This window comes from Rhodanobacter sp. GW835-FHT13D09 (assembly GCF_058793995.1).
The window spans coordinates 56,727-100,841 of the sequence record NZ_JBXAGL010000013.1; the positions used below are offsets into that span (position 1 = coordinate 56,727).

At 69.6% G+C, this 44,115-nt stretch carries 31 protein-coding genes and 2 pseudogenes (1 of these 33 cut by a window edge); 25 read left to right on the forward strand and 8 right to left on the reverse strand.

What is annotated here, in order from left to right; genetic code table 11:
- A protein-coding gene (locus tag AC1Q5A_RS15360) for a LacI family DNA-binding transcriptional regulator (protein ID WP_492702136.1) crosses the window boundary here: on the reverse strand, nt 1–446 show its 5' portion. Its footprint begins 634 nt before the window's first position; only the first 446 of its 1,080 coding nucleotides appear in the window; it begins with the start codon at nt 444–446; the stop codon falls past the left edge of the window.
- 125 nt (nt 447–571) lie between these two features.
- Nucleotides 572–1,858, reverse strand: coding sequence for a sugar MFS transporter (locus tag AC1Q5A_RS15365; protein ID WP_492702138.1), 1,287 nt, complete (start codon nt 1,856–1,858; stop codon nt 572–574).
- A 431-nt stretch (nt 1,859–2,289) separates the two neighbouring features.
- Between AC1Q5A_RS15365 and glk the strand changes: the two genes are divergently transcribed.
- From glk to AC1Q5A_RS15405, 8 genes are all read left to right on the forward strand, one after another.
- Entirely contained in the window at nt 2,290–3,384 is a 1,095-nt protein-coding gene (gene glk, locus AC1Q5A_RS15370) for a glucokinase (RefSeq protein ID WP_492702140.1), read from the forward strand.
- A 99-nt stretch (nt 3,385–3,483) separates the two neighbouring features.
- Entirely contained in the window at nt 3,484–6,204 is a 2,721-nt protein-coding gene (locus AC1Q5A_RS15375) for a TonB-dependent receptor (protein ID WP_492702142.1), read from the forward strand.
- Between the two features lie 95 nt (nt 6,205–6,299).
- The gene (locus tag AC1Q5A_RS15380) at nt 6,300–8,630 is read left to right on the forward strand and encodes a beta-N-acetylhexosaminidase (RefSeq protein WP_492702144.1); all 2,331 of its coding nucleotides are present in this window, start codon (nt 6,300–6,302) and stop codon (nt 8,628–8,630) included.
- Between the two features lie 316 nt (nt 8,631–8,946).
- Nucleotides 8,947–10,008 carry an acyltransferase family protein gene (locus tag AC1Q5A_RS15385; RefSeq protein ID WP_492702146.1) on the forward strand — a complete coding sequence of 354 codons (1,062 nt, stop codon included), beginning with the start codon at nt 8,947–8,949 and terminating at the stop codon, nt 10,006–10,008.
- A gap of 254 nt (nt 10,009–10,262) precedes the next feature.
- Nucleotides 10,263–11,543, forward strand: a complete 1,281-nt coding sequence (locus AC1Q5A_RS15390) for an HlyD family secretion protein (protein ID WP_492702148.1) — start codon at nt 10,263–10,265, stop codon at nt 11,541–11,543.
- A complete protein-coding gene (locus AC1Q5A_RS15395) occupies nt 11,536–13,668 on the forward strand; it encodes a peptidase domain-containing ABC transporter (RefSeq protein WP_492702150.1) in 2,133 nt (710 codons plus the stop codon). The genes AC1Q5A_RS15390 and AC1Q5A_RS15395 overlap by 8 nt, the downstream gene beginning before the upstream one ends.
- A gap of 77 nt (nt 13,669–13,745) precedes the next feature.
- A complete protein-coding gene (locus tag AC1Q5A_RS15400) occupies nt 13,746–13,889 on the forward strand; it encodes a hypothetical protein (protein WP_492702152.1) in 144 nt (47 codons plus the stop codon).
- Between the two features lie 377 nt (nt 13,890–14,266).
- Nucleotides 14,267–14,974, forward strand: a complete 708-nt coding sequence (locus tag AC1Q5A_RS15405; protein ID WP_492702154.1) for a CPBP family intramembrane glutamic endopeptidase — start codon at nt 14,267–14,269, stop codon at nt 14,972–14,974.
- A 37-nt stretch (nt 14,975–15,011) separates the two neighbouring features.
- On the opposite strand, the pseudogene AC1Q5A_RS15410 reads toward AC1Q5A_RS15405, so the two are convergent.
- Together AC1Q5A_RS15410 and AC1Q5A_RS15415 are read right to left on the reverse strand one after the other, a co-directional pair.
- Nucleotides 15,012–18,875: pseudogene (locus AC1Q5A_RS15410) on the reverse strand (Lhr family helicase); the annotation flags it as partial.
- A gap of 102 nt (nt 18,876–18,977) precedes the next feature.
- Nucleotides 18,978–19,676, reverse strand: a pseudogene (locus tag AC1Q5A_RS15415) (DEAD/DEAH box helicase); the annotation flags it as partial.
- 142 nt (nt 19,677–19,818) lie between these two features.
- Here AC1Q5A_RS15415 and AC1Q5A_RS15420 point away from each other — a divergent pair.
- The 14 genes from AC1Q5A_RS15420 (at nt 19,819) to AC1Q5A_RS15485 (ending at nt 37,031) form a co-directional block, all read left to right on the forward strand.
- The gene (locus AC1Q5A_RS15420; RefSeq protein WP_492702156.1) at nt 19,819–22,050 is read left to right on the forward strand and encodes a glycoside hydrolase family 3 C-terminal domain-containing protein; all 2,232 of its coding nucleotides are present in this window, start codon (nt 19,819–19,821) and stop codon (nt 22,048–22,050) included.
- Nucleotides 22,051–22,163: 113 nt separating this feature from the next.
- Nucleotides 22,164–24,407, forward strand: a complete 2,244-nt coding sequence (locus AC1Q5A_RS15425; protein ID WP_492702158.1) for a TonB-dependent receptor — start codon at nt 22,164–22,166, stop codon at nt 24,405–24,407.
- Nucleotides 24,408–24,663: 256 nt separating this feature from the next.
- Nucleotides 24,664–25,533 (forward strand): alpha/beta hydrolase, encoded by an 870-nt coding sequence (locus AC1Q5A_RS15430; RefSeq protein WP_492702160.1) that lies wholly within the window; start codon nt 24,664–24,666, stop codon nt 25,531–25,533.
- A gap of 284 nt (nt 25,534–25,817) precedes the next feature.
- Nucleotides 25,818–26,507 (forward strand): response regulator, encoded by a 690-nt coding sequence (locus AC1Q5A_RS15435; RefSeq protein WP_114345612.1) that lies wholly within the window; start codon nt 25,818–25,820, stop codon nt 26,505–26,507.
- A complete protein-coding gene (locus AC1Q5A_RS15440) occupies nt 26,504–27,913 on the forward strand; it encodes a sensor histidine kinase (RefSeq protein WP_492702162.1) in 1,410 nt (469 codons plus the stop codon). Before AC1Q5A_RS15435 ends, AC1Q5A_RS15440 begins: the two co-directional genes overlap by 4 nt.
- Nucleotides 27,914–28,047: 134 nt before the next feature.
- A complete protein-coding gene (locus AC1Q5A_RS15445) occupies nt 28,048–29,499 on the forward strand; it encodes an efflux transporter outer membrane subunit (RefSeq protein ID WP_492702164.1) in 1,452 nt (483 codons plus the stop codon).
- Nucleotides 29,499–30,629 (forward strand): ABC transporter permease, encoded by a 1,131-nt coding sequence (locus tag AC1Q5A_RS15450; RefSeq protein ID WP_492702166.1) that lies wholly within the window; start codon nt 29,499–29,501, stop codon nt 30,627–30,629. Before AC1Q5A_RS15445 ends, AC1Q5A_RS15450 begins: the two co-directional genes overlap by 1 nt.
- Nucleotides 30,630–30,634: 5 nt before the next feature.
- Nucleotides 30,635–31,384, forward strand: coding sequence for an ABC transporter ATP-binding protein (locus AC1Q5A_RS15455; protein WP_492702168.1), 750 nt, complete (start codon nt 30,635–30,637; stop codon nt 31,382–31,384).
- A complete protein-coding gene (locus tag AC1Q5A_RS15460) occupies nt 31,381–32,361 on the forward strand; it encodes an efflux RND transporter periplasmic adaptor subunit (protein ID WP_492702170.1) in 981 nt (326 codons plus the stop codon). Before AC1Q5A_RS15455 ends, AC1Q5A_RS15460 begins: the two co-directional genes overlap by 4 nt.
- A gap of 67 nt (nt 32,362–32,428) precedes the next feature.
- Complete coding sequence (locus tag AC1Q5A_RS15465; protein ID WP_492702172.1) at nt 32,429–33,262, forward strand: alpha/beta hydrolase; 834 nt, start codon at nt 32,429–32,431, stop codon at nt 33,260–33,262.
- Between the two features lies 1 nt (nt 33,263).
- A complete protein-coding gene (locus tag AC1Q5A_RS15470; protein ID WP_492702174.1) occupies nt 33,264–33,641 on the forward strand; it encodes an EamA family transporter in 378 nt (125 codons plus the stop codon).
- Complete coding sequence (locus AC1Q5A_RS15475) at nt 33,638–34,051, forward strand: DMT family transporter (protein WP_492702176.1); 414 nt, start codon at nt 33,638–33,640, stop codon at nt 34,049–34,051. Before AC1Q5A_RS15470 ends, AC1Q5A_RS15475 begins: the two co-directional genes overlap by 4 nt.
- 23 nt (nt 34,052–34,074) lie before the next feature.
- Complete coding sequence (locus AC1Q5A_RS15480) at nt 34,075–35,280, forward strand: DegT/DnrJ/EryC1/StrS family aminotransferase (RefSeq protein WP_492702178.1); 1,206 nt, start codon at nt 34,075–34,077, stop codon at nt 35,278–35,280.
- Between the two features lie 146 nt (nt 35,281–35,426).
- Entirely contained in the window at nt 35,427–37,031 is a 1,605-nt protein-coding gene (locus tag AC1Q5A_RS15485; protein WP_492702180.1) for an ArnT family glycosyltransferase, read from the forward strand.
- Here the strand turns inward: AC1Q5A_RS15485 and AC1Q5A_RS15490 are convergent.
- Both AC1Q5A_RS15490 and AC1Q5A_RS15495 read right to left on the reverse strand, forming a co-directional pair.
- The gene (locus AC1Q5A_RS15490) at nt 37,028–37,918 is read right to left on the reverse strand and encodes a hypothetical protein (RefSeq protein ID WP_492702182.1); all 891 of its coding nucleotides are present in this window, start codon (nt 37,916–37,918) and stop codon (nt 37,028–37,030) included. The genes AC1Q5A_RS15485 and AC1Q5A_RS15490 overlap by 4 nt on opposite strands.
- Nucleotides 37,911–38,981: a GNAT family N-acetyltransferase gene (locus tag AC1Q5A_RS15495; protein ID WP_492702184.1), complete on the reverse strand. Its 1,071-nt coding sequence runs from the start codon at nt 38,979–38,981 to the stop codon at nt 37,911–37,913. Before AC1Q5A_RS15495 ends, AC1Q5A_RS15490 begins: the two co-directional genes overlap by 8 nt.
- Nucleotides 38,982–39,074: 93 nt before the next feature.
- Between AC1Q5A_RS15495 and AC1Q5A_RS15500 the strand changes: the two genes are divergently transcribed.
- On the forward strand, nt 39,075–39,347 hold the full coding sequence (locus AC1Q5A_RS15500; RefSeq protein ID WP_492702186.1) for an acyl carrier protein: 273 nt from the start codon (nt 39,075–39,077) through the stop codon (nt 39,345–39,347).
- Nucleotides 39,347–40,579: a beta-ketoacyl-[acyl-carrier-protein] synthase family protein gene (locus AC1Q5A_RS15505; RefSeq protein WP_492702188.1), complete on the forward strand. Its 1,233-nt coding sequence runs from the start codon at nt 39,347–39,349 to the stop codon at nt 40,577–40,579. The genes AC1Q5A_RS15500 and AC1Q5A_RS15505 overlap by 1 nt, the downstream gene beginning before the upstream one ends.
- 356 nt (nt 40,580–40,935) lie before the next feature.
- On the opposite strand, the gene AC1Q5A_RS15510 is transcribed toward AC1Q5A_RS15505, so the two are convergent.
- Nucleotides 40,936–42,336: an aspartate aminotransferase family protein gene (locus AC1Q5A_RS15510; protein WP_492702190.1), complete on the reverse strand. Its 1,401-nt coding sequence runs from the start codon at nt 42,334–42,336 to the stop codon at nt 40,936–40,938.
- Nucleotides 42,337–42,396: 60 nt separating this feature from the next.
- Nucleotides 42,397–43,095 (reverse strand): MtnX-like HAD-IB family phosphatase, encoded by a 699-nt coding sequence (locus AC1Q5A_RS15515; protein ID WP_492702192.1) that lies wholly within the window; start codon nt 43,093–43,095, stop codon nt 42,397–42,399.
- A gap of 176 nt (nt 43,096–43,271) precedes the next feature.
- Between AC1Q5A_RS15515 and AC1Q5A_RS15520 the strand changes: the two genes are divergently transcribed.
- Nucleotides 43,272–44,042: a MipA/OmpV family protein gene (locus AC1Q5A_RS15520; protein ID WP_492702194.1), complete on the forward strand. Its 771-nt coding sequence runs from the start codon at nt 43,272–43,274 to the stop codon at nt 44,040–44,042.
- Nucleotides 44,043–44,115 lie beyond the last annotated feature (73 nt).

The following is a 44,115-nucleotide window of genomic DNA, read 5'->3' on the forward strand; positions in this document are numbered from 1 at the left end:
ATGATGCGGATGAACGGCACCTGCGCCTGGCTCAGGGCCTCGATCAGCGCCGGCTGCTCGGACATCGGTGGCGCCAGCACCAGCCCGGCCAGGCGCGAACGCTGCGCCAGTTCGCGCAGCTCGTCGGCCAGTTTCGGCGAGGACGAGTCGCACGGGTGGATCTGCAGGCCGAAGCCGTTCGCGCGGCATGCCGCCAGCACGCCGTGCTGCAGGTTGATCACGTAGTGCGCGTTCGGATTGTCGTAGACCAGCCCGATCGCGTACGCGCGGGTGCTGCGCAGGCTGCGCGCGGAAGGGTCGGGCTGGTAGCCGAGCGCGTCGATCTCGCGCTGCACCTTCGCACGCGTGCGCGGGTGCACCGACGGCTCGTTGTTGATCACGCGCGAGACGGTCTTCAGCGAGACGCCCGCACGTTCCGCGACATCCTTGATGGTGGCGCTGCGCAACCGCTGAACCTCGTGTATCGAAAGGACCTGATACGCCGGGCGCGCCATGGTGCCGACGGAGCCGCGCAGGGACGCGGCGGCGCATGCATCCTAGCGTATGGCCCGGAGCGTGGCGAATCCGTGACTCAGCGCGCCGCGCGCTGGCCGACCCGGTGGCCGGCCAGCCCGTAGTACAGGATATACAGGTAGCACGGCACCATCAGCAGCGTGAACGCGAGCTGGAAGTCGACGTGCTGCTTCAGGTGCACGAACAGCTGCGGCACCACCGCGCCGCCGGCGATACCCATGATCAGCAGCGCCGAGCCCGCCTCGGTGTGGCGGCCGAGCCCGTTGATCGCCAGCGGGAAGATCGCCGGCCACATCATCGCGTTGGCGAAACCCAGCGCTGCCACGAACGCCACCGAAAGGTAGTCGTGGGTGAGGTAGGCGCCGATCGCGAAGGCCACGCCCAGCACCGCCGATACCGCCAGGTAGCGCTGCTGTGTGATGAAGCGCGGGATCAGCGCCAGCCCGGCCAGGTAGCCGGCCAGCATGCCGACCAGCGTGTACGAGGTGAAGTGCTTGGTGGCCTCCGGCGGCAGGCCGAAGCCCTGGCCGTAGGTGCCGATCGCGTCGCCGGCCATCACCTCCACGCCCACGTAGAGGAACAGGCACAGCACGCCCAGCCACAGGTGCGGGAAGCTGAAGATGCTGCCGTCGCGGTGGCCGATCGCCTGCTCGCTGTTGGCGCCGGCGGGCCGGATCTCCGGCAGCGACGAGCGCGCGATCCAGATCGCCAGCACCACCAGCAGGCCCGCCATCACCATGTACGGCAGGTGCACCTTGCCGGCGAACGCGTTGAGCAGGGCGTCGCGCGCCTCCGGCGTCGGCGCCGACTCGACCTGCTGGCCGAAGGTGCCGATGCCGCTGAGCACCAGCGCGCCGAACACGAACGGGGCGATCGCGCCGGCCAGCTTGTTGCAGATGCCCATGAAGGCGATGCGTTGCGCCGCGCTGTCGATCGGGCCGAGGATGCTGATGTACGGATTGGACGCGGTCTGCAGCAGCGACAGCCCGGCGCCGATCACGAACAACCCGGTCAGCGCGCCCGGATACAGCCGCATGGTGGCGAACTGGCCGAACAGCACCGCGCCGACCGCCATCACGAACAGGCCGAGCGCCATGCCCTTCTTCATGCCTGTGCGGCGAAGCACCGACGACGACGGCAGTGCCAGGAAGAAGTACGACAGGTAGAACGCCATCGGCACCAGGAACGCGTTCACGTCGTCGAGATCGAAGGCCAGCTTGACGAAGGTGATCAGCGGCCCGTTGAGCCAGGTGACGAAGCCGAAGATGAAAAACAGCAGGCCGATGACCAGCATCGGCCCGAGGTTGGTGCGATCGGCCTGCATCGCCGCCTGCGTTGTCGCCATGGTCTGGTTCTCCCCGGGCCCGGCCGTGTCGCTTCGGCCGGGTGGCCGGGACAGACGGGATGTCTCTTTATTCGCCGAAAAGTGCAACGTTGTCAATTCATACCGACGGGGGACTTCCGATTGTCGATGGACGCGAGCCGTCCGGACGGCTGTTCGAGACGATTGATGTGGCGGCGCAACAGGCCGGGAACGCGCGGCGGATTCCAGCGAAAACACGGCTAAACAGGCAGGAAATTCCGTCAGCACGGGGGCGCACCCGGGAGTGTCGCGACAGCTATGCGGCGGCGCCACATCGAATGTTCCGGGAATCCGCCGCGACCGATTTGACAACGTTGTCATTATGGCGACAGACTCCGCCCGAATCAGGCCGGCCGGGCCTGCGCCGATCCGGTGCGTCCGGATCGGAAAACCATCGGCCACGGGAGAACGGAGTGGGGGGAGTCGCGAACCAGCATCATGCGGCGAAGTCGGCGACTGCCGGAACGTCGCATCCGGCCGGCCTGGACGTGCCGGATCCGGGCCAGCCGTTCCTGGCCGCCGACATCGGCGGTACACATGCGCGCATCGGCCTGGTCGTGGGCCGGGCGTCCGGCCGGCGTCCGGTCAGCGTGCTGCATTACCACCGCTACAGCTGCGCCGACTGGTCCGGCCTCGCCGCGATGCTGCAGGACTTCGTCGACCAGCTGGCCGGCACGCCGCACGCGGCGCTGCGCGGACAGCTGCGCCACTGCGCGGTGGCCTGCGCCGGCTACGTGCTGGACGATGCGATCGTCAATGAGAACCTGCCGTGGCCGGTGTCGATCCGCGAGATCCGCGACGGCCTCGGCATCCGGCGACTGATGGTGATCAACGATTTCGAGGCGCTCGCCTACGCCACCCAGTTCATCGGCGCCGACGAGACCCAGCCGGTCATCGACGCCACGCTGCCATCGGCACCCGGGCCGGTGCTGGTGATGGGGCCGGGCACCGGGCTGGGTTCGGCGGTGCTGCTGCCGGGCCAGCCGCGCGCACAGGTGCTGGCCACCGAGGCGGGGCAGGTCGCGCTGGCGCCCGGCAACGAGCGCGAGATCGAGATCCTGCGGTTGTTCCGCCGCCAGCATCCGCACGTGCCGTTCGAGGACGCACTGTCCGGCCCGGGCCTGCTCAGGCTCTATCGCGCCCTGTGCGAGCTGCGCGGCGGCAGCGCTCGTGTGCTGACGCCAGCCGGGGTGACCGCTGCCGCGCTGGCCGGCCATGACGCCGCCGCGGTGGAGGCGCTGGAGGTGTTCTGCGGCCTGCTCGGCAGCTTCGTCGGCGACCTGGTGCTGCTGTACGGCGCCCGCGGCGGAGCCTACCTGGCCGGCGGCATCCTGCCGCAGATCCAGCCGTTCCTGCGCGCCAGCACGTTCGCCGAACGCTACTTCAACAAGGGCGTGATGCGCGCCTATCTGCAGCAGGTACCAGTACGACTGATCGAGCACGGCCAGCTTGGTGTCATCGGCGCCGCAGGCTGGTTTCTGGATGGACGGGACGCAGCCACGGGATGACCGTCATCCGCCAGCACGGCGCCGAGCCAACTTTTCACAACATCCGCGACCGTCGTCATGCCGGTCTTGATTCGAGCCAGCCTCTGAGGGGAGGAGATCATGAACTACCGCAAGACATTGCTAGCCGCGAGTATCGTCGCCAGCCTGTGCGCATCCGGCGCGCTGTATGCGCAGGACACCCAGGCGAACACTGACAGCCAGTCCAGCCAGAATCATGCGAAGGAGAAGCAGGCCAGGACCCTGAGCACGGTGATCGTCACCGGCATCCGCAACAGCGAGGCCGAGTCGCTGGCGCTGAAGAAGGAGGCGGCCTCGCACGTCGAGGTCGTCACCGCCGAGGACATCGGCAAGCTGCCGGCGAAGAACGTGGCCGACACGCTGCAGCGCCTGCCCGGCGTCAACATCAGTTCGTCCAGCGCCAGCGAAGGCGGCTTCGACGAGAGCGATCGCGTCAGCCTGCGCGGTACCGCGCCCAGCCTCACCCAGACCCTGGTCAACGGCCACACCGTGGGCACCGGCGACTGGTTCGTGTTGAGCCAGGTGCAGACCGTGGGCCGCAGCGTGAGCTATACCCTGCTGCCGTCGGAGATCGTCAGCCAGGTGGTGGTGCACAAGACCTCCGAGGCCAACCTTGTCGAGGGTGGCAGCGCCGGCTCGGTGGACATCATCACGCGCAAGCCGCTGGAGTTCGCCAAGCCGATTACCGCCGAGACCTCGATCGGCGGCGTGTACTCGGACCTACCCGGCGACACCAAGCCGCAGTTCAGCGGCCTGTTCAACTGGAAGAACGACGCCAACACCGTCGGCGTGCTGGTGCAGGGCTTCTACGAGAAGCGCAGCCTGCAGCGCAACGGCCAGGAGGTGGTGGGCGGCTACCTGCCCACCACGGTCGGCGGCAACACCGTGTACTACCCGAACGAGATCGGTGCGGTGCTGTTCACCCAGCAGCGCGAGCGCAAGGGCGGCGTGATCGACTTCCAGGTCAAGCCGACCGACAACCTCACGCTCGACCTCAGCGGCTTCTACTCCAAGCTCAAGGCCGACAACTACAACCGCAACTACATGATGTGGGCGAGCAGCGCGCTGGCGGGCGGCGGCGTGCTGACCGCCAACTCGATCAACAACAACGTGGTCACCAGCGGCTCGATCGCCGGCGGCACCGGCGCCTACGGCGTGTACGACCAGATCTCCCGCCCCGGCGCGTCGTCGGAATCGAAGTACCTCACCCTCGATGCCGACTGGCGCGTCACCGACCACCTCGACCTCAAGGGCCAGCTCGGCACCACCCGCGGCACCGGCAGCAGCCCGACCCAGGACGTGATCGAACTGGGCACGGCCAGCGGCGCCGGCGCCGGCTGGAACATGCGCGGCATCGGCCAGCCGATCAACTGGACGCTGGGCGGCGACAACAGCTCGCCGTCGGGCATCCTGCCGTCCGCCGGCTGGATCTTCGGCGGCCAGGGCATCAAGGTGAAGGACAAGGAGGACTGGGCGCAGTTCGACGGCGAGCTCAGCTTCGACAACGACGCGGTCACCTCGCTGCAGTTCGGCGGCCGCTACGCCAAGCACACGCGGCAGAACCCGTTCGAAGTGGCGCAGGGTCCGAACTGGGCTTCCGACTGGCAGAACCCGGCCGCCTATCCGACCGGCACCTACAGCCGCTATCCGGGCGGCTTCAACGGTTCGCTCGGCGGCAGCTTCCCCGGCCCGATCTGGTTCTGGACGCCGGGCCAGCTGGCGCAGATCGACGCGAAGTTCGCCAACCGCGATCCGGTCGGGCGTTTCTACTTCAACGACATCTACAAGGTCGGCGAGAAGGACACGGCCGCCTACCTGCAGCTGAACTTCGAGTCCGGCATCGCCAGCGGCAATATCGGCGTGCGCTACGTGAAGACCAAGGAGGACATCGGTTACAGCAGCACCGCGCCCGATGCCGCCGCCAGCACGGTCACCGGCCCGATCACCGGCTCAGCCTTCGGCAACTACTACTGGAACACCTACCGGCACAGCTACGACAAGTTCCTGCCCAGCGCCAACCTCAAGCTTGCCGTCGCCGACGACCTGCTGCTGCGCTTCGCCGCGTCGCAGACGATGACCCGTCCGGACTACTCGGCGCTGGCCGGCTCGGTGTCGGCCGACGACCTCACCCACACCGGCAGCGGCGGCAATCCGCAGCTCAGGCCGCTGCTATCGAGCAACTTCGATGCCGCGGTGGAATGGTACTTCGCGCCACGCGGCCTGCTGTCGGCCGGCGTGTACGCGATGAACCTTAAGGACTACGTCACCTTCGGCAACCAGACGCGCAGCTTCAAGGACATGCCGGCCAGCCAGGCCGCCGGCCACGACGTGTTCTCGAACTACCTGATCAGCGTGCCGACCAACGTCAACGGCCAGGTCCGCGGCGTGGAGCTGAACTACATCCAGCCGATCGGCGACAACTTCGGCGTACAGGCCAACTACACCTATGCCGACGGCCATGCCAGCGGGGACAAGCCGCTGCAGGGCACCTCGAAGAACACCTACAACGTGTCGGGCTACTTCGAGAACAAGCAGTTCAACGCCCGCGTCAGCTACACCTACCGTTCGGCGTTCTATGCCGGCGTGAGCCGCACCGACACCTACTTCCAGCAGGGTATCGGCAACCTCGCGGTGTCGCTGGGCTACCAGCTCAACGACCACATCTCGCTGTCGCTGGACGCGATGAACCTCAACAGTCCGAAGCTGAAGTACTACACGCAGAACGCCACCTACGGAAAGCAGCCGTACGCGTTCTACGACAACGGCCGGCAGTACTACCTGAACCTGCGTTTCAAGCTCTGACCCCGTTCCACCGCGAAGCGGGCCACCGACGGCTCCGCATCATCCCCAACCGGGCCCGGCCCCATCTTGCCGGGCCCGCTTTTTTTGCTAGCGTGATGCACCTGTTGCGACGGAGAGCGCCGATGACCCGCCGTTTGATCCTGCTCGGCTGCGCGACCCTGGCACTGGGTCTCGCCGGCTTCGCCCGGGCCGCCGAGCCACCGGTTCCCGCCCTGCTGCCGCTGCCGGTGCAACTGCGCGTCGATGCCGGCAGCTTCACCGTCGATGCGCACACGCCGATCGTGCTCGCCGACGATGCCGCCTCGACCCGCCGCACCGGCGCCTGGCTGGCCGACCTCGTCGCGCGCACCCGCGGCCTGCACCTGCCGCTGAAGCACGGCGCGGCCACCGCAGGCGCGATCGTGCTGCAGCGCGATCCCGCCGCGCCGGTGGCGAACCGCGAAGGCTACGCGCTGGATGTCACGCCGCAAGGCATCCGGGTCAGCGCGCGCGACGAGGCCGGCCTGTTCTACGGCGCGGTGACCCTGTGGCAACTGCTCACTCCCGATGCCAAGCAAGGCGCGGTCGAGGTGCCGGCGCTGTCCATCCGCGACCAGCCGCGCTTCGCCTGGCGCGGGCTGATGCTGGATTCCGCGCGGCACTTCCAGACGGTCGACGAGATCGAGCGCCTGCTCGAGCAGATGGCCCAGCACAAGCTCAACACCTTCCACTGGCATCTCACCGACGACCAGGGTTGGCGCATCCAGATCAGGCGCTACCCCGAACTCACCCGCATCGGCGCGTGGCGCACGCCTCCGGATGCCGGGCACGACGGCGTGCCGCAGCGTTACGGCGGCTTCTACACCCAGGCGCAGATCCGCCGCATCGTCGCCTACGCCGCCGCGCGCCAGATCACGGTGGTGCCGGAGATCGACATGCCGGGCCACGCCCAGGCGGCGGTAGCCGCATACCCGCGGTTCGGCGTCACCGGCCAGCGTCCGCCGGTATCGGTCGACTGGGGTGTCAACCCGTACCTCTACAACGTCGACGATGCCACCTTCGAATTCATCGGGAACGTGCTGGACGAAGTGATGGCGTTGTTCCCCTCGACCTACATCCACGTGGGTGGCGACGAGGCGATCAAGGACCAGTGGCAGGCCTCGCCCGCGGTGCAGGCGAAGATGCGCGAGCTTGGCATCAAGGGCGAGGACGCGCTGCAGGGCTGGTTCATCGGCCGCATCGGGCGCTACCTCGGTGCGCACGGGCGGCGGCTGGTGGGCTGGGACGAGATCCTCGACGGCGACAACGTGCCGGCCGACGCCGCCGTGATGTCCTGGCGCGGCACCGACGGCGCGATCAAGGCGGCGATGATGGGCCACGACGTGGTGATGTCGCCCGCGCCGACCCTGTACTTCGACCACGTGCAGGGCGAGCTGGCCGACGAGTATGCCGGCCGTCTCGGCGTGGAATCGCTGAAGAACGTCTACGACCTCCGCACCGTGCCCGCCGTGCTGGGCGCAGCGCAGGCAAAGCACGTATTGGGCGTGCAGGCCAACGTGTGGGCCGAGCACATGCCCACCTTCGCCCACGTGGAACACGCCGTGTTCCCGCGGCTGGATGCGCTCGGCGAAACGGCGTGGTCGCCGCCCATCGCCAACGGCTGGCCGGATTTCCTCGCCCGCCTGCCGGCGCAACTCGGGCGCTACCGGGCACAGCACATCGCGTATGCCGACAGCGCCTTCGCGGTGGAAATCACGGCCGATCGCAACGTGGCGCTGGCCACCGGCAAGGCCACGGTGACGCTTGCCGACCAGGCCGGCTTCGGCGCCATCCACTACACGCTGGACGGCAGCACGCCCACGCCCGCCTCGCCACGCTACAGCGTACCGTTCAACGTGACGTTGCCGACCACCGTGCGTGCCGCCAGTTTCGCCGTCGACGGCAGCACACTGGCAGCGCCGCGCGAGCGCGTGCTGGATCGCGCGGCGCTGCTCGGCCTGCCCGGCACGGCGCTGGCGAACTGCCCCGGCAACAACTTCCGCCTGCGCCTGCAACCGACGCCCGACGCCGGCAGTACCGGGCCGGTGTACGCGGTGAACGTGTTCGATACCTGCCAGCTGTTTCCCGCCACGCTGCTGGATGGCGTCGCCGCGATCCATGTCGAGGCGGTGCGCCTGCCGCGCAACTTCGCGCTGGCACACGAGCAGAAGCTGGTGGTATCGCGAGCGCATGGCACGCCGTTCGGCGAGCTGCTGGTGCGCCTGGACCAGTGCGACGGGCCGCTGCTGGCCAGCCTGCCGTTGCCCGACCCCAGGCACAGTGTCCGCAACTTCACCCTGAAAGCGGCGCTGCCGGCGCAGCAGGGTGAACATGCGTTGTGTCTGATCTACACCGCGCCGACCGACGGGCCGCTGTACGCCATCGGCAGCGTGGCGCTGACGCCGTGAGTCCCGCCGTGCGAGTGGGCTCAGCTTGCTCCCTCCCTTGCTTGCAGGGGAGGGCCGGGGAGGGGTTCGCTCTGGATCTTCCCGACGACCCTGCGCTACCCCCTCCCAACCTCCCCCTGCACGCAGGGGGAGGAGCAAAGCGGCGCCATTCTTTCCCGGCATGCGGAAGAAACGATGCCGGCCAGACTCCCTCCCCTGCGCAGCAGGGGAGGGCTGGGGAGGGGTTTGCTTTTGATCTTCCCGACGACCCTGCGCCACCCATCCCTGCGTCCTTGCAGGGAGAGGTAAACATGGAATTCTGGAAGGCTCTTGTTGCATGAAACGCCTTGCCTCGCTCGACGCCCTGCGCGGCTGCACCGTGGCGGCGATGCTGCTGGTCAACGATCCGGGCGACTGGGAGCATGTCTACTGGCCGCTGGAGCACGCGGCGTGGAACAGCTGCACGCCGACCGACCTGGTGTTTCCGTTCTTCCTGTTCGTGGTCGGCGTGTCGGTGGCGCTGGCGATCCTGCCGCGGCTGGAGCAGGGCGCTTCGCCGTCCGCGCTGAGCCGCGCCGCGATGTGGCGTGCCTTGCGCATCCTCGCGCTCGGCGTGGCGATCAATCTGCTGGCGGCGTGGTGGTTGCCGCAGGCGCACCTGCGATTCCCCGGCGTGCTGCAGCGGATCGCGCTGTGCTTCGCCGGCGTGGCGCTGTTCGCGATCCACACGAAACCGCGCACGCAGTGGTGGGCGATCGCGGCCTTGCTGGTCGGTTACTGGGGGCTGCTCCTGCTCGGCGGCTCGCTGGAGCCGTGGACGAATATCGCCAGTCGTTTCGACAGTGCGTTGTTCGGCCGCTTCGTCTACCTGATCGATCCGGCCACCGGCCGCGGCCACGATCCGGAAGGCCTGCTCGGCACGCTGCCGTCGCTGGCCGGCACCCTGCTCGGCCTGCGCGCCGGGTGCTGGCTGCGCGAGGAGAAAACCGGACGCCTGCTGTTCGCCGGCGTGTTGTCGCTGCTGCTCGGCGCGCTGTGGTCGCCATGGCTGCCGTTCAACAAGAACCTGTGGACGCCCTCGTTCGTGCTGTGGACCACCGGCTGGGCCACGCTGGCGCTGCTGGCGTTCCACATGCTGATCGACCGGCGCGGCTGGCCGGCGTGGGGCCGCCGCTTCGGCGTCAACGCGATCGCCGCCTACGCCGGTTCCGAACTGATGCAGATCGCGCTGCCCGCGCTGGGCTGGCAGGAGCCGCTCTACCAGCACCTGTTCGCCCGCTGGATGACGCCGCGCTTCGGCCCATACGTGCCGTCGCTGGCGTTCGCCGTGGTGTTCGTGGCGCTGTGGTGGTTGATCGTGTGGGCGATGGATCGGCAGCGCATCTATCTCAAGTTCTAGATTCTCGGTTCACGCAGATGCGCCGCAACTGGGTCATGGGAGCCCGGCCCGCGCTGCCAAATGGATCGTGACGCCTCTGAAAGTAATCGCGAGGACCATCGAGCAAGTCGGAATAGTTCGACATGGCTTGAGAGGTTTGCCCGATAGGAAACTTTCCTATCGACCGGCGCAAGTTTGACGCGGAGTATGCAAGTTCTTACGATCGCACTGGCAATGTGAGGCGCCAGTCCAGGCAGCAAGTCACCAGGGAGGGGGTGCCTTTGTCACAGGGACTGTTTCGTCAGGAAGTCATCGACGCCAAACGCGGCGAGTGGCTGGGCTCGATCATCGTCGCCGCGCCGCTGTCGCGTTGGTGGTCGACTTCGCTGGCGCTGGTGATGGCAGCGACCATTCTGCTGTTTCTTCTTCTCGGGCACTACACCCGGCGCGAGACCGTCGCAGGGCAACTGGTGCCGAGCGCGGGGTTGCTCAATGTCGTGGCGCCCGGTGCAGGCACCGTCACCGGTCTGCTGGTACATGACGGCCAGGAGGTCAAAGGCGGCGACGTGTTGCTGCGGCTTTCCAGCGAGCAGGACAGCGCCTTGCTGGGCGACACCCATGAACTGGTGGGGCGGCAGCTGGCGACCCAGCGTGCGCGGCTGCAGGACGACCTGTCCAACCAGGCGCAGTCGTCTCGGCAGCAGGCCGGCGCGCTGCAGGCCAAGGCGGCGCTGCTGCGTGCGCAGCTCGCGCAGATCGCCGGGCAATTGAACATCCAGCAGCAGCAGGTGGCCAGCAACCAGCAGTTGCTGGCTCGCATCAAACCGCTCGCCGCCAAGGGCTTTGTGTCGGCCGTGCAGATCCAGCAGCAGGAAACGACCGTGCTGGATGCCCAGGCGCAGCACAAGGCCCTGGTGCGCCAACAACTCGACGTCCGCCAGCAGCTCAATGCCACGCAGCAGCAGTTGGCGGAGTTGCCGCTGGATGCCGCAGGCCGGCGCAACGACACCGAGCGCCGGCTCGCCGGCGTCGTCCAGTCGATGGCACAGAACGAGATGCAGCGTGCCGTGGTGCTGCGTGCGCCGCGCGACGGCGTGGTGTCCGCCGTGCTGCTGAAGGAAGGGCAGATGGTCGGCGCAGGACAGGCGCTGCTGTCCATCCTGCCGAGCGGGTCCACGCTGCAGGCGCAGTTGCTGGTACCCAGCCGGGCGATCGGCTTTATCGAGCCGGGCAGTCGTGTGGTGATGCGCTATCAGGCCTTCGCCTACCAGAAATTCGGCCAGCAGTACGGTCGCGTCGCCGACATCTCGCGCAGCGCGCTGACTTCGACCGAGGTGGAGGCGCTGGTCGGCCAACAGCCGCGCGAGCCGGTGTACCGCGTGAAGGTGGCGCTGGACAGGCAGGAGGTGCTGGCCTATGGCCGCCCCGAGCCGGTCAGGCCGGGCATGGCGCTGGATGCCGACATCCTGATGGAGCGGCGGCGTCTTATTGAATGGGTATTCGAGCCGCTATACGGCATCGGGCACCGGCTGAGTGGAGGCGAAGCGGATGGCTGACGGTGCATCGCACGGAGCGGAAGACCAGCCAGTGCGCGGCCATAGCGTTCAACTGCAGTTCGGCTGGCGACGCCGCCTGCCGATGCTGCTGCAGACCGAGGCCGCCGAGTGCGGCGTGGCTTGCCTGGCGATGGTGGCGAACTTCCACGGCCACGACGTCGACCTGGCAGGATTGCGCCGGCGTTTCTCCACCTCGCTCAAGGGCGTCACGCTGGCGCGGGTGATCACGATGGCGGCGCAACTGGGCTTCGCTTGCCGCCCGCTCAAACTCGATATGGGCGACCTGACCCAGCTCGGGACGCCGTGCATGCTGCACTGGGATCTCAACCATTTCGTGGTGCTCAGGCGCGCCGGCCCGCGCGGCATTGTCATTCATGATCCGGCGCACGGCATCCGCAAGCTGAGCCTGAAAGAAACCTCGGATCACTTCACCGGCGCGGCGCTGGAGTTGAGCCCCGCGCGCGATTTTGCCCCGGTGCGCGAGCGCCAGGTGGTTTCCCTGCGTACGCTGACCGGACGTGTGCGCGGGCTGGTGCCGGCGCTGGTGCAGATCCTGCTGCTGGCGCTGGCGCTGGAGGTGTTCGCACTGGCCGCGCCGTTCTATCTGCAATGGGTGATGGATCAGGTGCTGGTATCTACCGATCAAGACCTGCTCACCCTGCTTGGCCTCGGCTTCATCGGCATCGCGGTTTTCTCGGCGGCGATCACCGCAGCGCGTTCGTGGGCCGTCACCTGTCTGGGCGCCACCTTGAACGTGCAGTGGGCCAGCAACCTGTTCGGCCACCTCATGCGCCTGCCGCTGGACTGGTTCGAGAAGCGTCATGTGGGCGACGTGGTGTCGCGCTTCGGCTCGATCCAGAGCATTCAGCGCACGCTGACCACACAGTTCGTCGGTTCGCTGCTGGACGGCCTGATGTCGCTGGTGACGGTGGTGGTGATGGCGCTGTACAGCGTAAGACTTACCGCGCTGGTGCTTGGCCTATTCGTCGCTTACGGGTTGATCCGTTGGATCTTCTTCAACCCGCTGCGTCGCGCCAGCGAAGACCAGATCGTCCATGCCGCACGCCAGCAGAGCGAACTGCTCGAATCCATCCGCGGCGCCATGCCGATCAAGTTGGCCAACAAGGAGGGAGAGCGGCTGTCGCGCTATGCCAACGCTACCGTGTCCGCCGTGAACCGCGACATCGGCATCCAGCGGCTGGGCATTGCCTTCACCCTGGGCAACCAGCTGATGTTCGGCATCGGCCGGGTGGCGATGATCTGGATCGCCGCCATGCTGACGCTCAAGAACGAATTCTCCGCGGGCATGATGATCGCCTTCATTGCCTATGCCGACCAGTTCACCGGCCGCGCCGCCAGGCTGATCGACAAGTGGGTGGACTTCAGCATGCTGAAGCTGCACGCCGAGCGAGTGGCGGACATCGCGCTGAGCGTACCCGAGAGGCTGGCTGAGGCGACATGGAGTGGCCCAGTCCCCGAGGCCGTCATCGAACTGTGCAACGTCAGCTTCCGTTACGCCGAAGGCGAGCCATGGATCCTCCGGCATTGCAGCCTGCGCATCGAGGCGGGCGAGTCGGTGGCCATCGTCGGCCCCAGCGGTTGTGGCAAGAGCACACTCGCGAAGATCGCGCTGGGCCTGCTGGAGCCGATCGAAGGCGAGGTGCGCTTCGGCGGCATCGACATCCGCAAGTTGGGCCTGGACACTTACCGCAGTTGGGTCGGCGCGGTGATGCAGGACGACCAGCTGTTCGCCGGTTCGATCGGCGACAACATCGCCTTCTTCGACCCCGACACCGCGTCCGCGCGGATCGAGGCGGCCGCGCGGCTCGCTGCCGTTCACGAGGACATCGCCGCGATGCCGATGGGCTACCAGAGCCTGGTGGGCGATATGGGCTCCAGCCTGTCCGGCGGCCAAAAGCAGCGGGTTATCCTGGCGCGAGCGCTGTACCGCCGGCCGCGCCTGCTGGTGCTGGACGAGGCGACCAGTCACCTGGACGTGGAGCGCGAACGGCTGGTCAACGCGGCGGTGCAACGGCTGCGGATCACTCGAATTGTAATTGCGCACCGGCCGGAGACGGTAGCGGCCGCGCGAAAGGTCATCCGGCTGGGAGTGCAACGAAATTGATCGACACCGGCAATGCCGGCGCGGTTGGTGCCTGGCAGAGGCTGTCTGCCGACGCAAAGAAAACATGGAGTTGAAACATGCGCGAACTGGAAATGCGTGAGATTGATGAGGTCGCCGGCGGCCTTCTCCCCGTGCTCATCGGCATTCTTGCCTTTGAGTGGTATGAGGCGGGCCATATCCGCAGCTTCATGGATGGCGTGCTGGACGGGGCTAATCGTTGATTCGTCAATGACACCCGTTGACTTGAGAAAGGAATCCAGGAAACGCACGAGCCTCATACTGATTCTTGTTTTCTGTGCAGTATGGGCATTCGCCAAAGAAATAAGGGAAATCCTTTGGCTCCTCTTTGAACGATTCATTTAGGAGAGCATGTATGCGTGAGATATCGAATGTGGAAATTCAGTTCATTTCGGGTGGACTTAGCCTTGAGGGCGATGTCTATTACGACATGGGGCACGCGGTAGGCGAGGCTTACGCCTGGGCCGTGGACAGCACCTCCAGGGCCATTGAATGGGTGGCGAATCATATCTAGCAGGCAGCAGCCGGGGCGACGCTTCGGCGTCGCCCCGGCGTCCGCACGAAGTCGGATCTCAATGCAATGAACAAAGTAAAAATCCCGTACACCCATGGCATATGGATTTTCATGGGCTATTTCGGGCTCCTATGGCTCATTGCGGCCGCGGGCACTATCGGCCCGGAGCGCATTCACGAGCTTCCCAAGGGCGAAGCATTATTGGTTACGGCTTATGCAGGCTTGTTGGGCGAAGGGCTGGCTGCCGGCGGGGTGTGGTTGCTGGTCAAGCACTACTATGGATTGTGGTCGAATGCCGGCAACAGTTTCGCGATTGGCTTGTTCGCCATTACCCGCAGGCAGGCAATGTTGTCGGTACTGGGTGGTGTCGTGCTGGCGGCAGTGGTGCTCGCCTTGAACGCGTCATTCCCGTCCGGCTCCGGCGCACGAAGCTCGTTCATTGACATGTATACGACGCATGGAAAGGCTCTGCTTTATTCATGGCTTATCATGGGAATCACCGTGGCGCCATTTGTCGAGGAGCTGCTTTTCAGGGGAGTGGCATTCTCGGTGGTCACGTCGCATTTCAATGCTTTCGCCGGTGCGGTGGCATCGGTGCTGCTGTTCATGCTGCTGCATGTTCCGCAGCTGACGCACCATTGGACATCCGCGGTGGCCATAACGACGCTCGCCATCACCTGCGCGATCATCAGGGTGAACAAGGGGTCGCTGTGGGCCGCCATGATCCTGCATGGCGCCTATAACGCCAGCCTGGCCGCATCGACACTAGTCTGATGTCCGGAGGCGAAACATCCGGCCGCGGCGATACGTTTCAGCTCGCTGCGGCCCGCGCCGACGGCGCTGCGGGTGGGTGGCGCAGCAGAGTATGTTTCGCCAGTTGCAGGTCGGCGGGGGAGAGATCGACCACCGGTATGACCTTGCCCGCGACGAGCGCTCCGATCGGCATGCCGTCGCGGTACAGCACGCGCGCGCCGGCCAGTGCCGGCACCTTGTCGCCGGCCAGCACGGTACCGACCAGGTTCAGCGGATCGCAGCCGCTGAGGCAGACCAGCTCGCCGTCGTCCGCGCGCGAGCGCACCGCGCGCAGCGGCGCGATCGCCTCGGGCAGGGCGAACTGCTCGCCGACCAGGCCTTCGACGAAACGGCCGCCGCGGATCTCGCCGCGGGCCTCCAGCCGGTGGTAAACGCGCAGCAATTCCCGCCACGGCGGCAGCCATGGCGCCTCGCGTTCCAGCAGCTTCCAGAACACCACGCCGTAGCGGCGCAGCAGGGTGCGGGCGATGTGTTCGATGGCGTCAGGATCAAGAGCCTCACCCCCTCCCAGCCTCCCCCTGCGACCGAAGGAAGTCCCTTGCGGACGAGCAGGGGGAGGGGCAAGGCTTGCCGCGTCGTGCTCCCTCCCCTGCACGGCCCCAAAGGGGCTTCCTTCGGTCGCAGGGGAGGGTTGGGGTGGGGTGCTCTTCGCCGTGCCGCGCGCCAGCGCCCAGCGTCCCGCATCCTCGATGCCACTGAGCTGGTGCCGGCGCAGCCGGCGATGCCGCCCGCCGTCGCGCTTCGCCGCCGGCAGCAGGAGGGCGCGCAGGCCGGCGAAGCTGTCGGCGCTGATCCGGCCGGCGGCGACCAGTTCGCCGAGCGCGTCCTCCAGTTCGGTGCGCAGCAGGCGGGTGTCGGCGAGCAGCTCGTCGAAGAACAGTGCGCCGTGTTCGCGCAGCGTATCGGCGACGGCCTGGGCGCGCGACGACAGCAGGATCTCCTGCGGCTCGCCCGCGGCTACGGACGTCCAGGCGGCCAATTCACGCCGCGGCAAAAGCACGATCGGCGTGCTGCGTACCGGGCCGCCGCCACCGCCGCTGCCGGTGCGCAGGCGGGCCCAGCCGACGCGGCCGGCGCGGCACAGCTCGTCCAGCCAGTGGATCGAATAATCCGCGATGCGCGCCGGCAGCAGCTCGCTCTCCCACGCACCGGCGGCCGCCTCGTAGCCTTCCAGTTGCGCCAGCGTGGCGGCCAGTGCGTCCGGCCCGCTCAGTCGGGTGGCCGCCGACACGTGTTGCCAGTCGAACAGGAAGCGCATCAGCGCACGCCGGCTGACCGGCTCGATCTCGCGGCGCAGCCGGCCGATGGTGTAGCGATGGATGCGCGCCAGCAGGTGGCGTTCGCACCATTCGGTATCCGCGGCATCGGTGCTGAAGCGGCCCTGCATCACGTAGCCTTCGGTCTGCAGGCGCAGCAGGGCCTGTTCGGCCTCGCCCGTATCGATGGCCAGCGAGGTGGCCAGGGTAGCCGCGGTGACGGGGCCGAGTCCGCCGAGGCGATGGCGCACCAGTTCCAGCACGGCGTCCTCGCGCGACCACGCCTGCGCGGCGTATTCGGCGGGTGCGGCGATCGGCGGCTGCATCGCGGCGGCGGGATGCAGCGCCCGCCACAGCGGCAGTTGCTCGGCGGTGGTCCAGACGTCGCCGAGCCGGGTCGCGCGCTGCGCCCTCGACAGTGCCTGCAGCCGTTCCCGCCAGCCGGAGTTGGCGTCGACCTCGGCCGCCGTGACGAAGCCCAGCAGGGTCAGCGCCTCGTGCATCTCGTCGGCATCGCGCACTTGCGGCCAGACTTCCTCGCGCACTGCGGCGATGGCTTCGGAGTCGAGCCTGCCGAGGCCGTCAGCGCTGTCGGCGCCGTTCCAACGCCGCGTCTGCACCGCCTGGGTACGCCGTTCCTCCAGCGGAGCGTCGTCGAGGAACGCGTACGGCGCGGCGTTCAGCACTTCGGAAGCGAGCGGGCTGGGCGCGGTGAGGTCGCGCGCCACGATGGCGATGGCGCCGGCTTCGAGCTGGCGCAGGATCGCCAGCAGGCCGTCCACGTCCATCGCCTCGCGCAGGCAGTCGTGCAGGGTCTGGTTGACCAGCGGATGGTCCGGCACCTCGCGCTCGCCCACGATGTTCTCCAGGCAGGCGACCTGGTCGGGGAACACCGCGGCGAGCAGGTCCTCGCTCTTCATCCGCTGCAGCGGCGGCGGGGTCTTCTTGCCGCCGGTGAAGCGCGGCAGCGCCAGTGCCGTGACGGCATTCCAGCGCCAGCGCGCGGGGAACAGCGGGGCGTCGAGCACGGCCTGCACCAGCACGTGCTCGGCGCTGTTCGAGTGCAGGTAGTGCGCCACTGCCTCCAGCGGGAAGCTGTGGCTGGTGGACAGCGACAGCACGATCGCGTCCTCGGTCGCCGCCGCCTGCAGCTCGAAGTTGAACTGGCGGCAGAAGCGCTTGCGCAGCGCCAGCCCCCAGGCGCGGTTGATGCGGCTGCCCCAGGGCGTGTGGATCACCAGCTGGGTGCCGCCGGATTCGTCGAAGAAGCGCTCCAGCACCAGGGTGCGCTGGCTGGGCAGCACGCCGAGCGCGGCCTTGGCGCGGGCGAGATAGTCGACGAGTTGCTGCGCGGCGGCGTCGGGGAGGCCCAACTCGTCACGCAGCCAGGCCAGCGCGCGTGCCTTGCCTCCCTCTCCCTCCGGGAGAGGGATCGAGGGAGAGGGTTCGGGCGTGCCGGAGTGTTCGGCGACAACCGTACCCTCACCCCAACCCCTCTCCCGGAGGGAGAGGGGCTCAGGCTCAAGCAGTGCGGAAATCTCCTCGCGCAGCCGCGACACGCCGAACGACAGTTCGTCGCTGCGCCCCGGCGCCTCGCCCAGCCAGAACGGGATGCTCGGCGGCGCGCCGTGCGCGTCCTCCACCCGCAGCCGGTCGCGCTCGACGCGCTGGATCCGGTAGCTGGCGTTGCCGAGCTGGAAGATGTCGCCGGCCATGCTCTCGACCGCGAAATCCTCGTTCACCGTACCCACGATGATCGCCTGCGGCTCCAGCACCACCTTGTAGTCGGCGGTGTCCGGAATGGTGCCGCCGGAGGTCAGCGCAGTGAGCCGCGCGCCGCGCCGCGGGCGCAGCTGCCGGTTCACCGCGTCGCGATGGATGTACGCCGCGCGCGGGCCCTGCCGGGTGGTGAAGCCCTCGGCCAGCATGCGCACCACCGCGTCGAATCCGCTGCGCGCGAGGTCGCGGTAGGGATGCGCGCGGCGCACCAGCGCGTACAGCGCGTCCTCGTCCCACTCGCTGCAGGCCACCTCGGCCACGATCTGCTGGGCCAGCACGTCGAGCGGCTGCGGCGGCATCACCAGCGCATCCAGTTCGCCGCGGCGCACGCAGTCGAGCAGGGCGGTGCATTCGATCAGGTCGTCGCGGGTGGCCGGGAACAGCCGCGCCTTCGGCGTGCCGTCGATGCTGTGGCCGGAACGGCCGGCGCGCTGCAGGAACGCGGCGATCGAGCGCGGCGAGCCGAGCTGGCAGACCAGGTCGACCTCGCCGATGTCGATGCCCAGCTCCAGCGAGGCGGTCGCCACCAGCACCTTGAGCTCGCCGCGCTTCAGCCGCTGCTCGGCATCCAGCCGCAGCTCCTTCGCCAGGCTGCCGTGATGCGCCGCCACGTGCTCATTGCCCAGCCGCTCGGACAGGTGTCGCGCGGCGCGCTCGGCCATCCGCCGCGTGTTGACGAAGACCAGGGTGGTGCGATGCGCGCGCACCAGCTGGGCAATGCGGTCGTAGACCAGCTCCCAGCTGTCGTTCGACATCACCGCTTCCAGCGGCACCGGCGGCACCTCGATGGCGAGGTCGCGGGGGCGGGTGTGGCCTACGTCGATGATGGTGACTGGGCTCCCTCCCCTGCTCGCAGGGGAGGGTTGGGGTGGGGTGCTCTTGCTCTTGGACTCAAGATCGAGAGCTTCACCCCCTCCCAGCCTCCCCCTGCTCACAGGGGGAGGGGCAAGAGCGGTGTCTCCAGTACCGACCAAAAAGTCGGCGACCATGCTTATGGGCTTCTGCGTCGCCGACAAGCCGATCCGCAGCAATCGCCTCTGGCACAGCGACTCCAGCCGCTCCAGCGAGAGCGCCAGGTGCGAACCGCGCTTGCTGCCGGCGATGGCGTGGATCTCGTCGACGATCACCGAGCGCACGCCCGAAAGCATGGCGCGCCCGGAAGCCGATCCCAGCAGCATGTACAGCGATTCGGGCGTGGTCACCAGGATGTGCGGCGGCTGCCTGCGCAGCAGGTTGCGTTCGACCTGCGGGGTGTCGCCGGTGCGTACCGCGGTGCGGATCGCCACGTCGGGCAGGCCGAGTTTCTCCAGCTCGGCGCGGATGCCTTCCAGCGGCGCTTCCAGGTTGAGGTGGATGTCGTTCGACAGCGCCTTCAGCGGCGACACGTACAGCACCGTGGTGGCGTCGGCCAGCGCACCGCCGTGGGCGACGCCCTCGCGCACCAGCGCGTCGATCGCGGCGAGGAACGCGGTGAGGGTCTTGCCCGAGCCGGTCGGTGCGGCGACCAGGGTGTGCCGCCCGGCGCGGATCGACGGCCACGCGGCTGCCTGCGCCGCGGTGGGCGTGGCGAAGGCGCCGCGGAACCACGCGGCGACGGCGGGGTGGAAATCGGCGAGCGGGGGCGTCATGGTCCTCCGGAGATGGGTACCATCGGCGCTGCACGCAAGCGCGAAGCGTCGGATCGTGACGTGGTGGCTTGCGATGAAAACGTTACGTTAGCACCCTGTGGGCCACTGCCACGCCACCCCCTTTCCCATGCCGAGGTCGTCCATGTCCCGTCGCACGCCGTATCTGCTTGCCAGCGCCATCGCCCTCGCCGTCATGGCCGGCACGGCCGCCGCGGAACAACCGTCGACACGGCCGTGGATGGACGCCGCGCTGTCGCCCGATGCGCGCGCCGCCTTGGTGGTGCAGGCGATGACCACGGACGAGAAGTTCCAGCTGATCACCGCCCGCTACGGCAGCGGCTCCGACGGTCGGCCGATGCCGGCCGGCGCGCTGGGTTCGGCGGGCTTCGTGCCGGCGCTGACGCGGCTGGGCCTGCCGGCGCTGCAGGAGACCGACGCGGGGCTGGGCGTGGCGCGCCCGCTCAACGCCCACAGCAGCGATGGCGCCACGGCGTTGCCCTCCGGGCTGGCGACGGCGGCCAGCTGGGACCCGGCGGTGGCCGAGGCCGGCGGCGCGATGATCGGCCTCGAGGCCCACCGCAAGGGCTTCAACGTGCTGCTGGCCGGCGGCGTCAACCTGCTGCGCGATCCGCGCAACGGCCGCAATTTCGAATACGCCGGCGAGGATCCGCTGCTGGCCGGCATCATGGTCGGCCACACGGTGCGCGGCGTGCAGTCGCAGCACGTGGTGTCCACGGTCAAGCACTACGCCGTCAACGACCTGGAAACCGCCCGCAACACGATGAACGCGAAGCTCGATCCGGTCGCCGCGCGCGAATCGGACCTGCGCGCGTTCGAGATCGCGCTCGGCGTCGGCGAGCCGGGCTCGGTGATGTGCGCCTACAACCGCATCAACGGCACCTATGCCTGCGAGAACGAGTGGCTGCTCGACCAGGTGCTCAAGCACGACTGGGGCTTCAAGGGCTTCGTGATGTCCGACTGGGGCGCGGTGCACAGCGCGGCGAAGTCGGCGCTGGCCGGGCTCGACCAGGAATCGGCCGGCGAGACATTCGACCCGCAGGTCTACTTCGACGGGCCGCTGCGCGAGGCGATCGCCAGGGGCGAGGTGCCGCAGGCGCGGCTGGACGACATGGTGCAGCGGATCCTGCGCAGCCTGTTCGCGGTCGGCGCGATCGACCACCCGGCCGAACCGGCGCCGATCGACTACGCCGCCGACGCGAAGGTGGCGCAGGATGCCGCCGAAGCCGGCGCGGTGCTGCTGCGCAACCAGGACAGGCTGCTGCCGCTGGCGGCAACGCTGAAGTCGGTGGCGGTGATCGGTGCGCACGCCGACAAGGGCGTGCTGGCCGGCGGCGGCTCGTCGGCGGTGACCGCGCCGGACGGCAACCCGGTGGTCGGCCTGGCGCCGACCGCGTGGCCCGGACCGGTGAAGTACCACCCGTCCGCGCCGCTGGCGGCGATCGCCCGGCGCGTGGGCGGGAACGCCCGCTACGCGAGCGGCGCCGACATCGAGGCCGCGGCGAAGCTGGCCGCGTCGTCCGAGGTGGCGGTGGTGTTCGTGCAGCAGTGGGCGGCCGAGTCGTTCGACCGTCCGGGCATGGCGCTGGACGGCAACCAGGACGCGCTGGTCGCCGCCGTCGCCAAGGCCAACCCGCACACCGTGGTGGTGCTGGAGAACAACGGCCCGGTGGCGATGCCGTGGCTGGCGCAGACGGGGGCGGTGCTGGAGGCGTGGTATCCGGGCGGCGCCGGCGGCGAGGCGATCGCGCGGCTGCTGTTCGGCGAGGTCGATCCGTCCGGCCGGCTGCCGCTCAGCTGGCCGCGCGACGAGTCGCAGCTGCCGCGCCCGGCCATCGCCGGCGCCGGCCTGGCCGAGATCGGCCTGCCGCCGCAGGGCCAGCCCGCCGACACGGTCGACTACGACATCGAGGGCGCCGACGTCGGCTACCGCTGGTTCCAGCGCCGCGGCAGCGAGCCGCTGTTCCCGTTCGGCTACGGCCTCGGCTACACCACCTTCGGCTACGGCCCGCTGGCCGTCGCCACGGATGGCGCCGGCACGGTGACGGCGTCGTTCACGGTCACCAACACCGGCCGGCGCGCCGGCGCCGACGTGCCGCAGCTCTACGCGCGGCTCCACGGCGACGCGGCATCGCGGCTGGTCGGCTGGGAGAAGGTGTCGCTGCAGCCGGGCGAGACGAAACGGATCCGCCTTACCCTGCCGGCGGTGCGCTTCGCGCGCTACGACGAGCGCAACCACGGCTGGCGCGTCGAGGCCGGCACCGGCCACCTGCTGCTCGGCCATTCCTCGGCGCAGATCGAGCAGCAGGCGAAATGGCGCTTGCCCGGCGTCTTTCCCGCCGGCATGCAGCGTTAGCCTGGTCGCGGTCCGCTTTCACAAAATGGCCGGTCGTATGACAATACGTTGACGACGCGGTGTCGGAGTGGGCCGCACTGCGGTCGTCCATTCCCCCGACAAAAGGACCGACCATGCGCGCTGTCACCTCGCTGCGTCCCGCCGTACTTGCTGCCTGCCTTGCCGCCGCACTGGCGCCGGTCGCCGCCGCGGCGCAGGCCGCTGCACCGGCTAGGCCGCAGGCCGCCAAGGCCACCGAACTGCAGACGGTGAACGTCACCGCCTCGAAGCGGGTGGAGAACATGCAGAAGGTGCCGATGGCGCTGACCGTGCTGACGCCGGACAAGCTGGAGGCGTTCGGCCAGTCCGGCGACACTGTGCTGCAGCTCGCCTCGCGCGCGCCGAGCGTGTATGCCGAGACCTCCTACGGCCGCGAGTTCCCGCGCTTCTACATCCGCGGCCTGGGCAACAGCGACTTCGACCTCAACGCCTCGCAGCCGGTGTCGATGGTGTACGACGACATCGTGCAGGAGAACCCGATCCTGAAGGGCTTCCCGTTGTTCGACCTGGCCCAGGTCGAAGTGCTGCGCGGCCCGCAAGGCACCCTGTTCGGGCGCAACTCGCCGGCCGGCGTGATCAAGTTCGAGTCGGTGCGGCCCAGCCAGGAAACCAGCGGCTATGCCCGCCTCTCCTACGGCTCGCTCGGCACCGCGAACGCCGAGGCCGCGCTGGGCGGCGCTCTGGGCGGCCACTGGTCCGGCCGCATCTCGGCGCTGGCGCAGCACCGCGACGGCTGGATCGACAATACCTACACCGGCCAGAAGGACGTGCTGGGCGGCTACAACGACCGCGCCGTGCGGCTGCAGGCGCTGTACGAGGACGGCGGCTTCAGCGCGCTGCTCAACGGCCACGCGCGCTGGCTGGACGGCAGCGCGATGGTCAACCGCGCCAATGCGATCGAGCTGGGCAGCCCCAGCTTCATGCCCGGCTTCGACCGCTACAAGGTAGCGCAGGACGGCCGCAACAAGCAGCACCTGTTCAGTTGGGGCAGCAACCTGCACCTGGCGTGGAACCTGGGCGACACCACCTTCACCTCGATCACCGGGCTGGAGCATGCCACCACCTACTCCCTCGGCGACGTCGACGGCGGCTACGGCGCGGTGTTCCATCCGCCGATGGGCCCGGGCTTCATCCCGTTCCCGGTCGAGACCGCCGATGCGCTGCCGCACGACCGCCAGATCACACAGGAATTCCGCCTCGCCAGCAACGGGCAGAACAAGCTCAACTGGCAGGTCGGTGCCTACTGGTTCGACGAAGACATCGCGATCAGCAACTTCGACTACGCCACCTTCAACAATCACGCGCTGGACGGCTACGCCAGGCAGACCCAGCGCACCAAGGCGTGGGCGCTGTTCGGCTCGGCCAACTACCAGCTCGCCGACGACTTCGAGCTGCGCGCCGGCGCGCGCTGGTCGCACGACTCGCGCGACTTCAAGGTGGACCGCGTGCTGTCGCCGATCGGCGGCGGCCCGCTGCAGCTGACCGCGCAGCCGCACGACGCACGCTGGAGCGGCGACCTAACCGGCACCTGGACGCTGAATCCGAACGTCAACGTCTACGCGCGTGTCGCCAACGGCTTCCGTGCGCCCAGCGTGCAGGGCCGCGTGCTGTTCGCCGACTTCATCTCGCAGGCCAAGCCCGAGACGATCACCAGCTACGAGCTGGGCGTGAAGACCACCGGCATGGACAACCACGTGCGCTTCAACGCGGACGTGTACGGCTACAACATGCACAACCAGCAGCTCACCGCGGTGGGTGGCGACATCAACGTCACCCGCCTGATCAACGCGAAGAAGACCCAGGGCTACGGCGCCGAGTTCGACCTGGAGGCCTACCTCACGCCGAACTTCGTGCTCACCGCCGGCGGCAGCTACAACTTCACCAAGCTGAAGGACCCGGGGCTGGCGGTGGCGGTGTGCGGTTCCGGCTGCACCGTGCTCGATCCGCGCGACGCCGCGGGCAACGCGCTGGTCGACGGCAACACCCTGCCGAACGCGCCGAAGTGGATCGGCACGCTCACCGCGCGCTATGGCATTCCCTACGGCGAGAGCGGCGAGTTCTTCGTCTATACCGACTGGAACTACCGCAGCGAGGTGAACTTCTTCCTGTACGACTCGGCCGAGTTCAAGGGCAAGGCGCTGCTGGAAGGCGGCGTGCGGCTGGGCTACAACTGGGACTACGGCCGCCGCGAGGTCGCCCTGTACGGCCGCAACATCACCGACAAGCGGGCGATCACCGGCGCGATCGACTTCAACAACCGCACCGCCTTCGTCAACGACCCGCGCATCATCGGCGTGGAATTCCGCGCCGAGCTGTAAGTCGTACCCGGCCGCGCCGACGCCCGGCGCGGCCGGGCAGCGCATCGCCCGCGCCGCGGCCCGGGTCTGCCATGCACGCGGCGGGCGGCCATGCCAAGATGCAGGCCGGCCGCTGCCCGCGAGGATGCCGAGGGGGAGTCCGCCTCACGGAACATTGATGCCTGCACCGGCACGGACCCCGGCCCGCCGGGATCCGTGCCGACCCCTACGGCACGCGCGGCGGCGCCGGACCCGAAAAACGGACGCGAAACCACCCATGCACGCGGCATTGCAGAACCGTCCTGCGGACGGCACCGAACCCACGTCCTGGCTCGACCTGGCCGACGGCCAGCGGCTGTTCCTGCGCGACTGGCCGCTGCCGCAGGCGCGCGGCGCGGTGCTGCTGGTGCACGGGCTGGGCGAACACAGCGGCCGCTACCGGCGCCTGGCGGCGTGGTTCAACCAGCGCGGCTACGCCGTGCGCGGCTACGACCAGCGCGGCCACGGCCAGACCCCGGGCGGCCGCGGCCGGCTGCGCCACGGCGACGACCTGGTGGAGGACCTCGCCACCGTCTACAACGATTACGCCAGCGGCCTGCCGCATCCGCCGCTGCTGCTCGGCCACAGCATGGGCGGGCTGGTCGCGCTGCGTGCGGCGCTGGATGGCCGCGTTGCAGCGCCGGCGCTGCTGCTGTCCTCGCCGGCGCTGCGCAGCTGGGAGTCGCCGCGGATGATCGCCCTGGCGCGGCTGCTGAGCCGCGTCGCACCGAGCCTGTCGCTGCGCAACGGGCTGGACGTCGACAAGCTGTCGCACGATCCGCAGGTGATGACCGACTACCGCGCTGATCCGCTGCAGCACGGCTGGATCACGCCGCGGCTGGCCGATTTCATCTTCCGCGCCGGTGCCGCGTGCATCGCCGACGCCACCCGCCTGGCGCAGCCGACCCTGCTGCTGGTGGCGGACAGCGACGAGCTGGTGGACCCGTCCGGCAGCCGCGAGTTTGCCCGCAAGGCGGCCGCGACCGGCCGGCTGACCACGCGCTTCTTCTCGACGCTGTACCACGAGCTGTTCAACGAGGCCGAGCCCGGGCGCGGCCAGGTGCTGATGCAGCTGGGCGACTGGCTGGGCCGGCAGACGCCGGAGTGACATCGGCGCAGGCCGGGCGGCACGGAGCCCGACCCTGCGGCAGCCCGGCCCGCACACCAGCACCGCACCGGCCTGCAGCGGCGCGTTCAGCGCCTTGCCGGTGAACGTGACGCACTGAACCGGCGCCACGCCGCGAACCGCCGGCCGTCGGCGTTGTCTGAACGGACGCGGGAGAAGACTGGAAACCGGTCCGCCGCGCCCCCATCCACGCCGCCGAGCCGCACGAGACAGCATCGACCCGGTGGTCCATGATGCGGCACATTCGCGTACAACCCGGAGTTTCGATGCGCATTCTGCTGGCCGAGGACGACCTGTCCATTGCCGAAGGCATTCGTGCCTCGCTGCGGCACGGCGGTCATGCGGTGGACCACGTGGTCAACGGCGGCCTCGCCGATGCGGCCCTGCGCGACCACGACTACGACCTGCTGGTGCTGGACCTCGGCCTGCCCGTGCTCGACGGCAGCGAGGTGCTGCAGCGCCTGCGCAACCGCGGCACCGGCTTGCCGGTGCTGGTGATCACGGCGCGCGACGGCCTGCCCGACCGCGTGCGCGTGCTCGACCTGGGCGCCGACGACTACCTGGTCAAGCCGTTCGAGCTGGCCGAGTTCGAGGCGCGCGTGCGGGCGCTGTTGCGGCGAGCCAGCAGCCAGGGCAAGCCGGAGCTGCAACTCGGCCGGCTGCGGCTCGACCTGCCCGGGCATCGTGCCTGGGTCGACCAGACGCCGCTGGAGCTCACCGCACGCGAGTTCGGCCTGCTGGAGGCGCTGGCGCTGCGCGCCGACCGGGTCACCAGCCGCGCGCAACTGGTCGAGGCGCTGTGCGACTGGGACCAGGACCTGACCGACAACGGCCTCGACATCGCCATCCACCGCCTGCGCCGCAAGCTGGACGGCAGCGGCACCGGCGTGCGCACGATCCGCGGGCTGGGCTACCTGCTGGAAGAGCTTGCCGAAGAAGGCAGCGGGTCGGCATGAAGCGGTCGTCGCCCTTGCGCCCCAGCCTGCGTCGCCGGCTGCTGGTATTCCTGCTGATCCCGATGGCGGTACTGCTGCTGCTGGATGCGCTGCTGAGCTACGGCGTGGCGCTGACCTACGCCAACCGGGTGCATGACCGCGACCTCGGCGGCGATGCGCTGACGCTGGCCAAGATGCTCGGCAAGGATCCGCAGGCCGGCGGGCTGACGCCGCAGGCGCGCTTCCTGCTCGAATACGATCCGGTCGGTCGCAGCTATTTCAGCGTGAGCAGCTCCCGGCACGGCCTGCTGGCGGGCGACGGCCGGCTGGCGCGACCGGTGGCCGCGTTGGTGCCCGACGCCACGCCCACCCTGTACAACACCCGCCTGGACGGGCACACCCTGCGCGCGGCGGACGTGCGGGTGACTCCGGCGGACGACCCCGGCGACAGCCTCACCATCGTCGTCGCCGAGACCTTGCGCGACCGCCACGAGCAGGCGCGCGAGATCCTGCTGTTGGCGGTGGTCATGCAGACCTTCCTGATCGCCTGCGTGCTGTCGCTGGTCTGGTTCGGGGTCAGCCGTGGTCTGCGCGTGCTCGAACCGCTGACCGCGCGGCTGGCCAGCCGCGCGGACGAACTGGCGCCGATCGACGGTCCCGACGTGCCGCAGGAGATCCAGCCGTTGACCCGCACCATCGACGCGCTGTTCGGTCGCCTGCGCGGCATGCTGGCCCTGCACGACCGCTTCATCGCCGATGCCGCGCACCAGTTGCGCACCCCGCTGGCGGGGCTGAGCCTGCACGTTGACCGCGCGCTCGCCGACCCGCGGCCGGAGACGCTGTCCGACGCCTTCGACCACATCCAGCGACTGACCCGGCGGGCCGCGCGCACCTCCTCGCAGCTGCTCGCGCTGACCCGTGCGCAGGCGGCTCCGGCGGACACCGGCGATTACCGCCTGCTCGATCTCGCCAGGCTGATCCCCGAGGCAGTGTCGCAACGCGTGTACGAGGCGATCCGCGCCGGTGTCGACCTCGGCTACGAGGGTCGTCAGGAGCCGCTGTACATCCTCGGCGACGCGGCCGGCCTGCAGGACCTGCTGGACAACCTGATCGACAACGCCGTGCGCTACGCCGGCCGCGGCAGCGACATCACGGTGCGGCTGCAGGCGCGGGACGGCGGCGGCGCCACCCTCAGCGTCGAGGACAACGGGCCGGGCGTGCCGACGGAACTGCTGCCGCGGTTGAGCGAGCGTTTTTTCCGTGTCGGCGGCAGCCAGGAGCAGGGCAGCGGACTCGGCCTCGCCATCGTCCAGCGCATCGCCGGGCGCCATCATGCCGAGGTCGTCTTTCGAAATGGGCAGGAATGCGGCCTGCGTGTGGACGTACACTTTCCACCCCCACCGGCTGCCTTGACCTCCACCGCATGACCGCGTCCCGCGCGACCCCCACTCCACTGTCGTCCGGAGGAAGCAGGATTTCACGGCGGCGACACGCGCGGGTATCCTTGCCATCTACCGACGCATGCGCCTTCCGCGAGGCGTCGTCATGGAATCCGTCTACCGTGCCACCCCGATCGATCAAGGCCATTTCCGGCAATCACCTGCGTAGCGGCCTGCTCGGTGCGCTGCTCTGCGGGCTGGCCGGTTGCGCCGCCCCGCTGCCGAAGCTGGCGCCGCCGGTGCCGGCGCAGTGGCAGCATGCGACCGCCGCGCAGCCGGCCCCGGCGACCGACCTGCATGGCTGGTGGCATGCCTTCGACGATGCCGGGCTCGATGCGCTGGTCGATCGCGCGCTGGCCGACAACCTGGACGTGGCGCAGGCGGTCGAGCGCATGCGCGCGGCGCGGATCCTGCGCAAGCATTCCGGCGCGCGCTACCTGCCGAGCCTGGTCGCGCGCACCAACGATGCGATCGACCCCGACGCCAGCGCCTCGTACTTCGTCGCCGGCTTCGATGCCACCTGGGAGCTGGGCCTGTTCGGCCGCGCCGAAGGCACCCGGCGCCAGTCGCAGGGCGAACTGGACGCCAGCCTCGCCGACCTGCAGGCCGCCCGGGTCAGCCTGGTCGCCGAAGTGGTGCGCGAGTGGATCGGCCTGCGCACCGCCCAGCAACAGGAACAGCTGCTGCTGCAGGTAAGCCAGGCGCGCCAGCACGCATGGGAGCTGGTGCAGGCGCGCGAGCACCTGCAGCTGGCCGCGCCGAGCGCGGTGGACCAGGCCCAGGCCGTCTTTGCGCAGGCGCAGGCCGCGCTGGCCGCGCCGCGCCAGGCGATCGACGCCAGCGCGCAGCGGCTGGCCGTGCTGCTCGGCCGCAACCAGCCCGATCCGGCCTGGCTGTTGGCCGGCCCGCCGCCCGAAGTGGGCAGCTGGCGGATCGACGGCACCCCGGCCGACCTGTTGCGCACGCGACCGGAGATAGCACGCGCCGAGGCCGACGTGCTGCGCGCCGCCGGCGAGCTGGCGCTGGCCCATGCCGACATGTATCCCAGCATCGGCCTGGGCGCCTCGATGGTGTGGGCCGCCGACATCAACAACAACCACCGTTTTTCCACCACGCCCAACGGCATCGCGTCGGTGGGGCCGATGATCAACATCCCGCTGTTCGACTGGGGCATGCGGGTGGCGGCCAAGCACGCCAGGGACCACCAGCTGAAGGCCAGCGTGCTGGCCTACCGGCAGGCCGTGCTGCAGGGCGTGGCCGAAGTGGAGACCGCGCTCGGCAGCCTGCAGCAGCAACAGCAGCGTGAGCAGCACAGCAAGCTCGCCTGGCAGGCGCTGCAGCGCGTCGAGCAGACCGTGCAGAAGCGCGTCGGACTGCGCCTCGGCAGCCCGCTCGACAGCGTCGAGAGCCAGGTCGCCGCGGATCAGGCCGCGCTGGAGCTGGCCGATGCACGCGCCAGCCACAGCCTGGCCTACGTGGCGCTGTTCAAGGCGCTGGGCGGCGCGCCGCGGCCGAGCGCCCCGGCGCCGGACGCATCGCCTGCGCCGGTTGCCGCCGGGCAGGCGAACCGCTGATGGTCGCCCTCGCGCGCAAGACCCTGGTCTACGAGTGGCGGCGCTTCCTGCCGGCGATCCTGGCGGTCGGCTTCGCCGGCCTGCTGCAGCTGCTGCAGATCGCGCTGGTGCTGGGCATCTTCGGCAGCACCAGCCTGTATATCACCGGATCGTCGGCCGATGTGTGGGTGGGTTTTCCCGGCACGCAGAGCGTGAGCCTGGGCCGCACGATCAACGCCGACCTGCAGTCGCGCATCCTGATGGACCCGGCCGTGCAACGGGTCGAACCGTACCTGTGGGTCGACGGCGACTGGCGCGGTGCACACGAAACCGGCGGCGTGTCGGTGTTCGTCTCCGGCATCGACACCCGCGCCGACGGCCTGATGTATTCCAGGGTGCTGTCGCCGGCCCTGCGCGCGCGGCTGGCCGAGCCGGACGCGATCGTGATCGACCGCTCCGCCATGGACCAGCTCGGCGTGGATATCGGCCAGACCGCCACCATCAACGGCCGGCGGGTGCGGGTGGTCGGCATCAGCACCGGCCTGCGCGCGCTGGGCGGGGTCAACGTGCTGTGCTCGCTGGATACCGCGCGCCAGCTGGACAACGATCCGAGCGACAACGGTCCGACCTACCTGGTCGCGAAGCTGCGCGATCCGGCCCAGGCCGAAGCGGTGGCCGCGCGCCTGCGTGGCGACACCGCGTTCGGCCCGTACACCGCGTGGAGCGCCCGCGATTTCGCCAATATCTCGGTGCACTACTGGTTGTTCGACACCGGCGCCGGCGCCGGCGTGCTGTTCCTGGCCGGCATCGTGTTCCTGGTCGGCGCGGCGATCACCAGCCAGACCCTGATCGCCGCGGTCAACGGCTCGGTGCGCGAGTACGCCACGCTCAACGCGCTTGGCGTGGGCGTGGGCGCCCTGCGCAAGGTAGTGCTGGAGCAGGCGTTCTGGGTCGGCGCGCTGGGTCTGCTCGGCGCCAGCGTGCTCGGCATCGTGCTGATGCTGCTGGCGCGCAGCCAGGATGTGCCGGTGGTGCTGAACGTGACGGCGGCGCTCGCCTGCATCGTCCTGGTGATGGGCCTCGCCGCCGTCTCCGGACTGGCCGCGATGCGCAGCCTGCGCCGCGCCGATCCCGCCAACCTGCTGAGATGACCGCGATGCCCGCCACCACCGCCGAAGCCGCGCGCGCACCGTCGCTGCAGGCCCAGAACGTCAGCAAGGCGTTCGTCTCGGGCAACCAGCGCACGCAGGTGCTGGACGGCCTCAGCCTCAGCATCGAGGCCGGCGAGCTGACCCTGATCTCCGGCCCGTCCGGTTGCGGCAAGAGCACCCTGCTGGCGGTCCTCAGCGGCCTGCAGAAGGTCGACGGCGGCCGCGTCTGCGCGCTCGGCAGCGAGCTGGGCCAGCTCGACCTGCGCGCGCTGGAGCGGTTCCGCCTGCAGCACACCGGCTTCGTGTTCCAGGGCTTCAACCTGTTCCCCGCGCTGAGCGCGTTCGAGCAGGTCGAGCTGCCGCTGAACCACATGGGCCTGTCGCGCGACGAGGCGCGCTACCGCGCGCAGCAGTCGCTGGAGGAGGTCGGCCTGGCGCACCGCATGCGGCTGCGCCCGTCCGAACTGTCTGGCGGCGAGAAGCAGCGCGTGGCGATCGCCCGCGCGCTGGCCAAGCGGCCGGAGCTGCTGTTCGCCGACGAGCCGACCAGCGCGCTGGACGCCGCCAACGGCCAGGTCATCATCGACATCCTGCATCGCATCGCGCGCACCCACGGCACCACGGTGCTGTGCGTCAGCCACGATCCGCGCCTGGTCGTCCACGCCGACCGCGTGCTGGCGATGGAGGACGGCCGCATACTCAGCGACCGGCGCAGCGAGGCGCCGGCCATCGACAGCCACGGAAATCCTTCATGAAACCGCTCCTGTCCCATCCGTCGCAACGCCCTGCCGTGTCCCGCTGGCTCCGGCTCGGCTCGCTGGCCCTGTGCAGCACCTGGCTGGCCGCGGGTTGTTCACGCCCGGCCGCGCCGGCCGGTCCCGCCGCCGGCCCGGTCGCCGCCTATGCCGCCGTGGCGCGCGGTCGCATCGACGTCGAAGGCGGGCTGCTGAGCCTGTCGATGCCGCGCGAGGGCGTGCTCGCCAAGGTTGCGGTGCACGAGGGCGATCATGTCCGGCAGGGCCAGCTGCTGGCCGCGCTGGACGACGAGCCGGCCCGGCTGGCCGTCGATGCCGCGCAGGCGCAGCAGGAACAGGCGCAGGCACAGCTGAAGCTGCTCGGCATCAAGCAGGCGGCGGCGAAGCAGCGCGCGCAGCGGCTGGCCGCAGCGGTGGCCGCCGGTGCCGGCGACGGGCAGAGCGCCGACGACGCCAGCGAGGCCGCCGCGCAGCTCGATGTGGAGCAGCAGGCGGCCCGCGCGGCGCTGGACATGGCCAGCCAGAAGCTGGGTGAAGCCCGCTACGAGCTGAAGCAGCGCAGCCTGGTCGCCCCGTTCGACGCCGAGGTGGTGCGCGTGTCGGCGCAGCCCGGCGCCAGCGTGTCGCCCGTCTCCGGCGCGGTGTTCACCCTGCTGCCGCAGAAGCCGCGGATCGTGCGCGCGGAACTCAACGACAGCTTCGTCGGCGCGATCCAGCCCGGCATGGCGGCGAAAGTCAGCGCCGACAACGGGCGCGCCGGCGAGTCCTGGAACGCGCACGTGCTGCGCGTCGGCAAGGTGTACGGCCCGGCCACGCTGGAGAACGACCCGCAGGTGCGCGCCAACGCCCGCACGGTGGAATGCGTGCTGGCGTTCGACCAGCCCGGCTCCGGGCAGAGCCCGGACCTGCGCATCGGCCAGCGCGTGATCGTGCGTTTCAGCAAGGCGCCGCCCACCGCAGCGGCCGCGAAAGACTGAGGAAACCGCCAGCTGCGATCATGCCGTGCATGAAAATGGCCGCGACTCATTCCCGCCAGGCAAACACGTGATCCAGCAGACTGACTTCTTCTTCGAGGGCGGCCGCAGCGGCGTGCTGCTGATCCACGGCCTCACCGGCACGCCGATGGAAATGAAGCTGCTCGGCAAGGGCCTCAACCGCGCCGGCTTCACCGTGCACGGCATGCAGCTGGCGGGCCACTGCGGCAACGTCGAGGACCTGCTCGCCACCGGCTGGCGCGACTGGTACGCCAGCGTGGAGCAGGCTGCCGACGCGCTGCTGGAAAAGGTCGACCACCTGTTCGTCGGCGGCCTCTCGATGGGCGCGCTGCTGGCGCTGAAGCTGGCCGCCGACCGCCCCGGGCAGGTCGCCGGCGTCGGCGTGTACGGCGCCACCTTCCGCTACGACGGCTGGAGCATCCCGCGGATGGCGCGGCTGTCGTTCCTGCTGCCGCTGCTGAAGAAGCTCGGCATCGGCCGCGACCGCAGCTTCATGGAGCAGCCGCCCTACGGCATCCGCGACGAGCGCCTGCGCGCGCAGGTCAGCACGGCCATGCTCGGCGGCGACAGCGCCGCCGCCGGCCTGCCCGGCAACCCGTGGTACTCGCTGGCCGAGATGTACCGGCTGGCTGCCGACGTGCGGCGCCGGCTGCCGCAGGTGACCGCGCCGTGCCTGGTCGCCCACGCCAGCAACGACGACGTGGCCAGCCCGAAGAACGCCGAACTGGTGCTGCGCCATGTCGCCGCGCCGACCGAGCTGCTGCTGCTGCAGGACAGCTACCACATGATCACCATCGATCGCGAGCGGCGCACCCTGATCGACCGCTCGGCGGCGTTCTTCGAGCGCGTGGCCGAGGCCGGCGCCCCGCGCGCCGCGGCCTGACATGGCGGAGACGGGCGCCGTCACCCCGCTGATCGCGGTCCTGTGGCTGCTCAACGTGCTGCTCGATACCACCGGCCAACTGGCGTTCAAGGCCGCCGCCGGCGACCCCGCCGCCGGCGACGGGCTGGCGCGCTGGCTGTACATGGCGCGGCGGCCGTGGATCTGGCTGGGCATCGGCAGCTACGTGCTGGAATTCCTGGTGTGGATCGCCTTCCTCTCGCTGCTGCCGCTGTCGCGCGCGATCCTGCTTGGCTCGATCAACATCGTGGCGGTGATGGTGGCCGGGCGGCTGCTGTTCGGCGAGAAACTCACCCGCCTGCGCGTGGCCGGCATCGTGCTGGTGACGCTGGGTGTGGCGATCGTGGGGATGGGCGGATGAGGCACGGCTGGTTCTATCTGATCGGCTTCCTGCTGCTGGTGGCGTTCGATTCGGTGGGCGCGATCAGCTTCAAGTACGCCGGCATGCACGCGCTGCCGGTGGAGGCCAACACCGCCTGGCTGCTGCGCCTGTTCGGCCGGCCGTGGGTGTACGGCGCGGTGCTGGGCTACATCGGCGCGTTCTTCACCTGGATGACCCTGCTCAAGCGCGCGCCGATCGGCCCCGCCTTCGCCGCCTCGCACCTGGAGGTGGTGTCGGTGATGCTGCTGTCGGTGTGGCTGTTCGACGAGCACCTCGACGCGCCCCGCGTGCTCGGCGCGCTGGCAATCCTCGCCGGCATCGTCTGCCTGGGCCTGGCCGAGGGCCGCGAGCAGGCGCCGCCCGCCGGGGACGCGCCGGCGCGCGGCTGAGCGCGGTCGGCCACGCTGCGCGCATGCTGCCCCGTCGCCACCACGAACTGCCACCCACCGCGGGCCTGCCGCTGCGGCCGACTGATCTGCGCCCGGGCGCGCCGACGCTGGCCGATGACGTCGCCGCGCTGCTCGGCACGCCGCCGCTGCAGCTCACCTGCTCCGGCACCGCTGCACTGCTGATCACGCTGGCGACGCTGCGCGAGGCGCAGCCGCAACGCCGCCGCGTGGTGGTCCCCGCCTACACCTGCCCGCTGGTGGCGCTGGCGGTGCACCAGGCCGGGCTGGAGCTGCAGCTGTGCGACCTGCGTCCGGGCCACTACGACATGGACCCGGCCGCGCTGCGCGCCGCTTGCGACGAACGCACGCTGGCGATCGTGCCCACCCACCTGGCCGGTCGCGTCGCCGATGTCGACGACGCGCTTGCCGTCGCGCGCCAGATCGGCGCGTACGTGATCGAGGATGCCGCCCAGGCCCTGGGCGCGCGCCGCGCCGGCAGCAGCGTGGGATTGGCCGGCGACGTCGGTTTCTTCAGCCTTGCCGCCGGCAAGGGCCTGTCGATCTACGAAGGCGGCCTGCTGCTGGCGCGCGACCCGGCGCTGCGCGAACGGCTGGCGCGTACCGCAGCGCGCATCGCTCCGTACAACCTGCGCTGGGAGCTGCGCCGCAGCCTCGAACTGCTCGGCTATGCCGCGCTGTATCGTCCGCGCGGCCTGCGCCTGGCCTACGGCGATCCGCTGCGCCGCGCGCTGCGCCACGGCGACGAGGTCGCCGCGGTCGGCGATGACTTCGCGCTGCCGTTGCCGCTGCACGCGGTGGGCCGCTGGCGCCGGGCGGTGGGCGCGCATGCCGCGGTGCGCCTGCCGGCCTTCCTCGGGCAGCTGTCGGCGCAGGCGCAGCGCCATCTGCCGCGGCTGCGCCGCCTCCCCGGCGTCAGCCTGCTCGACGACCCTGCCGGCGCGCGCGGCAACTGGCCGTTCTTCCTGCTGCTGCTGCCCGACCGGCGCCGCCGCGATGACACGCTGGCGCAGCTGTGGCAGGCCGGCCTCGGCGTCAGCCGCCTGTTCATCCACGCCTTGCCCGACTATCCCTACCTCGCCGGCATGGTGCCGCCACAGGACGTGCCGCACGCCCGCGACTTCGCCGGGCGCAGCCTCACCATCGGCAACAGCCCGTGGATGACCGACGCGGACCTCGAGGCGATCTGCGGGGTGCTCGAACGCGGTTGAAGCGGCCGCGGCATGTTGTCGCACCGCGGACAATTCACACGCACGAAATCTTCCACCCGCCAGAATACCGCGCCGGTTCGCCGGCGCCCGCATTTGGGCGGCGGCGACGGTTCCGCGCGGTTCCCGCGCAGTTTTCAGGGGTTGGCATGACGGCAGCACAGCGTACGGGCATCGTTGGCAGGTTTCGCGAGAACCCGCACCTGCAGGCAATCGCGGCGCTGATCCTGCTGTTGCCGCCGGTGTTCTTCCTGTTTCCGGTGCCGATCGACGAGACGCGCTACCTCGCGGTGGCGTGGAACATGCACCTGAGCGGGCGGTGGCTGGTGCCGTGGCTGGACGGTGCGCCGTATTCGGACAAGGCGCCGCTGCTGTTCTGGCTGATCAATCTGGCCTGGTCGGTGACCGGCGTGCATGCCTGGGCGGCGCGCCTGCTGGAGCTGCTCGTCATGCTGGCCACGCTCCCGCTGCTCGCCTCGCTCGGCCGGCGGCTGGGCGTCGGGCGGGCGGCCGTGCAGGCCTCGCTGTGGCTGTGGCTGGGCTGTGCCGCCGGCGCGATATACGCGGGCGTGCTGATGTTCGACATGCTGCTCACGCTGTGCACGCTGGCGGCGTGGCGGGCCACGCCAGCACTGGCCAGTCGGCGCTGGCCGCTCGCCGTGGCGGCGCTGGCCGTGGCGCTGGGTGCAGGGATCCTGGTCAAGGGTCCAGTCGCGCTGCTGGTGGGCGGCGTGCCGGCACTGCTGGCGCCGTGGTGGCTGCCGCAGGCGCGGCCGCTGGCGACCTGGCTGCGGCTGCTCGCGGCCCTGCTCGGCGCCGTGTTGCTGGCGCTGGCCTGGGCGCTGCCCGCCGCCAGGGCGGGCGGCGCGCAATATGCGGACGCGATCTTCCTGCACCAGACGGTGGGGCGCGTGGTGCAGAGCTTCGCGCATGCCCGCCCCTGGTGGTGGTACCTGCCGATCCTGCCGGCGATGCTGCTGCCGTGGGTGGCCGCGGTCGGACGCGGCGCGGCCGCATCGGCTCCCGCCGGCGGGGCGCTGGATCGCTTCGTGGTAGCCGCGTTCGTGCCCGGTTTCGTCCTCTTCAGCCTGATCAGCGGCAAGCAGCCGCACTACCTGCTGCCGCTGCTGCCGGCGCTGATCCTGGCCGGCGGCGTTCGTCTCGGCGCCGGCTGCTGGCGTGTGGTCGGCTGGCGGGTCGGGCTGGTGCTCGCGCTCATCGGCATTGCCGTGGCGATCGGGCTGGGCCGGCTGGCGGTCGATAGCGCCGGCCGCGCCGGAGCGGTCGCCTGCGGCGTGCTCATCGTCGTCGTCGGCTTGTGCTACGTGTGGCAGCGGGCGCAGTCGCTGCCGGTGGACACCGCCGCGCTCGGCATGCTGGCGGCGCTGCTGCTGTGCAAGCTTGCCTTTCTGCTCGGCGCCGGCCCCCGCTACGACGTCGCGGCGGCGGCGCGGCGCGTGGCCGCCGCGCAGCAGGCGGGCGTTCCGCTGCTGTTCGCCGGGCCGCAGTACGGCCTGCTCACCTTTGCCGGGCGGCTGACCGCGCCGATCCCGATGACCACCGACCCGGCCGCCGTCGCGGCGTGGGCGCGCGCGCATCCGCAAGGGTGGGTGATCAGCGGCGAACCGGGCTACCAGTACCCGGCCACGCCGCTGTACCGGCAGCCGTATCGCGACGGCAGCCTGAGCATCTGGCGTGCCGGCGACATCGCCGGGACGGCTGCGGTGGCGCCGGCGGATCCTCCGCGCGGCTAGGCCGCCTGGCCCGAGCGCGCGGCGATCGCCTGCAGCAGTTCGAGGTTCAGCGCGTGCTGCTGCGCCTGCCAGCCGGCGAGCTGCGCGGTGTCCACCGCAGGCTGCTCGTCCATCGCGGAGAGCCGGCGCTTCCACCAGCTGCGGTAGCGGTAGTGCGAGATCTCGCCGTTGATGTCGCTGCCGACCAGGCCGTGGCGCAGGCTGCCGATCAGCGCCTGCGCGTGGTCGAGCTGCAGTCGGCCCTGGTCCCAGTTGGTGCGCGCCACTTCGGGCGCGAACACGTCCTTGTCGATCGTCAGGTAGCTCGGCGCGGCCTGCGTGCGCTGGTATCCGACAAACGCGTCGACCAGCGCCGCGGGCGTGTCGAAGCCGCGGAACGCCCGCGCCAGTCCGAGCCGGCGCGCCCAGCCGGTATCCACGCCGATGCTCCAGTAGCTCAGCTTGCCGCGCCACAATGGGGCGAGGTAGTTCTCCCAGGCGTGGCCGCCGCCGATGTCGGGCGAGGTGATGCCGAGCACGTGCACGTGGCTGACCTGCGGCAGCAACGCCACCCGGCGCACCCACGAGCCGCAGTGCACGCCGAACGGGAAGCGCATGTTGTCCGGGTGGTTGTCCAGCACTACGACCTGGAACGGCGCGGCCGGCCGCAGCCGCGCGATCAGCGGCCAGCTGAGGTGGTGGAAGTCGCCGCTGCCCAGGAACACGGTGCCGTACTCGGCCGGCAGCAGCTCGTCCAGCATGGTGCGGAAACGGCGCAGGTCCGCCAGCGGACAGCCGAAGCGGATCGACTCCTGCCAGTGCTCCAGCGGCAGCACCAGCCGGCCGGGCAGGGGCCCGACCGAGCGGTCGATGTCGAGCACGACGGGACGGTTCGCGAGGTCATTCATCGGCGGTTTCCGCGGCCGCCTGCCAGTGGCGGTCGCTCTCGAAATGGCTGCCCAGCCGGCGCAGCAGCGCGCGCAGCAGGGGGTTGCGCGCGTACACCGCATGGCGGGTGAAGGTCATGCGGGCGCCGAGGAAGGATTTCACCTCGGGATCGGTCCAGCCGGCCACGTAGTGGCTCAGGCCGCGCTCGCGCGCGTAGCCGAGGTTGTGCATCCAGCTCACGAAGTAGAGGTTGTGCTCGCGCGCCGCGGGGTAGGCGAAGCCGATGTACTTGTCGATCAGCTTGCCGCCGTGCTCGTAGCAGAGGTTCCAGCCGATCATCTCGCCGGCGTGGCGGTAGACGAACACCACGCCGCCACCGGCCGCGTCCTGCAGCAGCAGGCGGAAGAAGGCCGGGCTCAGGCGATCGAAGTGGATCTCGCTCTGTGCGTATACGTTGTCGAACAGCGCGTAGAACGCCGCCAGCGTCGCCTCGTCGCGGAAGCAGGCGTCGCCGGTGCGCAGCGTCCCGATCTCCAGCCCGGCGCGCGAGCGCAGCTTGCGCCGGATGTTCTTGCGCCGGCCGGACGACAGCCGGGCCAGGTACTCGTCGTCCGAGCCGAAGTCGATCGGCACCCAGGCCAGCGCCTGGCCTTCCAGCAGCACGAAGCCCTCCGCCGCGCAGGCCTGGGCGAAGGCGCGCGCGTGGGCGTTCGCCGCGTCGTCCAGCAGCGGCGAATCCTGCGCGATGTCCTTCACGATCAGCAGCCGGCACTCGTTGCCGAAGGCCGCCTTCAGCCCGTACGCCAGCGTCGCCGGCGCCACCTGCGGCGGCAGCGGCGCGTACTCGGTCACGGTGGTGCCCGCGAAGCGGGTGCGCCAGCGCAGCAGCCGGCTCCAGTGGCGGTACAGCGGCAGCGCGGCCACCCGCCGGCGCAGCGCGTCGTCGGCCGTGGTCAGCAGGTCGAACGGCGCCACGAAGGCCGGCATGCCCTGCGGCGAATGGTCCACCGCAAAGCCCAGCGGCGGCTCCAGCATGAACGCCGCAAGCAGCGCGTCCGGCTCCAGTTGCGAAATGAAAGGCATGAGTAAGCGAGTTTGCCTAGACTTGTGACAGCTAGCCTGCGTGAGGCACCTTGCGCCAGCCTTCCATTGTTGCCTGTCACCAAGGACCCTGTCATGACCGCATCGACCCAGCAGCAAGTCTTCGAGATCATCGCGACACAGGCCAAGATCGACGTGGCGACGATCAAGCCCGAATCCACCCTGAAGGACCTCGGCATCGCCTCGCTGGAGGCGATCGAGCTGATCTTCGACATCGAAGAGCACTTCGACATCACCTTCCCCGACCAGCAGGGCGCCAATTTCGACAGCGATACCGCGCAGAGCCTGGTCGACGCCGTGCAGAAGGCGCTGGACGAAAAGGCCGCCGCCGGCGAGGGCGCGAAGTGATGCAAGGCCGTCCGCTACGCCGCGTCGCGATCACCGGGATGGGCGCGATCAGCCCGCTCGGCGTCGGTGCTGGCGCGCTGTGGCAGGGCCTGCGCGAGGGCCGCAGCGCGATCGGCCCGCTGCAGCATGTCGATGCCGGGCGGCTGCGCGTGAAGGTCGCCGCGCAGGTGCCCGCCAACTTCGACCCGGCGGCGAACATCGACGAGCGCACCCTGCCGATGCTCGACCGCACCTCGGAATTCGCGCTGCACGCGGCGCGCGAGGCGGTCACGCAATCCGGGCTGGATTTCGCCAGCGACGGACTCGGCCTGCGCACCGCGGTGATCGTCGGCACCGGCGTGGGCGGCGAGACCACCCAGGACGAGCAGAGCCGGCGGCTGTACGCGGAGAACTCCAACCGCGCGCATCCGCTCACCATCGTGCGGCTGATGACCAACGCCTCGGCCAGCCAGATCAGCATCGCGTACGGCTTGCGCGGCCCCACCTTTGCGGTCGCCAGCGCCTGCGCCTCGGCCAACCACGCGATCATCCAGGCCGCGCAGATGATCCGTTGGGGCCTGGCCGACGTGGCCATCACCGGCGGCACCGAGGCCTGCCTTACCTACGGCGCGCTGCGTGCCTGGGAAGCGATGCGCGTGCTGGCCGACGATACCTGCCGCCCGTTCAGCGCCAACCGGCGCGGCCTGGTGCTCGGCGAGGGCGCCGGCATCTTCGTGCTGGAATCCATGGAGCATGCGCAGGCCCGCGGCGCCGCCATCCTCGCCGAACTCGCCGGCAGCGGCATGACCGCCGACGCCACCGACATCGTGATGCCCAGCGCGGAAGGCTCGTCCACTGCGATGCGCCAGGCGCTGGACGACGCCGGCCTCGCGCCGCAGGACGTCGATTACATCAACGCCCACGGCACCGGCACCCAGGCCAACGACGTCACCGAGACGAAGGCGATCCGCCTCGCCTTCGGCGCGCACGCCGACCGCCTCGCGGTGTCCTCCACCAAGTCCATGCACGGCCACGCACTGGGCGCCTCCGGCGCGCTGGAGCTGGTCGCCGTGATCGGCGCGCTGCGCGACAACGTGGTGCCGCCCACCGCCAACCTGGACCAGCCCGACCCGGCCTGCGACCTCGACTACGTGCCGAACGCGGCGCGCGAGATGCCGGTACGGGCGGTGCTCAGCAACTCGTTCGCGTTCGGCGGGCTGAACGCGGTGCTGGCGTTGAAGCGGGCGCCCTGAGCGGCGGCGCTCCAAACTAGCCTTCCCTTCACTCGTCATTCCTGCGAAGGCAGGAATCGCACTTCACCCGTCGCGCAAGACGACGAATGCCCTGTAGGAGCGCGCTCGCGCGATGCTCTTGCTTTTGAAGCTCTCGCTCTCTCCCAAATAGCACACATAAGCAAGAGCATCGCCCGCGAGCGGGCTCCTACAAAGTTATTCGTTGCCGGGCGAAGTGCGATGCCTGCCTTCGCAGGCATGACGGGTGTGAAGGTGCGATGTCTGCGTTCGCGGGCATGACGGGAAGAGGGAGAAAGTCGCGGGTATGAAAAAGGCCCGGCAGTCGCCTGCCGGGCCTTTCATCCACACTGCGCGAATCAGCCCTTCTTGGCCTTGGTCAACAGCTGATCCAGCAGGCTCATCGCCAGATCGATCTCCTCGTGGGTGATGTCCAGCGAGGGCGCGAAGGTGATCACGTTCTTGTACCAGCCGCCCACGTCGAGCACGAGGCCGATCTTCTTGCCGTTATGTTCGAGGTCGCCGGCGAGGCCGATGTCGACCATCTTGTCGAGCAGCGCCTTGTTCGGGGTGAAGCCGTCCTCGGTGCAGATCTCGGCGCGCAGGGCGAGGCCGAGGCCGTCGACGTCGCCGATTTCCTTGTGCTTCTTCTGCAGCCCGCGCAGGCCTTCGAGGAAGTGCGCGCCCTTCACCGGCACGGTCTTCTCGTAGTCCAGCTCGTAGCCCATCTTGATGACTTCGAGGCCCAGCGAGGTGCCCAGCGGGTTGGAGTTGAACGTGGAGTGGGTGGAGCCCGGCGGGAAGATGGTCGGGTTGATCAGCTCCTCGCGCGCCCACAGCCCGGACAGCGGGTTCAAGCCGTTGGTGAGCGCCTTGCCGAACACGATCACGTCCGGGGTCACGCCGAAGTGCTCGATCGACCACAGCTTGCCGGTACGCCAGAAACCCATCTGGATTTCGTCCGACACCATCAGGATGCCGTACTTGTCGAGCACCTTCTTCAGGCCCTTGAAGAAATTCATCGGCGGCAACACGTAACCGCCGGTGCCCTGGATCGGCTCGACGTAGAACGCGGCGTACTCGCACTGGCCGGTCTTCGGGTCCCACACGCCGTTGTACTCGGTCTCGAACAGGCGCTCGAACTGGCGCACGCAGCTGTCGGAATACTCTTCCGGCGTCATGCCCTTCGGGCGACGGAACGGATACGGGAACGGCAGGAACATCGCGCGCTCGCCGAAGTGGCCGAAGCGGCGGCGGTAGCGGTAGCTCGAGGTGATCGACGAGGCGCCCAGGGTGCGGCCGTGGTAGCCGCCCTCGAAGGCGAACATCAGGCTCTTGCCGTTGCTGTAGTTGCGCACCAGCTTCAGCGAGTCCTCGATCGCCTGCGCGCCGCCCACGTTGAAGTGCACGCGGCCGTCGAGGCCGAACTTCTTCTTCGCGTCCAGCGCCACCGTCTTGGCCAGCTCGATGCGGGTCTGGTGCAGGTACTGGCTGGCCACCTGCGGCAGCACGTCGATCTGGCGCTTCAGCGCGTCGTTCAGGCGCTTGTTGCCGTAGCCGAAGTTGACCGCCGAGTACCACATCTGCAGGTCGAGGAACGGCGTGCCGGCGGTGTCGAACATGTAGCTGCCTTCGCCATGGCGGAAGATCTTCGGCGGATCGACGTAGTGCACGGTGTCGCCGAAGGAGCTGTACTTCGCCTCATCGGCGAGCAGTTGCGCGTCGTCGATGAAACCGACGGCGTTCTTGTCGATGTTCATGGTCTGGATCCGGGAATCGTTGCTGGGGATGCGGTGGGAACGGGCGGGCGGCGCTGGCGGTCAGGCCGCCGCTGCCTCGTGGTAGCGCACGTGGTGGACCAGGCTGCCGTCGAGCAGGCGCGGCAGGTACTCCAGCGCGTCCTCGAAGCCGGTGATCGGCATGTAGGGGATGCCGGCGGCGCGGCAGTGCTCGATCAGGCGGTGCTTGGCGAACACGAAATCGACGCGGTCGGCCGCGCAGAAGTCGGAGGCGCCATCGCCGATCAGCAGGGTCCTGGCGCCACCCTTGCGCGCGTCGGCCACGCAGGCGCACTTGCAGGTGCCGCTGCGGCAGCCGTCCACCTGGAACGGCGAGGTGAGCTGCCACTGCTTCGGCGGGGTGGCCGGCGCCAGGTGGTTGGCGGCCAGCGGCAGGTCGTCCAGGCCGTAGCGGCCGAGGATCTGGTGGATCGCGTAGTCGAGGCCGTCACTGACGATGCGGATCGGCACGCCCAGTTCGCGCGCCTTCGCCACGAAGCCGGGGAAGGCGTGGTCGATCCACAGCTCACGCAGGTGCACGTCCAGCTCGGCGCGGGTCATCTGCAGCAGGTCGACCTGGCCGGCCATGCACTCGCGCGAACCGATGCGGCCGGCGCGCCAGTCCTGCTCCAGCACTTCCCAGCCGGGACGGCCGAAGCGGTCGAGCAGCGAGTCGATCACGTCCTCGACGGAAATGGTGCCGTCGAAATCGCACAGGATGGTCCAGCCGGAAGCAGACATCGGCAACAGCTCTGATGATGATGCTGCACAGGTTAGGTAGGCTTTCTTTCGGCCTCCTTTCCCCCGCGTCCGTGCCACGTGCCGCGGCCGAACCGCAGCTGAGCGGCGTGCGGGCACTGACAACCGCCGGCACTCCCGCGCGTTTAAGCTGCCGACCTTCCCGGCCGGTTCATCCCATGCGCTCCTACAGCCTGCCACTGCTGCTTGTCCTGCTGTGCCTGTCGCTGGCGCCGTCGGCGCGCGCCGATGGCGCCGCCACCGTGACGATCGGCGTCGGTGTGCAGCGCATGCCCCGCTGGTCCGGTGCGCGCACGTACCGCAGCGATCCGATCCCGTTCGTGGACATCGAGCTGCCGCAGGACGGCTTCAGCCTGTCCACCCTGGACGGGCTGCAGCTCGACCTGGTCCGCGGCCGGCGGCTGCACGGCGGCCTGTACGGCAACTTCCAGTGGGGCCGCGACCACGATGACCTCGGCGTGCTGGCGGGCAAGGTGCCGGCGCTGAAGCCGCGCGCCACCGGTGGCGGCTACCTGGGGTGGGATTTCACCTCGCAGCTGAACCTGAGCGCCTTCCTCAGCCACGACCTCGACGGCGCCGGCGCCTACACCGAATTGCAGGCCGAATGGGACCCGCCCATGCCCGGCCTGATGGAGCAGTCGCTGCAACTGCGCTGGCAGTCGATGAACGGCGCGGCGATGCGGCGCTTCTACGGCATCACGCCCGGCGCCGCGCAGGCGCTGGGCGTGCCGATGTGGGCGCCGGGCGCGGGCGCCCAGCAACTGGCCCTGGCCTGGGATCTGTTCCTGCCCACCAGCCGGCATACCGGCCTGGCCGCCTCGCTGGAATACGCCCGCCTGCTCGGCGCCGCCGCCGCCAGCCCGCTGGTGCGCCGCTTCGGCACGGCCAACCAGATGTCCTGCTCGCTGGCGTTCGTCTACCACCTCTAGTGGGCCGTAACGATTGAATTGGGAGTAATACGCCGTGTTGGGTCGAAGTACTTCCACTTTACGGACTTGGGTT

Bases quoted from the DNA above. Each gene is read 5' to 3' on its own strand.
- AC1Q5A_RS15365 (WP_492702138.1), bottom strand. From the start codon at position 1,858: ATGGCGACAACGCAGGCGGCGATGCAGGCCGATCGCACCAACCTCGGG.
- AC1Q5A_RS15375 (WP_492702142.1), top strand. From the start codon at position 3,484: ATGAACTACCGCAAGACATTGCTAGCCGCGAGTATCGTCGCCAGCCTG.
- AC1Q5A_RS15380 (WP_492702144.1), top strand. From the start codon at position 6,300: ATGCACCTGTTGCGACGGAGAGCGCCGATGACCCGCCGTTTGATCCTG.
- AC1Q5A_RS15385 (WP_492702146.1), top strand. From the start codon at position 8,947: ATGAAACGCCTTGCCTCGCTCGACGCCCTGCGCGGCTGCACCGTGGCG.
- AC1Q5A_RS15395 (WP_492702150.1), top strand. From the start codon at position 11,536: ATGGCTGACGGTGCATCGCACGGAGCGGAAGACCAGCCAGTGCGCGGC.
- AC1Q5A_RS15400 (WP_492702152.1), top strand. From the start codon at position 13,746: ATGCGCGAACTGGAAATGCGTGAGATTGATGAGGTCGCCGGCGGCCTT.
- AC1Q5A_RS15405 (WP_492702154.1), top strand. From the start codon at position 14,267: ATGAACAAAGTAAAAATCCCGTACACCCATGGCATATGGATTTTCATG.
- AC1Q5A_RS15420 (WP_492702156.1), top strand. From the start codon at position 19,819: ATGTCCCGTCGCACGCCGTATCTGCTTGCCAGCGCCATCGCCCTCGCC.
- AC1Q5A_RS15425 (WP_492702158.1), top strand. From the start codon at position 22,164: ATGCGCGCTGTCACCTCGCTGCGTCCCGCCGTACTTGCTGCCTGCCTT.
- AC1Q5A_RS15430 (WP_492702160.1), top strand. From the start codon at position 24,664: ATGCACGCGGCATTGCAGAACCGTCCTGCGGACGGCACCGAACCCACG.
- AC1Q5A_RS15435 (WP_114345612.1), top strand. From the start codon at position 25,818: ATGCGCATTCTGCTGGCCGAGGACGACCTGTCCATTGCCGAAGGCATT.
- AC1Q5A_RS15440 (WP_492702162.1), top strand. From the start codon at position 26,504: ATGAAGCGGTCGTCGCCCTTGCGCCCCAGCCTGCGTCGCCGGCTGCTG.
- AC1Q5A_RS15450 (WP_492702166.1), top strand. From the start codon at position 29,499: ATGGTCGCCCTCGCGCGCAAGACCCTGGTCTACGAGTGGCGGCGCTTC.
- AC1Q5A_RS15455 (WP_492702168.1), top strand. From the start codon at position 30,635: ATGCCCGCCACCACCGCCGAAGCCGCGCGCGCACCGTCGCTGCAGGCC.
- AC1Q5A_RS15460 (WP_492702170.1), top strand. From the start codon at position 31,381: ATGAAACCGCTCCTGTCCCATCCGTCGCAACGCCCTGCCGTGTCCCGC.
- AC1Q5A_RS15470 (WP_492702174.1), top strand. From the start codon at position 33,264: ATGGCGGAGACGGGCGCCGTCACCCCGCTGATCGCGGTCCTGTGGCTG.
- AC1Q5A_RS15475 (WP_492702176.1), top strand. From the start codon at position 33,638: ATGAGGCACGGCTGGTTCTATCTGATCGGCTTCCTGCTGCTGGTGGCG.
- AC1Q5A_RS15480 (WP_492702178.1), top strand. From the start codon at position 34,075: ATGCTGCCCCGTCGCCACCACGAACTGCCACCCACCGCGGGCCTGCCG.
- AC1Q5A_RS15485 (WP_492702180.1), top strand. From the start codon at position 35,427: ATGACGGCAGCACAGCGTACGGGCATCGTTGGCAGGTTTCGCGAGAAC.
- AC1Q5A_RS15490 (WP_492702182.1), bottom strand. From the start codon at position 37,918: ATGAATGACCTCGCGAACCGTCCCGTCGTGCTCGACATCGACCGCTCG.
- AC1Q5A_RS15495 (WP_492702184.1), bottom strand. From the start codon at position 38,981: ATGCCTTTCATTTCGCAACTGGAGCCGGACGCGCTGCTTGCGGCGTTC.
- AC1Q5A_RS15500 (WP_492702186.1), top strand. From the start codon at position 39,075: ATGACCGCATCGACCCAGCAGCAAGTCTTCGAGATCATCGCGACACAG.
- AC1Q5A_RS15505 (WP_492702188.1), top strand. From the start codon at position 39,347: ATGCAAGGCCGTCCGCTACGCCGCGTCGCGATCACCGGGATGGGCGCG.
- AC1Q5A_RS15510 (WP_492702190.1), bottom strand. From the start codon at position 42,336: ATGAACATCGACAAGAACGCCGTCGGTTTCATCGACGACGCGCAACTG.
- AC1Q5A_RS15515 (WP_492702192.1), bottom strand. From the start codon at position 43,095: ATGTCTGCTTCCGGCTGGACCATCCTGTGCGATTTCGACGGCACCATT.
- AC1Q5A_RS15520 (WP_492702194.1), top strand. From the start codon at position 43,272: ATGCGCTCCTACAGCCTGCCACTGCTGCTTGTCCTGCTGTGCCTGTCG.